The following is a 57,671-nucleotide window of genomic DNA, read 5'->3' as shown; positions in this document are numbered from 1 at the left end:
AGCTGTACTTTGGTCCCATTTTTTTGAAATAGTGAGTCGGCCTCTACGTTTATCACTTTTATCTATCACATCATCGTGTACTAAGGTAGCCATGTGAATTAGTTCTAAAGCTACTGCTACACGATACGTATCTTCTGAAGGTTTGTTGTTAGAGCCAAATTGACCACTTAAAATAACAAAAGCGGGTCTAACTCTTTTTCCACCTGAAGATAGTAAATGGAATGAGGCGTCTTGTAATGTTTGATCAGAACTTATAATTGCTTCTTCAAGTCGCTTTTCTACTTTCTTTATTTCGTTGTTAATGTTTAACTTTGCCACGTTAATCACCTTTGCTAGAACTGTTTTCTTTATAGCCAAGGTGCATTGCAGCAACGCCACCTGTAAAGCTACGTACAATGATATCGTTAAAACCTGCTTCAAAGAATAGGCCTTTCAATGTTTGTTTGTCAGGAAAATTAAATGTTGATTGTTGCAACCATTCATATTCCTCTTTAGACTTAGCGAACATCTTACCAAAAATTGGCATCACAAATTTAAAGTATAAACTATAGATTTGTTTGAATAATGGCAATGTCGGTTGGCTTGTTTCAAGACATACCACCATGCCTCCTGGTTTTAAAACTCGATGCATTTCTTTGAGTGCTGACAAATAATCCGGTACATTGCGTAAGCCAAAACCAATAGTAACATAATCAAATGAGTTATCATCAAATGGTAAATTCATAGCATCACCATGAACAAGCTGGATATTGTCCAATGAAGCAGTTTTCTGTTTACCTACCTCAAGCATATTTTCACTAAAATCAAGACCAGTTACTTGACCTTTTGAGCCTACTGCTTCGCTTAATGCAATAGTCCAATCAGCGGTACCACAACACACATCTAAAGCTTTACTACCTTTTTGTACATTCATAGTACTCATAACATGTTTTCTCCATACTTTATGTTGTTCGAAACTTATGATGTTGTTGAGTCGATCGTATTTTTGAGAAATATTTTGGAATACTGTATGAACTTGTTCTTTTTTAGCTTGATTTTCAGCCATTTTCATTACCTCTTCTTTTTATAACTTTTGCTAATTTCTTGAATATATTTATCTATTTCATGTCTGTTAAACTTACCCAGATACACAGGATGGTAATCTTTATATTTAGAAGTCAATTCAGTGAATAATTTGATTTTATCAACAGAACTTCCAAAATGGTTAATTGTAAGATATGGAAATAGTATTTCGATATCTAGAATCGCATCTTTCAATTCTTCATCAGTGAGATCATTTTGATTAATTGATGATTTATCCTCATTGATTTTAACAATGGCCTTGCTCATTGTAAGTTGAAAAGTGGAATCTTGAATATTTGCTAATAGAGTATAGAAATGAGCACTTAATAGGTCCCCTATTAATATTGCTTTCTTAGATAGATGATTATCACCGATAGCATCCAAATGACGCATAGATGTATCAATTGTGAGGCAAGCAATCTTAGCTTCATCTGGGATAGAGTACATATCTAATAATTGACTTAAAGAGCTATTGATTTCAATAGACTCATACTCATTAATGCCCTTAAGCAGTTGTTCTACATGTTTGTTCAGTTTGCTTATTGTCGTTTCCATGTTCACACCTCACGATATTATCATTAACAATATTAACATTATATGTAAAAAAATAAAATCTATTGGATTAAGTCTTTTAAAATAAATAGTTATTCTATGCAAGTGGCTTGCGATTTGAGGAATAAAACTCATTTTACCAAAGATCTAGTAATTACTAATATGATAATAATTACTAGATGGCTTTATATAAATTTTTTAACTAGATGATTACTAGCTAGTATAGCTAGATAAACGAGCTTAATTAAATAGTAAATGAGTATATCAACCCAAACTCATTCCTAAATATATATGTAATTGATTGAAATGACGTAATTTATCAAATTTTAAGACTAAGACAGTCGATAATTTAAATATTTTAATATTGATACAAGTTATGAAGTGTTGAATCTACTTAAAAATAAAATACATAGAGCGATAGACCATTGATCTATAAGTTAAAAAGAAAAAGCCCTCAAAGGGGCTTTTTTAAGTAAATTATTTTACAGCATCTTTTAATGCTTTACCAGCTTTAAATGCTGGTACTTTACTTGCAGGGATGTCAATTTCTTTACCTGTTTGAGGGTTACGACCTTTACGAGCAGCGCGTTCACGTACTTCAAAGTTACCGAAACCGATTAATTGTACTTTTTCACCTTTAGCAAGTGAGTTTTGGATAGATTCAAATACAGCATCTACTGCTGAACCAGCTTCTTTTTTAGTTAAGTCAGCTTGTTCTGCAACTGCATTGATTAAATCAGTTTTATTCATTATGAATTCACCTCCTGAGGTTTTATAATGATATTCATTATATCATTATGTTTTGACTTTAACACAAGGGTTACTGTCATCGCAACGATTTATGCAATAGAAACGTTGGTTTTATGCGATTTATGACGAATTTTTTTAATATTCGCTCATAAAAAGTAATATTACACTAACTATCTATTCTGCTTTTTTGTCTCTTTCCATAAGTGTTCTGACACTTTTACTTACAGGGACATCTTCAAATAAAACTTCATATAGTGCGTTGGTGATAGGCATTTCTACTCCTTCTTGTTGAGCAAGATGATATACTGACTTAGTTGTATAAATACCTTCAACTACCATTTTCATCTCTTTTAAAGCTTCTTCTGCTGTTTTGCCTTGCCCTAATTTAAATCCAAGTGTGTAATTTCGTGAATGTGTGGACGTACAAGTTACGATCAAGTCACCTATGCCACCTAGACCTAAGAAAGTCATTGGATCTGCTCCAAGTTTCTCACCAAGTCGACTGATTTCGGCTAAACCTCGTGTCATTAAAGCAGCCTTGGCATTATCACCGTAACCCATGCCGGCAACGATACCACTAGCTATAGCTATAATATTTTTTAAAGCACCACCTAGTTCTACACCTACTAAATCATTATTTGTGTAAACACGTAAATAGTCGTTCATAAATAAATCTTGAATAAGTTTGCTCACATTATTATCTTTAGATGATGCAGCTACAGTTGTAGGTTGTTTGATAACAACTTCTTCAGCATGACTTGGACCTGATAAGACACCGATTCCTCCATTATGTTCTGGCAAGATAGAATCCTCAATCATTTCAGATACGCGCTTAAATGTACCGTTTTCAATGCCTTTAGCAACATGAATAAAAGTCTTTTTAGATGTGAGTAATTGATCGATATCTTTTGATACTTCTCTTATTGCTTTTGTAGGTAGAGCCATAAGATAGATATCTGAAAATTGCACTGCGCTATTTAAATCTGCAGTTGCTTTTATAGATGAATCTAATTTAGCATCTTTAAGATAACTTTTGTTCATATGATGTGTGTTAAGTTCATCTACATTCTCTACATTTTTGCCCCACATTAAAACATCATGACCATTTTGAGCTAATACATTAGCTAATGCAGTACCAAAACTACCCATACCAAAAACTGTAATTTTTCTCATTATTGAATTCCCCTTTGTTTTTAATTTCTTTTTCTTGGAATAATATGAATAGGTGTTCCTTCAAAACCAAAAGCATTACGAATTTGGTTTTCTAAATATCTCCTATAAGAAAAATGCATTAATTCGACATCATTAACAAATACTACAAATGTCGGTGGTTCAATTGCAACCTGAGTTGTATAGAATACGTTAAGTCTTCTACCTTTGTCAGTAGGTGTTGGATTCATTGAGATGGCATCAGTAACAACTTCATTAAGTGTCGAACTTTGGACACGCTTTTTATGATTTTCACTGGCTTGATTGATATAAGGGAATAATGTTTTTAATCTTAGCCCTTCTTTTGCTGATACGAACGCAATTTGAGCATAATCTAAAAATTGAAATTCATTTCTAACATCATCAGTGAATTTTTTCATTGTCTTACTATCTTTTTCGACTGTATCCCATTTATTTACTACAATAACAATAGCTTTACCTTCCTCATGTGCATAGCCAGCTACACGTTTATCTTGTTCAATTATACCTTGTTCAGCATCAATAACTACTAATACTACTTCTGAACGCTCAATCGCTTTTAATGCACGTAATACAGAATATTTTTCAGTCGATTCATACACCTTACCCTTTTTTCTCATTCCAGCAGTATCAATCAATACATAATCTTGTCCATCATAAGAGTATTCGGTATCAATGGCATCTCGAGTTGTACCAGCAACATTAGACACAATAACACGTTCTTCGCCTAAAATAGCATTGACCAAGCTAGATTTACCAACATTAGGTCTACCTATGATGGAAAGACGTATCGTATCTTCGTCATAAGGATCTTCTGATTCTTTATTAAAGTTTTCAACGACAGCATCTAGTAAATCCCCAAGTCCTAATCCATGTGAACCAGAAATAGGATATGGATCTCCAAAGCCTAAAGAATAGAAATCATAGATATCATTTCGCATTTCAAGATTATCAACTTTATTCACAGCTAATACAACAGGTTTCTTAGATTTATAAAGCATTTGTGCGACCATTTCATCACTTTGTGTAAGTCCTTCTCTAACATTGACCATAAAAATGATGACATCTGCTTCTTCAATTGCTATTTCTGCCTGTGCACGGATTTGAGTTTGAAAAGGAGCATCTCCAATTTCAATACCACCTGTATCAATGATGTTAAATTCATGAGTCAACCACTCGCCAGATGAATAAATACGATCACGAGTAACGCCTGGTGTATCTTCTACGATAGAAACACGTTCGCCGACAACTCTATTAAAAATTGTAGATTTCCCTACGTTTGGTTTTCCTACAATTGCTACTATCGGTTTAGTCATAGGATAAACTTCCTCTCTTTTTTAATCTACATAATTTTATCATAAGAGCAGATTTATTCAAAACTTGAATATGTTTATTTTACATGTTCGAAAAGATATATTTTGTACAGTATATCGTTTAAAAAAAGACTCCAATTATTACACGTAAATTTGATTTTAAGTTTACGCGTAAATTGGAGTCATTATATTTTATATCGCAAATGATTTTAGTTTAATTAAAATTTAAGATCTTTAAATTTGTCACCAAAAACGTCGCCTAATGTTGGTTTATCTTCATCATTATCATCTTCAAGATATGATTGAGTTGTGGATGCGTCACTTTCAATGACATTCTCTTTTGGTAATGTTGCTTTGATTGATAATGAAATTCTTTCATTATCTTCATCGATACCTAATATTTTTACATTAACTTGTTGTCCGGGTTCTAATACTTCGTTAGGAGAACCGATATGTTTATGATCGATTTCAGAAATATGCACTAAACCTTGGACGGATGGAGCAATTTCTACGAATGCGCCAAAGTTCGCCAAACGTACTACAGTACCTTCAATAACATCATCTTCGTGAAATTTCCCTTTAATGTTTTCAAATGGTGTTGGTAAAGTGTCTTTAATAGATAAAGAAATACGTTCAGAATCTTTTTCTACAGATTTAACTTTAACTTTGACTGCTTCACCGACTGACACAACTTCTTCTGGTGTTTGAACATGTTCATGAGATAATTCAGATACATGAACTAAACCATCTACACCACCAATATCAATGAAAGCACCAAAGTTAGTTAATCGAGCAACTTTACCATCAATAACATCGCCTTCATTTAAAGAATCTAATATTGAAGCTTTTTTAGCATCGTTTTCTAACTGTTCCACAGCTTTACGGCTTAAAATGACTCTATTATTTTCAGGATCAAGTTCCTCCACTTTAATACGGATTGTTTGACCATCGAATACAGAAAAGTTTTCAATGAAATCAGTTGAAATTAGAGAAGCAGGTACAAACCCTCTTTGACCAACGTCAACGACTAAACCACCTTTAACTACTTCAGTAACTTCAGCTTCAATCACTTCATCGTTATTTAGTTTTTCTTGTAAATATTCATAAGATTTTTCAGTTTCAAGTTGTCTTTTTGATAAAATGTATGCCCCAGTATCGTTTTCTTCATCGAACTCGATTTTAGTGACGTACGCTTCAACTTCATCACCGACTTTTACAACTTCACTAGGGTTTTCGATATGATGTGTTGAAAGCTGGCTAATAGGAATAATTCCATTAAATTTGCCACCATTAATATGCACAACAACTTGTTTATCCTCTACTTGTTGAACTTCACCAGTGACTTTGTCACCTTCTTTAATATCATTAATCATTGATTCATTGAATTCTTCAGTCATCTTGTATGCCTCCTTATACACTACATAATTATAACATCTTATAAACAAGTAAAATTGTCAAGAGATACCACTTTATATGAATAGGTTGCATCTATCTTTAATTTATAACAAAAGTTTAACAGAGCACCTAGTTAAGTGATGGTCAATTTAGTTTGTAGTATATTTAATAACATTGTTATTTTTATTGTAACATAAATTTCATGGCAATTAATCCTAAGCTCATAATAATATGAGGAATAAAATTGAAAAAGATATATCAGAATTGGTAATAAACATTGTATTACTACTCTATCGAGGAGACTTGGTTAAAAATAAGATTATTTACATAGTTCTCAATGGTCAAAAATAAAAGCCAGAGACAGAGCGTCCGTGGCTTTTGAATAAATCAACACTAATAATTTTAATATGTTCTAGTCATTGATTATAAATTCTACTACACTTAAATGTTTACAATAAACAATATTAGGATTTTAATTTTAACATTTAAAGTAGAGACAATATTTCATTTGTTACCTCTTCTATAGATTTACCAGTAGTATCAAGTGTAATAGCATCTTCGGCTTTTTGTAATGGCGAAATTTCACGATTCATATCATAGTGATCTCGTGCTTCAATTTCGTCTTTTAATTGTTCTAAATTTGATTCAATGCCACGTTGTTCATTCTCTTTTTGTCGTCGTTCAGCGCGTTCAGCAACAGATGCAATCATATAAACTTTTAATTCGGCATCTGGTAATACAACTGTACCAATATCTCGGCCATCCATAACGATACCTTTTTTAGCAGCTAATTCTTTTTGTATTTTCACTGCAAAGGAACGCACTGGTTCTTTAGAAGCAACATAAGATACGTGATGTGTTACATCATTTTCTCTTAAATAATCAGTGACGTCTTGATTGTCTAGTATGATTCTTTGCCCTTTTGCTTCATCATAAGTAAGCTCAAGTTTAGTGTTATTAATTAGATAATCAAAATTTTCGGGTTTGCCATTTTGTAAATATTTATATGTAATGGCACGATACATTGCTCCTGTATCAACATATATCATAGATAGACGACTGGCTACACGTTTAGCAATAGTACTCTTACCTGCAGCAGCTGGGCCATCTAGTGCAATATTAATTGAACTCATTATTTGATAACCTTCCTTGTTGTTTTATAGATATTATTTTATCATAAAAAAGTAAAGAATAAATAGGAGGAATACGTAATGAAACGTCTACTTGTCATACACACTGGTGGCACAATAAGTATGTCACAAGATCAAACTAATAAAGTGATAACGAATGAAGAAAATCCAATATCTCAACATCAAAATATCATTGGTCAATATGCAAAAGTTGACGAAATCAATCTTCTAAATATACCCTCGCCGCATATGACAATTTCGAATGTTGTGCGATTAAGAGACGAAATCATTACATATTCTAAAGAAAATATATATGATGGATTTGTTATTACTCATGGAACAGATACACTTGAGGAAACAGCTTTTTTAATAGATTTATTAATTGATATTCAAGAGCCCATAGTAATTACTGGAGCAATGAGATCATCCAATGAAATTGGTTCCGATGGTCTCTATAATTTTATTTCTGCTATAAGGGTTGCTACTTCATCTGAGTCTAATCATAAAGGTGTAATGGTTGTATTTAATGATGAGATTCATACTGCTCGTAATGTGACAAAGACACATACTTCGAATATAAATACATTTCAAAGTCCTAATCAGGGGCCTCTAGGTGTACTTACCAAGAATCGAGTACAATTTTATCATCATCCCTACAGACAAACTACCTATCAATATATCGATGTAAATTTACGTGTTCCACTTGTAAAAGCATACATGGGTATGGAAGATGATGTACTATCATTTTATGCACAACAGCACGTTGATGGTATAGTCATCGAAGCACTAGGACAAGGTAATCTTCCAAAAAGTTGTCTTAATGGACTACAGCAATGTCTAAAGAATAAGATTCCTCTAGTTCTCGTATCTAGATCATTCAATGGCATTGTTAGTCCTGTATATGCTTATGAAGGTGGTGGCGCAGATTTAAAAAATAATGATGTTATTTTTTCGAATGGTTTAAATGGACCAAAGGCAAGGCTAAAATTACTAGTTGGTTTGAGTCAGGATATGACTCATAATCAATTAGAGCGATATTTCGAAGAGTAATTAAAAAGAGTGGGACAAAAATTCGTATCGAGTTCATTGTCACACTCCGATTTCTATTAGTTGCGTGCATTGTCTATGAAATTTCTTTAGTGCAATTATACTCTAATTAAGGCTTACCTATCATTAATATGTGCATTTTAATTGAGTCATTGATTACCAATACATTAAGAAAGCTTGGGACATTGTTTAGTATCCCAAGCTTTTTGTAGGCTCTATGTTTCAAGTGGTGTTTGTTTTTTTGTCAAAATGCTTTGTGTAATGACACCACCATGGTATTTACCATTTTCGATAAAAATAGTATTTGCATCATTACCCGCAGCAATAACACCAGCTATATAACAATTTTCGACGTTTGTTTCAAATGTTTCTCGATTATAAACAGGAGCAGTACCATATTCATTGGTATGGATATCTATACCTATCGTTTTTAAGAAATCGTAATCTGGATGATAACCAATCATAGCAAAAACGTAGTCATTATCAATTTCTATAAGTTGACCATCTTTTTCATAAGTCACTGAATGATCGGTAATTTTGGTTACTGTCGCATTAAATTCCATCGTTATTTTTTCATGATTGACTAATGATTCGAAATTAGGTAATATCCATGGTTTAATTGCTTTAGGATACTGTTCACCACGATATAAAACAGTTACATTAGCACCAGCTTTTTCTAATTCTAACGCAGCATCAACAGCAGAGTTTTTGCCTCCAATAATAACAACATTTTGATTAAAATACGGATGTGCTTCTTTAAAGTAATGGAATACTTTAGGTAATTCTGCCCCTTCTGCTTCTAAAGTATTATGTTGACCATAATAACCCGTAGCAACAGTTAAATATTTACATTCATATACACCTTTTGTGGTTGTAATTGCAAATTTATTATTTATTTTTTTAACTGTTAAAACTTCTTCGAACGGATGTATGTTAAGTTGATGATGTTTAACGACTTCCCTATAGTATACAAGCGCTTGATTGCGTCTTGGCTTACTATCTTCAACAATAAAAGGAATATCTCCGATACTTAATTTATCACTTGATGAGAAAAAAGTCTGATGTGTTGGATAATTATAGATTGATTCAACAACATTACCTTTTTCAATTACTAATGTTTCAATACCTTTTTTCTTTTGTTCAATTGCTGCGCTTAATCCACATGGACCGCCACCTATAATGATGCTTTCAATAGTTTGCATACTTATCCTCCTTTAATCACCAAATAATTATATCAGTTATTCACTATTTTAGCTAAGACCTGAATTTTGAATTAAATAAAAATATAGCCCCAATATTGGTGTTTGTCACCAATACTGGGACTATTAATCATGTTATTGAGGAATAACTAGTGTTTGACCATTATGAATATTATTACTGCTTAATCCATTCGCACGTTTAATTTTATCTACGTTAGCTTGAGTTCCTTCTCCATAATATTGTATGGCGATACGATATAAGTTTTCTTGACCGTATACTGTATGTGATTGTTGTCCTTGAGTTGTCTGTTGATTATTGCTATTTTGATTTGCATTATCTTGTTGATTTTGGTTTGTATAATTTGAGTTATTATTAGCTACATTATCGTTATTATTAGTTGAAGTAGCGTTAGGATTTGAGGAACTATTATCAGAGTCATCATTAGTGTTCTTATCAGAATCATCATTAGCGTTCTTATCAGAATCAGATTTTTTGTCTTTTTTACTATCGTGATTTTTGTCTTTGTTATCTCCGGATTGCTCACCATCTTTTTTATCTGAGTCTTTCTTACTTTGATTCGCTATTTTTTGGTCATCACTTTTACTGTCGTTGTGATTATTTAGAGCCATACCACCGAATATTGCTATTGCACCTAGAATAAGAATGGCTGCTATGAGTGGTAACAAGATTTTCATGAAACCACCTTTTTTCTTATCATCTGAGTGGTTATTGTACTGATTGTTTTGACTAGAATTTTTTTCCTCATTATGATGTTTATTTTGTTTGTTATGATGCGCAGCACCAGCCGCACCAACTCCTGCAGCTGCGCCAGCACCGACTGCTGCTTTCTTGCCTTTTTTAGATTGCTTTTTGTCATCATTTTTAACAGATTTTTCGTCATTCTCATGATTTGACTGTTTAGAATCTTGTTTATCTTTTTTATTATGATGGTGTTTGGATGTTTCTGTTGCACCAGCAACACCAGCTGCACCAGCTATTCCAGCTCCTGTAGCTACTTTTTTATCTTTGTTTGTTGAAGATTTTGATTGCGTACTTTCTGATTTATCCTTTTGTTGTTGAGCTTTAGGGCCGGGTCTATTTTGTGTTGATTTTGATTTATGTTCTGAAGACTCAGATTTTCCATTTACAATAGCTGCATCTTTTCCATCTCTCATTCTACTATCTTGTGATTGTTTTTCAATTTTATTTTGCTGTTGCGAATTATCATGTTGTTGCTGTAACTGTGCTTCGTCATAACGGTCATCTAATGAACCTTCTGTAGTTTTAGCGTCACTATTTTTTTGATGCTTGTCGTCTTGATGTTTGCTTTGATTTGTAGCTGTCTCTCTGCGTCTTTTTCGTCGTTGTGCATTTCTTGGTGGAAATTGCTGATTTGAGTTATAAGATACACTGTTTTGAGAGTCTACTTCTTTATTATTTTCATTTGTTTTATCATCTTCTTTTAAATCTCTTTGATGCTCGTCTGGATTAATAGATTGACGATTCTTTTCAAAATCATCTTTAAAATTATTATTAGACACAACTATCATCCCTTCTATTTTGATTAATTACTCTATACCCAAGTTAAAATTAAATATGTAAAATAATTAAAAGTATTTAACACTGCTTAATTGGGTCTACATATTGATTATAGCTTGTTAAATTTCAGTAAGTAAAGCGATAGCTAGGTTTCGAACAAATTATATAATTTTTCATTAAAACTTAGTTTTCTTTTCACCTTTTTACGATTCAATATCTGAATAGATTCTAAGCTTGAATCTTGATCACAACATTGTTTTGGACTTTGAGGATGTTCACCAAAAAATTCCAGCAAGTATTTGCGTCTACATTGATCTAAATTTGTATACCCCATCATTCTCATATAACCTAGTCGCTTACGTTGATATGATTGATGAAATATATCTTTAAGTTGGCTAAATGTGAATTGTAAGTTTAAAGTACTTAAAATTTTTTCCTTTTCATCTGGTAAGTGGTTTCCCATCTCAAACATTGTGATATCGTCATCAGTGATCATATCAGTGAATAGTAATGTTTCTAGAATAAAACTATCATCAGGTTGAAATAAGCTAATGGCTTGACTTTGTTTACCATCTCTACCAGCACGACCAATTTCTTGTAAATAGTTAGATGGTGAAGATGATAAATGAAAATGTATGACTGTACGAATATCTTTTTTATTTATTCCCATTCCAAAAGCACTTGTTGCTACTATAACTGGTATGTCATTATTAAAAAACTGTTGTTGAACTGTTTGGCGTTCCTGATAACTTAAATCTCCATGATATATACCTGTTAGATATCCTGAATCATAAATCATTTGGGCTAGTTCTAAACATCTTTTTTTAGAAGAAACATATATAATTGTAGGCCCAGAATTAGATAAAAATGGTAACAGCCATTCAATCTTCCCCTCATCATCATTAAAATTAAAGTGCTGTAGGCTAATATTTTTTCGATTCATACTTTTTTGAACTACATTTAATTTGAGTGATAAAATGTGAGATAAATCAGTTTCTAATTGAGGTGGTGCTGTAGCTGTTAGTGCTAACACTGTTGCTGAATTAAAATGATGAATAATTTTACCAACTAAAGCATAGTGAGGTCTAAAATCATACCCCCACTCTGATAAACAGTGTGCTTCATCTAATACTATTAATCCAAAGTTGATATGAGCGATGTACTTAAAATTATGAGGTTGCAATATATATTCTGGACTTAAATAAATAAATCGACTTTTACTTAGCCGTTTAATATTGTCTCTTTTTTCTACTTCGTCCATGCCAGAATGGATACATGCAACATGTGTTTCACCTTTTAACTTCATTTGCATTACTTGATCATCCATAAGTGAAATGAGTGGTGATATAATTAATGTTGGTTTTTCTAATATATATGTTGGGAGTTGATAACATAAACTTTTACCACTACCAGTTGGTAAAATTCCAAGTGTATGCCTTCCATGAAGGACGCTATCAATAATTTCTTCTTGCCCCTCTTTAAATTCATCAAAACCAAACCATTTCTTTAAATTATCTTTCAGCAATTAAGTCACCTCTTTCTATTCCTACTATAACTAACTTAATTTGAAAGTAAGTCCAATCAGTAAAATGTTCTTTATGAAATTTTAATCGTTTACCTCGATGATTTTGATAGTAGTTTATAAATTCGAGAATATCTTTTTTATTTATAAATAATGTATAGTCAATCAGATAACCTTTAATATACATTTCTAGAATATGATCTTCAATTGTGTTAAGTTTTACATTTTGTAATTGAGCAATTTCTTTTAAATTGAGCCCAGATTTTAACTTTTGATAGCTTAAGTATGTATTTGTTTGTAATGGTGAAAGAATGATAGCTTGAGAAAGTATTGGATATTTCGTTGAATCTTTTAATTGATTCAATAAGGCAATCAGTTCATTCATTTCTCGTTCAAATAGTTCTGATTGTGGTATACCCTCAATTAAACTTATTTGTTGTCTAGTATACATAGATTCCTCATATCCTTGTAAATAATAATGAAGAAATGTATGGTTGACTTTATTATTTAAATTCTCAAATAATAAATATATTTCGTCTATAGTTTTTGATACTTGATTTGATTCAATGACCTGTTGATAAATTTGTTTGACCCTTTGTTGAACAAAGGTATTTTGAACAATTGGAATAAATGTATTTGACTCCTTGCGTTTATGAGATAACGTTTGGATAAGTAATTGTATGCAACTAAACGTTTGAGTGAGACTATCATAAGTGTATTGTGGATGTATTTTTACTTGAATTGATTTTTCAAAATCATCCTTTTGGAGTATAAATTGCTCAAAAGTTGAATACTTCAAATTAGGTAAACTATGATATAATGACAAAAGTTGTTGGCTTGACGCATCAAAAAACGTTTGGTGTGACTTCTTGCCTATTAAAATATTATAGATACTTTTATTGGTTTTGTAGTTAAATGCATGACTCATGGCATATGATAGTATATTGTACAAATTAAACCCTCACTCTATAAAACGAATAAATTGAAATGTAATCTATCGATGTCTACAATTGTATTTACAATACTAGTGTAGCATTTTTATCAAAGGAGGCGAATAAATATGGCAAAATATACAATCGTTGATATGGATACATGTATAGCATGCGGTGCTTGCGGTGCAGCTGCTCCAGATATATATGATTACGATGATGAAGGTATTGCATACGTAATTCTCGACGATAACCAAGGTACTGCTGAAGTGCCTGAAGAGTTATATGAAGATATGGAAGATGCACTAGAAGGTTGTCCTACTGACTCAATCAAAATTGAAGACGAACCATTTGATGGTGACGCACTGAAGTTTGAATAATATATGATTCTTAGAATACATAAAAATTAATCTAAATAATTTATTACTATTTATAGTATATCAATTTGTATGAGAATTAATTGTTAAGTTAACTAGCTATAAACAATAAAATAATAAGCTATTAGATGAATTGATCCCCAAATGAATTGTTTAATATGATTCATTTGGGGTTGTTTATTAGTAATTATTGATAACATTTTATATGGCTCATTAAAATCAGTGTTCTATTTGATAAGAAGTTTAAAATCATAATATCTTAAAGCGTTACGCTCACTATTGTTAAATTGTTTATGTGTTACATTTCTTTATATCTTTAGAAATAACATAAAGACAATGTCCACTTTTGAATATGAACATTGTCTTTATAATAAATAAATCAAAAAAGTTTAAAATGTTTTTTATTTAATGATATGTCTTAATCTTCTAAATAACAACACAAATATAATGGAAATGATTATGCCTTTAATTAAATTAAAAGGTATGACTCCAGACACAATAACAATTTTTACGTTATTAAGCACATCACCTAAATTAAATATCATTCCATATAATGGAAGTAACACAAAATAATTTAAAATGCTCAAAACAATAGTCGTAACGATTGTACCTGTAATTAATCCATAAATTAAAGAACGATTATTTCTTCTTTTTCTATAAACATAGTATGATGATAGCAAAAAGCTGACACCTGCTAAAAAGTTAGCTACTGGTCCAACAGGATCCCCTATATTAAATAGAAAATTTAAAATATTTTTGATGAGTGCAACGATAATCCCAGCAATAGGACTTAAGAGGAATGTTGCTAATAACGTCGGAACATCACTAAAATCGAGAGTTAGGTACGGTGGAATAAATGGCAATGGAAACTTGATGAAAGTTAACACAAACGCTACCGCACTTAACATACTAATTGTAATCAAACGTTTGTTTTGTTGCATATATAATTTTCTCCTTCCATTCATCTTACCTAGAAAAGGAGGAAATTTGTACAACAAAAAACCTCCATCTTCTCCCATCCAGACTATACTGTCGGCTTCAGACTTTCACTGAATCAAGACAAAGCAAAAATTAATACGTTGTCGTCGCAGGCTTAAATTACTGCCGGTTGGGAATTACACCCTACCCCGAAGATGAATATATCAATTTTATTTTAAAATTATAATACATGATTAGTTTTAAAAACTCAATATTTCTGCTTACGGTTAATATAATTTTTAGACCTTAATAACAAAATGTGAAATCAATATATAACTTGGATTTAAGTTTTAACACATAAAATATTTACCAATAAATAAATAAATAAACTTTATTGATTCTGGAATGATATCTTTAAACTTGTAGAAGTTATTCAAATATAATGATAATTAAATCTATGATCAATATAGTTATCGACTGATTATATACAAAATACGCCTGTGACATCACTCTGTGTCTCAGGCGTATTTCATATATTAATTTTGATGGGTAGCATTATAATTTCTCTGTTTTCAAAATAATCATTGAAACTGACAATTTATGATACTTTTCGGTTTCTAACTAATTTGCTTTGATTTAGGTAGTCTAATAATAAATGAAGTACCTTTGCCTAATTCGCTCTCAACATCAATACGTCCACCGTGTTCTTCAATAATCATTTTACAAATGAAAAGACCTAACCCAGTGCCTTGCTTACCTCTTTTTCGAGCAGCGTCTACTTTATAAAAACGGTCAAATACTTGTTTCAGATGTTCCGGCGCTATACCAGTGCCTGTATCAGTTATTGTTAAAATATTGAAATCTGAATCTTCTTCAATAGAAATCTTTATAGAATCACCAGCTTGCGTATATCTTGTTGCATTATCAATTAAATTAGTTAATACTTGGTCCATTCTATCCATATCATAGTTCCATAATTGTTCGTCATTATTAGAATCAAACGTCATTGTTAAACCTAACTCTTCACTTTGCATGCGATATTTAGACTCCATTTTATCAAGAAGATGCTGAATAGGTTGTAATTCCTTCTCAACTGATAATCCTTCAGCATCCATACGAGCTACATTTAGTAACTCATTGACTAAACGATTAAGTCGCTTAGATTCATCTAAAACGATTGCTAATGAGTCACGTATTTCATCTGGTTCGGTAACTATACCGTCTACTATGGACTCAGTGTAACCCTGTAATAAAGAGATTGGCGTACGTAATTCATGTGATACATTTGCTATAAAATCTTTTTTCATTTGATCAAGATTATGTTCATTTGTCATATCACGGATGACCATGACAATACCACTTCTACCATTCGTTTGAATTCTATCTATATAACTGGAGATAAATACATAGTATCTTGTATTAATTTCTAATTCTAAATACTCATTCTCTTGTGATTCAAATGTTGCTTCAATTTGCTGTTCAATAGATTCTTTTGAAAAATCATCAATGTGACGCATAATATCATCAGCCATCTTGTTCGACAATATGATTTCACGTTGATTATTAATACCTAGAACGCCTTCTACCATAGAGTTTAATAATGTATCTCTTATATTCTTAGATGAAGAAATTGCTTTGATATGCTCTTGAATTTCAACGTTCATGTTGTTAAATGCACGTGATAAATCACCTATTTCATCTTTAGTAGCGACAGTTGAAATTTGACTATAATCCCCTTCAGAAACTTTTTGTGCTTGAGTTTTTAATTGACGTAAGGGTTTTGTTATTCTATTAGATAAAAAGAATGCAAATATTGTGCTTGCTATAGTAAATATAATAGCGGTTATTAAGATAATAATTGTAATAGCATTATTTGTATCTTCGATAGATTTCAAATCTTTATATATAAAAACACCACTATAATGGCTCTGAGCACCCTTTTGAGCTTTCATTGGGTATCCTAACAAAAGATAAGATTGAGAATTACCTTTATTTTTTATTGTAATATTTTGGGTTTCATACTCACCTTCTTTAAACACTTTTTTAAATTTAGTACTCTTTTTTATTTCATTGAACATTTGTTTTTTAGTGTCTTTATATGATGAGTCTGGTTTCTCGCTCATGTCGTTCATAATAATGAGGCCACCCGGTCCATCAATGAGTGTTTGGCTATTTTGGATAGCTAACGTTTTGTTATGAGACTTCTCAACAAGAGAACTAATTCTTTTGGCATCTTCTTTAATCGCATATTCTGTTTCTTGCGTAAAGTAATATTGTATAAAAGTGATTAATGAAACACTTAATAAAATTAAAACTGTCGCTACTATTAAAATAATAGTTAACCACAGTTTTATAACAACACTATTTAGTCGGTTCATCACTAGGTTTTACCTCAAATTTATAACCGACACCCCACACAGTTTGTATCATTTGTGCAGCATCACTTGATACTCGATTTAACTTTTCTCTAAGTCTTTTGACGTGAGTATCTACTGTACGCAAGTCCCCATAAAATTCGTAATGCCAAACCTCTTTAAGTAACTGTTCTCGATCAAATACTTTATTTGGAGTTTTAGCTAAATAGATGAGTAATTCATACTCTTTAGGTGTTAGATTCACTTGTTGATTATCCGCAAGGACCCGATGAGCGTCATTATCAATCACAAGATGACTAAATTCAATAATATCGCGTGCGTGCGGTTCGCTTTGCTCAGTGTTTGCAGTTTGTGTGCGTCTTAATAACGCCTTTACTCTCAATACTACTTCTCTTGGTGAGAAAGGCTTCACAATATAATCATCTGCTCCCGATTCAAATCCTTCAACACGATTTGTTTCTTCACCTTTTGCAGTAAGCATAATGATAGGTGTATCTTTATGTTCTCTAAGTTTAGAGGCAACTTCAATTCCATCCATTTCAGGAAGCATTAAATCTAAGAGGATGCACGCATAGTTGTTTTCAAGAGCAAGCTCGTAGGCTTCTTTACCATCTCTTGCTTCATGAATTTCAAAAGATTCTCTTTCTAAATATAATTTAAGTAATCTTCTAATTCTATCTTCATCATCAACGATTAAAATTTCGTTAGTCATACTTTTTACTACCTCCTACACTTGCTGTTAAATACATTTGTCATTATATCTTAAATACATTTGTCATTATATCATAGGTTAACGATGTTGAGTGACTCAAAGGTTAACCTTGTGAAAAAAATATCAATCTAAATGGTGATTACATCTTTTTAGTGTTTATTTACCGTTTTCAGCCAAATGTCTTAATGTTTTTACTTCATGTGGTGTAAGAACTCTTCCTTCACCGGCGTTCAAACCTTTTAAATCTATGGGACCAAATTGAATTCTTGCTAACTTATTAACTTGATGACCGAAATACTCAAACATACGTCTAACTTGTCTATTTCGCCCTTCACTAATTGTAATTTCAACTAAAGTCGTATTTTTCTCTTTATCTTGCTTTTTTATTTTAACTTGTGCTGGTTGTGTATATCCATCTTCTAATTCTATTCCTTTTTCAAGTTGCTTAATTTCCTCTCTCATTAAATAACCTTTTAATTTAGCGACGTATTTCTTTTTAATGTGATATCGAGGATGTGTCATCAAATTAGTAAATTCTCCATCATTAGTTAATAATAAAACTCCAGATGTGTCATAATCTAATCGTCCAACCGGATAAATACGTGATTCTAGATCATCAAAGTAATCCGTAACCACCCTACGTCCACGATCATCAGAAACACTCGTAATGACTTGAGTTGGTTTATAAAACAAAATATAAATTTTGTCTTCTTGTTCGATTTTAATACCATCAACTTCAACTAAATCTGATGGCATCACTTTGGACCCTAATTCTGTTACAGTTTGCCCATTGACTTTAACTCGTCCTTCAGTGATAAGTACTTCTGCTTTTCGACGAGATGTATACCCGCTTTTAGCGATTCTTTTTTGTAATCTTTCTTTTTCTTTACTCATTTGACTCTCCTTTTTGGTTAACTAAATTACTAAAGAATTCATCCATTTCTGCCTCATCTTCTTCTGTAGTAGGTAATGCATCTAAGTTTTCGATTCCAAACACATTTAGAAATAAATCTGTGGTTAGTAAATGATGGCTTCTAGAATGATCAACATCTTTTGCTTCTACTAATCCTCTAGCAATTAAGGTTTTTACAGCTCCATCCGAATTAATTCCTCTAATCATTTCTATATCTCCACGTGTCAGCGGTTGATTATATGCAATAATAGAGAGTGTTTCCATTGCTGCTTGGGATAATTTCATTTTAGACTTTTCTTTGACTAATTGTTCTATATATGTAGAAGTTTCTTTTTTTGTTGTAAGTACATAAGTTGACCCATATCTTTGAATTGTTAAGCCATGTGAATGATATCTACTAACTAAATCTTCTAATTGATTGAGGTTGATGTCTAATATGTCAATAATTTGTTTTTGCTCTAATCCTTCATCGCCGGAGGTATATAGTAATGCCTCAAGTATTGCAATATTATCCAATGCTATAGTTCACTCCTCTTATTATGTCAATATCATCAAATTGTTCTGTTTGTTTGATATTAACTATTCCTGATTTTGACATTTCTAAAATTGCCAAAAAATGAGTAACAATTTGTTCGACCGGTTCATGAAATGTGAATAAACTGAAAAAGTTAAACGATTCATGTTGTTTTAATCGCTCGGTAACCTGGGCTGTCGCTTGTTGAATCGTAAATGTTTCTTTTTTAATTTCTACAGATTTAGGAGTGTTAAGTTCAACCCGATTTTTAACTCTTTGATAAGCTACAATCAATTCAGTTAAATCAATCGTTTGATTAGGATCCCACGATTCATTTGTCTCTAAATGAGTAAGGTCCGTCGGATGTTTAGTAAAATAAAGATCGCGTTCTTCTTTCATAGTATTTAATATTTCAGTATATTCTTTATAGTTTTGATACTCAATAAGTCTTCCTACTAAGTCCTCACGAGGATCCTCTTCTATATCTTCTTCGATGCTCGATTGAGGCAATAGTAATTTACTTTTAATCATTAATAATTCTGATGCCATTACTAAATATTCACTAGCAACATTAATTTCTAGCTGATTCATCGCATGAACATATTGCATGTACTGTTCAGTTAAGGCTTTCATAGGGATATCATAAATATCAATTTCATATTTTTGAATTAGATGCAATAATAAGTCTAATGGACCATTAAATGCATCGAGTTTTACTTCATACATTACATCTACCTCTATATCAAATTGCGTCGTTAATGCATATTTCACTAAATTATTATAGCATGAATACATATAACTTTTAAATTATGGGTGAAATCTAATGGAACAATCATTAATGGATTATTATTATCAGTTTCATAAGCATCAACATTACTTTCTATGTCATGATATTTTAGAAGATGCTTGGAAATCACAAAATACTTTTTCAAAACATGATGCGGTGGTAAGTCTGATTTTGTTTGCAACAGCTAATTATCACTATCGACGTGGGAATTTAAAAGGCGCATTAAAATCTTTTGAAAAAGCGTTATTAACTATTAACCACGCTAAAGATGCGACTCAATTACACCTTAATATCAATGAATTTGAAGAACTTATTATGAAAAGGATTGAAGCAGTTAAATTACAAAAACACTTTACTCCGTTACAATTACCTATTGAACCAGAGTTTCGGACACTTATTAAACGTAAATATCCGGATTATTTATTTACTTCTCAAATAATTAAGGAACCTTATATTGTTGATCATCATATTAAACGTGACAGAACTGAAGTGATAAAAAATAGAGAACGTGCTTTATTCCATAGACAGTATCGAAATAAAAGTAATAAAAAAGACCAGTAGATTTATGGTTGGCTATTAAACATAAATTTACTGGTTACAAATTCCTATATTACTAAGCTCTTGGATGAAACTGCGTATACATTTTTCTGATTTGTGATTTGGATACATGTGTATAAAGTTGGGTTGTAGAAATGTCAGAGTGACCTAGCATTTCTTGTACCGCTCTTAAATCTGCACCATTTTCTAAGAGATGTGTTGCAAAAGAATGCCGTAATGTATGTGGTGTAAGCGTCTTATTGATATTAGCTTTCAAACCATATTGTTTAATGATTTTCCAAATGCCTTGTCTTGATAAAGATTTTCCGTGCATGTTAAGGAATAGCGCTTGGGTTGTGGTTTGTTTGAGTAATTGAGGTCTTACGGTTTCGATATACGTAGTTAAATATTCGATGACGGTATCTCCTAAGGGGACAATTCTTTCCTTGTTCCCTTTCCCGAACACTCGTACAAATCCCATCATTAAGTTTACGTCTTCAACATCCAATTGAATAATTTCAGTTACACGCATACCTGTGGCGTATAAAAGTTCCAACATCGTACGATCACGATATCCATTATTCTTGGCTAAATCAGGCGTTTCCAGTAATGCTATTACTTCGTCTATTTCAAGCACATCTGGCAGTTTCTTTTCATATTTGGGCGTTTCTATTAAAACAGTTGGGTCTTTGGCAGCATATTTTTCGCGTAATGCAAACTGATGAAAGCTTCTAATTGTAGAAATAAACCTTGCGAGAGATTTTGAAGATTGCCCCATATCTATAAGGTGGCCAAGACACTCTTGGATAATTTGTCTATCAATAAAATCGATATGTGAAATCTTGTTATCTGCAAGATAATCTTTATATTTTTTTAAATCTCTTCGATACGCCCCTATAGTATTGTTACTTAATCCTTTTTCAATTTGAATAAAATTTAAATATTCGTCAATGATATTATTCATGTTAGCACCCCTATTGAAGCGGTAACTTGTCTGTTGGCTAAGTTATTGCTTATTTTTGGCTTGGCATTCAGAACATACACCGTGAAACGTTAAACGGTGATCTAAAATCTTAAAATTAAACTCATTTTCAACACGATTTTCAACCTCAGGTAATAAGTCTTCTTCAATTTCTTCGACTTTACCACATTCCATACAAACAAGATGATGATGGAAATGCTTGGCACCTTCTTTTCTTAAATCAAAACGAGCTACACCATCACCAAAATTTATTTTATCTAGCACTTTTATTTCAGCTAGCAATTCTAAAGTTCTATAAACGGTTGCTAACCCTATTTCTGGAGCCTTATCTTTGACTTTTAAGTACACATCTTCTGCGCTAAGATGATCTTTCTCATTTTCAATTAATACTCTAACAGTTGCCTCTCTTTGTGGAGTCAATTTATATGATGATTGTTGTAATTGCTGCTTCACGCGATTTAATCGTTCTTCCACGGAAGCCTCACTCCTCTACTAAGAATTATAATCATTTTAATTTAATCCATGGTTCATTTAATAAAATACCAATATTGTCGGTAAAAAGCAAGAAGATTTGCTTGTTATTTAGAATGATTATAATTTAATAATAGATGTTGCAACGCAATGATTGTTTTGGCATCCTCAATTTTATTATCTTTTAGCAATGAATCTATTTGATTTAAAGGTACTTTTTGAAGCTCGACAAATTCATCAGCATCTAAATTGGTTTCTCCAATCGTTAATTGGTCTGTAAAGTATATAGAAAGTTTTTCACTTGAAAATCCAGGAGACCCGTACATATTAGTGACAAATTGCAAATCTGAAGCAATATATCCTGTTTCTTCTTGTAGTTCTCTAATAGCCGCTTCTTTACGATCTTCACCCTGTTCTAATTTACCTGCAGGAATTTCCAAAAGTGGTTGATCTGCAGCCTTACGAAATTGTTTAACTAATAAAACTTCATTTTCAGGTGTTATTGCACACACTGCTACCGCACCATGATGAAACACAAGTTCACGTTTAGAAGTACTGCCATCGGGTAATTCAACATCATGTACTTCTAAATCAATAATACTACCATTGTAAATAACCGTTCTATCGATTGTTTTTTCGTTTAATCTCATATTTAAACACGTTCCTTTTAATTGTTTTTATAAATTGATAAACTGAATTCGTCAGTTAAAGTGTATCGAAAGGAGACTGGACATGCAAAAAAATATTCTAAAAAGTGGCATCGAAATTTCTGAACTTGGGTTAGGTTGCATGAGTTTAGGCACAGATTATAAAAAAGCCCAACCTATTATTGAAAGTGCAATTGATAATGGTATTACGTATTTTGATACTGCAGATATTTACGATCAAGGAGTTAATGAAGAAATTGTTGGTAAAGCATTAAAAAAATATCAAAATCGTGATGACATCGTTATCGGAACTAAAGTTGGAAATCGATTAACTGACGATGGACATATGACGTGGGATCCTTCGAAAAAACATATTAAAGAAAGTGTTAAAGGATCTTTGAAACGATTAGGATTAAACCATTTAGACTTATATCAATTACATGGCGGAACAATAGACGATCCTCTGGACGAAACTATTAGTGCATTTGATGAATTAAAGCAAGAAGGATATATTCGTGCATATGGAATTTCATCTATACGCCCTAACGTGATAGACTATTATCTTAAAAATAGTCAAATTGAAACACTTATGTCCCAGTTTAATTTAATAGATAATCGTCCTGAAAGTCTTATTAATGATGTTCATGATAAGCAAGTTAAAATTCTAGCACGTGGCCCTGTATTTAAAGGTTTATTAACTTCAAAAAGTGTTGATGTTATAGATGAAAAATTTGAAAACGGTGTGTTAGATTACACTCAAGACGAATTGGGTAGCACGATTGCTTCTATTAAAGAATTGGAAAGTAATTTAACCGCGTTATCATTTAAATATTTAACTTCTCATGATGCTATGGGGTCAATTATTGTAGGAGCTAGTAACGTTGAACAACTTGAAGAGAATGTCCGCAATTATTATAAAGAAATCAGTTTAGATCAAATCAAATCCGCACGTAATAGAGTAAAAGATATTGAATATACACAACATTTGAAATAAAAGGATATTAACCAACTTTTTAAATACCTAAATGACTATACTTAAATAAAGAGATCCAACAGATAAAACGGTTAAATGACGTCTGTAGGATCTCTTTATTTTAAGGCAATACTAATACCAAAAATCATATTGACAACGTTGATAAAATCCCAAGATGAGGTTTTGAAAGATCATTTGTAAAAATGTCCATTCAGTCAATGTTGTTTTTTACCTTAAACTTTATTTTTAAATAGTTTTGGACAAAATTTTTCTAGTGTACGTGGACATAATTGATAAAATTTAAGCATTATTTGCATCCATGATGGTTGATTAATTTCAATTTTATTTAGTATTATTCCTTCCACTATTCGCTTGGCAAGTTGTTGTGGTTGCATCATCATGTATCTATAATTTTTAAAATACTTAAGAGTAGGATCTGCGTTTTTATGGAATGGTGTATCTATTGGACCGAGCTGTGCATTGAGTACTTTTAATTCCGGTTGTTCTAATCTCAATGCATTAAGCACGGCGCTAAACCCTGCTTTCGATGCACCGTAATGGGCCACATTAGCCTGAGAAACTAAAGCAGCTTGACTAGATATACCAACGATATATGCTGCTTTTACTAATTGGGGTTGAATCACTTTGTATAACAAATTAAAATTTGTAAGATTAACCTCGTAAGTTTCTAATATTTCACGAGTTGAATGTTCATTTATAGACTTAAAATATCCGACACCTGAACTATAGATGAAACCATTTATAGGTGTGGTTAAAAACGCTTGTAATGATTCAATATCTTTTCGTTGCATTAAATCACATTTAATCACATTGATATGTTCAGGTTTAAAATAGTTTTCTTTGATTCGATTGAACTTATCGATATTTCTTGCAAGTATAGTAACATGGGCGCCTCTTTGAAGTAATTCATTGGTTATTGCATACCCTAACCCACTCGTTGCTCCAGTTATAATAAAGTGTTTACCTATCACGTCGCTCCTCCTTTATGTATATTTTAATAACAAGCTTAATAAAGTGTGATAGCATTCAATTTTATTTGTGTGTAATATTACTTAACTATGATATATGATACTATATATGCATAACTTTAAGTCAATGAATAGTATCCAAAATTGAAGGAGTTGAGATGAATATGAAACTTGTATTTTATGGCGCTGGTAATATGGCGCAGGCAATTTTTACTGGAATTATTAATTCCAACAATTTAAATGCAAATGATATTTATTTAACTAATAAATCCAATGAACAAGCATTAAAAAGCTTTGCAGAAAAATTAGGGGTTAATTATAGTTATGATGATGAAGCATTACTCAAAGATGCCGATTATGTATTTTTAGGTACAAAGCCCCATGATTTTGAAAATTTAGCTAATCGTATTAGAGAACACATTACTAATGATAATAGGTTTATTTCTATAATGGCAGGTTTATCTATTGATTATATTCGTCAGCAACTTAATACCAATAATCCATTAGCTCGTATTATGCCAAATACAAATGCTCAAGTTGGACATTCGGTTACTGGAATAAGTTTTTCAAATAATTTTGATCCTAAATCTAAAAATGAAGTGGATGAATTAATCAATGCATTTGGATCAGTTATAGAAGTCTCCGAAGAACATCTACATCAAGTTACTGCAATTACAGGAAGTGGGCCGGCATTTTTATATCATGTATTTGAACAATATGTAAAAGCAGGTACTGAATTAGGTTTAGAACGAAATCAAGTCGAAGAATCTATACGCAATTTAATTATTGGAACAAGTAAAATGATTGAGCGTTCAGATTTAAGTATGTCTCAATTAAGAAAAAATATTACATCTAAAGGTGGTACTACACAAGCTGGACTTGATGCACTATCTCAATATGATATTGTGTCGATGTTTGAAGATTGTTTAGGTGCAGCTGTGAATAGAAGTATGGAATTATCACATAAAGAAGATGAATAAATAAAAACGCTTTTCTCCTAAGATAGTATTCTGAGAGAAAAGCGTTTTATTATATTTTGAAGGTATCGAAATCTTTAACGAAATAAAAATGTGGAGAAGTTTGATTAAGGGATAACTCATTGTATATTGATGTAACTTCATCAATGTTATATCTGTTACTGATATGAGTGATAAGACTTTTATTTACATTGGCTTGCTTAATTAGATTAAATACATCGTCTATATGACTATGATGGTAATTATTAGCAAGTTTTTTATCTCCTTCAATGTAAGTTGCTTCATGAATCATTAAATCAGAGTTGTTTGCTAATTTATATTCATTTTCACACGGTTTTGTATCACCAAATATACTGATAATTGGACCAGGTTTAGCTTTACCTTTAAAATCATCTGAATTGTAAATTAATCCTTTATATTCGAACGTTTCTTGTAATTTGACTTCCTGATATTTTGGACCAGGTTCTAGTCCAATATCTCTCAAGGCATCTACATTGATTGTACCAGGCGTGATTGGGGCTTCAATACGATATCCGAATGAAGGAATGCCATGGTTAAGCATTTCAGCTTGTACAGTAAAACCATTGTGGTGATACGCTAATTGTTGATTGATTTCGATATAGGTAATCGAATAATTCAAATGCGATTCAGAAAGTTGTAAAGATGTTTCGATGTAATTTTGAATCCCTTTAGGCCCTATAATAGTAAGGGGTTTATTTTCTCCACCTTGAAACGAACGACTTGTTAGTAGTCCAGGGAGACCAAAAATATGATCACCATGCATATGTGTTATAAAAATATGATCTATCTTCCCTAACTTAATAGAATGTCTTAAAATTTGATGTTGTGTTCCCTCGCCCACATCAAATAACCATATCGAATTTGAATATGGTTCTAGATTTAAAGCAATGGATTGTGTATTTCTCTCTTTCGTCGGTAACCCAGCACTTGTACCGAAAAATGTAACTTCCATGCTTCATCCTCCTCTTCTTAACTCATTTTATCATACGTAAGAATAATTTCTAAATCAAGAAATAAAATATAATTATAAACTATTATCGCATAATCATTTTTGATATTATTTTATTAAGCGCAAACTTGTGTCTCATATTTGTTAAAGTTGATTTTTAAGTCATAAAGCATTTTTCAATTTATTTTACTTAACTTTAAGCAAATATAATGACCTTACGTTGTGATTATCATATAATAAATTAATCTAGTATGTTTTGATATGAATTAAAATTACATTCTTATCAAATGAAATCCATAAGCATATTTAACTATGTGATTGATTTACTTTTAATACTACGCAATAAAAGTATCGTAACTAAAATTATGTTTAATCATAAAGTATATCATCTTTTATTATATTTATTTAAGAATTGAGGTTTTAATCTTGAGTACTAAACAAAAACAGATTCCTTGTTTGATTACAATATTCGGTGCCACAGGAGATTTGAGTCATAGAAAGCTATTTCCTTCTATATTCCATTTATATCAACAAGATAATTTAGATGAACATATTGCTATTATTGGTATAGGACGTCGCGACTATAATAACGAACAATTTCGCGACCAAGTTAAAGCGTCAATTCAAACTTATGTTAAAGATACAGATAGAATTGATGAGTTTATGACGCATGTTTTTTATCATAAAACTGACGTGAGTGATAAAGATAGTTATCAGTCATTACTTCAATTTAGTGAGCGACTAGATTCAGAATTTGCTTTAGGTGGAAATCGTCTGTTTTACTTAGCGATGGCACCACAATTTTTTGGAGTGATCTCAGATTACCTTAAATCTTCTGGTCTTACTCAAACTAAGGGCTTTAAACGCTTAGTTATAGAGAAACCATTTGGCAGTGATCTTAAATCTGCTGAATCATTAAATAATCAAATAAGACGTTCGTTTAAAGAAGAAGAAATATATCGGATAGATCACTATCTTGGCAAAGATATGGTGCAAAATATAGAAGTATTACGATTCGCAAACGCAATGTTTGAACCTTTATGGAATAATAAATACATTTCAAATATTCAAGTTACATCATCAGAAGTATTAGGTGTCGAAGATCGTGGTGGGTATTATGAATCTAGTGGTGCACTTAAAGACATGGTACAAAATCACATGCTACAGATGGTTGCTTTACTTGCAATGGAAGCACCGATAAGTTTGAACAGTGAAGATATACGTGCAGAAAAAGTCAAAGTACTTAAATCTCTTAGACAATTAAAACCAGAAGAAGTTAAAAAGAATTTCGTGCGTGGTCAATATGATCAAGGCACTATAGATGGTAAACAGGTTAAGTCATATCGAGAAGAAGATCGTGTAGCAAAGGATTCGGTTACACCTACATTTGTATCGGGTAAATTAACAATTGACAACTTTAGATGGGCTGGAGTTCCTTTCTATATTAGAACAGGTAAACGCATGAAATCAAAAACGATACAAGTCGTAGTAGAATTTAAAGAAGTACCTATGAATTTATATTATGAAACTGACAATTTACTAGATTCCAATTTGCTAGTCATTAATATTCAACCAAATGAAGGAATTTCATTGCATTTAAATGCTAAAAAGAACATTCAAGGAATTGATACTGAGCCCGTGCAATTATCATACGCAATGAGTGCCCAAGATAAAATGAATACTGTAGATGCATATGAAAACTTATTGTTTGATTGTCTTAAAGGTGATGCGACTAATTTTACACATTGGGAAGAATTAAAATCTACTTGGAAATTTGTAGATGCAATCCAAGATCAATGGACAATGGTTGAACCATGTTTCCCTAACTATGAAGCGGGTACAAATGGCCCTCTTGAAAGTGATCTTTTATTAAGTCGCGATGGGAATCATTGGTGGGATGATATCCACTAATATGAATTTTATATAAATATAGATTAGTGTGAATGATGATATCTTAATTTACGCAACGTTCAAAAGAACTTGTAGTGATTTAGGACTATAATCATTCACATTTTTTATATTTTTGCAAAAAATTAATCTAGCTTTAAGATGTATAATATTTAAAAATAATGTACAATAAAGATTATGATTGAATATAATTGGAGTGAAAGTTTTGGACGTTATCAAGCAAATACAACAAGCAATTGTATATATTGAGGATCGTTTGTTAGAGCCTTTTAATTTGCAAGAATTAAGTGATTACGTTGGTCTTTCGCCGTATCATTTGGATCAATCTTTTAAGATGATTGTTGGTCAGTCACCAGAGGAATACGCACGTGCACGTAAAATGACAATAGCAGCAAACGATGTAGTTAATGGAGCTAGTCGATTAATGGATGTTGCTAAGAAATATCGTTATGCGAATTCAAATGATTTCGCAAATGATTTTAGTGATTTTCATGGTATCTCACCTATTCAAGCTACAACAAAAAAAGATGAACTAAAAATACAGAAACGATTGTATATAAAATTATCAACGACTGAAAATGCACCCTATACATACAGGCTTCAAGAGACTGATGATATATCTTTAGTTGGCTATTCAAGATTTATTCCTACTAAGCAATTATCAAATCCATTTAATATCCCAGACTTTTTAGAGGATTTATTAGTAGATGGTTATATTAAAGAACTTAAACGTTATAATGATACGAGCCCGTATGAATTATTTGTAGTCAGTTGTCCTCTGGAACAAGGTTTAGAAATATTTGTTGGTGTTCCGAGTGAACGTTACCCTTCACACCTTGAAAGCAGATTTTTACCTGGTCGCCATTATGCATTGTTTAATTTACAAGGTGAAATTGATTATGCTACAAACGAGGCTTGGTATTATATTGAATCTAGCTTACAACTAACTTTACCCTATGAGCGAAATAGTTTATATGTTGAGATTTATCCACTTGATATTTCATTTAATGACCCGTTCACTAAGATTCAACTATGGTTACCTATTAAACAAGAAATCTATGATTTAGATGAGGATTATCAAAATTAAGATGTGACATAGAGTTATGAGGTTATCAGTATTATATGAATTGTGTTTTGAATTCCAACTCGATAGATTTGTTGAATTTTAGAATGAAATTCTTTGAGTTGTGTTCAACTAAATTTAGTCGGTACAAACTTAATATAAATGAGTTATGGACTACCAATGTATAGTGAACACGCCAGTGAGGTAATTAACGTCACTGGCGTGTTCATTATTAATTTCTGAATTATCGTCACGGTATTATATTTCAACGACGAATGCTTCATAAGGTTTAATATGGTCTAAATTTATATCATTTAAGTGATAATTATGCAATTTTATATCTACAGATGAAATATCTAATTCAAAAGGTAGGTTTAGTTCTGATACTTCATTTGTTAGATTGGCTACAATTAATACTGTATTGTTTTTAAATGAGCGTGTATAAGCAAAAATCTGCTCATTTTCTGCATCGACCATACTAAACTTACCGTAAGTGTAAATCAAATCAGATTTTTTAAGTTGAATTAACGCTTTATAATAAGAGAGTATCGAAAACTTATCATTTAGTTGTTGTTTAACATTAATTTCTGTATAGTTAGGGTTTACATGAAACCATGGCTTACCAGTAGTGAATCCACCATTGATTGAATTATTCCACTGCATTGGAGTCCTTGCATTGTCTCGGTTTTCCATTTTATATTTATCTAGTAATTGATTGACATCTCCACCTTCTTTTTTGACTATTTGATATTCAGTTTTAACTGCGACATCGTTGAAACTTTCAATGCTTTCAAATGGATAATTAGTCATACCTATTTCTTGACCTTGGTAAATAAAAGGTGTGCCCTGTTGTAAAAAGTAGGCAGTAGCGTGACTAGTTGCTGATTCATACCAATAATTTTTATCATCACCCCAGGTTGAAACACGACGTGGTTGATCATGGTTTTCGATAAATAAAGCATTCCAACCTACATTTTCTAGTTGCTTTTGCCAACGATTTAAGACTTGTTTATAGGATTTAACATCGAATTTCGTATCGCCAGTACTCCATAAACCGAGATGTTCAAACTGGAATATCATATTAAATTTCCCTTTTTCTTCTCCTACCCATTCTTCAGCATCATTAGGAGTGACACCATTAGCCTCGCCTACAGTCATAATGTCATACCGACTTAACGATTTATCTTTCATTTCTTGGAGCCATTCTTGTATTCCTGGCTGATTCATATCTACATCAAATGCTGGAGCAAATTTTTTGCCATCAGGTATAGGTAAATCTCCTGCTTCAAAATTCTTTTTAATATGAGTAATGGCGTCAACTCTAAATCCATCAATACCTTTTTCAAACCACCAATTCATCATATCAAACACAGCTTGTCTTACATCTGGATTTTCCCAATTTAAATCTGGCTGCTTTTTGCTAAATAAATGGAAATAGTATTGCTTAGTCGATTCGTCAAACTCCCAAGTTGAACCATTAAAGATACTTTCCCAGTTATTAGGTTCAGATCCATCAGGTTTAGGATCCGCCCAAATATACCAATTTCTTTTTGCACTTGCTTTACTGGATTTTGATTCAATAAACCATGGGTGTTCATCTGATGTGTGATTCACCACTAAGTCTAATATTAATTTCATTCCTCTTTGATGTATGCTTGATAACAATTGATCAAAATCGTCCATTGTACCAAATTCACTCATAATGCCTTTGTAGTCACTAATATCATATCCATTGTCATCGTTTGGTGATGGATACATTGGGCTTAACCAAATGACATCTATTCCTAAATTTTCTAGATAATCTAATTTTTCAATTAATCCAGGCAAATCACCTATTCCATCTCCATTACTATCATTAAAACTACGTGGATATACTTGATATGCAACAGCTTCTTTCCACCAATTTCTTTTCATAAAATCATCTCCTCTGTTATTAAAAAACTAAATAATTAATATAAACAAAATTAATAAGTTAAAATAAAAGGACTCATTAATTTTGACAAAAACTATGCTAAGAGAAAACGTTTACATTAAAATTTCAATAAAATCCCACCCAATTTAGAGTGAGATTTTTTATTTTAAATTATTCTTCTACCCATTGTGTATGGAAAATACCTTCACGGTCTTTACGTTCATAAGTATGTGCGCCAAAGTAATCACGTTGTGCTTGAATTAAATTTGCAGGTAAATCCTCTGAGCGATAACTATCATAGTAATTTATACTTGCTGAAAAACCAGGTGTTGGCACGCCATTGCATACACTAGTAGCTACTACTTCACGTAGTGCATCTTGATATTCCATAACAATGTTTTTGAAGTAAGGGTCTAATAATAAGTTTTGTAAGTTTTCATTATTATCGTAGGCATCTTTTATTTTTTGTAGGAATTGTGCACGAATAATACAACCTTCACGCCAAATCATTGCTAATTCGCCTAATTTCAAATTCCACTCATTATCTTCACTGGCTTTTCTCATTTGAGCGAAACCTTGAGCATATGAGCATATTTTACTCATATAAAGTGCCTTACGTATTTTTTCTAAGAATGCTTTTTTATCGCCTTCAAAATGTGCTTTAGGTCCTTTTAAAGATTTAGAAGCAGTAACACGTTCTTCTTTAATTGATGAGATGAATCTCGCAAATACAGACTCTGTAATGATTGTTAACGGAACACCTAATTCTAGTGCGTTAATTGAAGTCCATTTACCTGTGCCTTTTTGACCTGCAGTATCTAATATTTTTTCTACAAGTGCTTCATTGTCATCATCTAATTTATTGAAAATATCACCTGTAATCTCTATTAAATAACTTTCAAGTTCTCCAGCATTCCATTCTTTAAAAGTTTGAGAAATTTCTTTATGTGACATGCCTAATAAATCTTTCATCATTGCATAACTTTCAGCAATTAATTGCATATCAGCATATTCGATACCATTGTGTACCATCTTAACATAATGTCCTGCACCATTAGGGCCAATGTAAGTCACACATGAAGCACCATCTTGTGCTTTAGCAGCAATTGCGTCCAATATATCGCTGACTTTATTATAAGCATCTTTTTGACCACCTGGCATTAAAGAAGGTCCCGTGAGTGCGCCGATTTCTCCACCAGAAACCCCCATACCAATAAAGTTAATGCTACTTTCAGCTAAAGCTTTATTTCGACGAATCGTATCTTGGTAATTAGTATTACCACCATCAATTAAAATATCATCATCGTCTAATAAAGGTAATAAACCATCTATAGTGGCATCTGTTGCCGGTCCAGCTTTTACCATTAATAAAATCTTACGAGGTTTCTCTAAAGATTCTACAAATTCTTCTAAAGAGTATGTTGGGTGAATTTCTTTTCCAGGTGATTCTTTAACCATTTCATCAGTTTTTTGTCTTGATCGGTTATAAACAGAAACACTATAACCACGTGATTCGATATTCCAAGCTAGGTTTTTCCCCATTACTGCTAAACCCACTACTCCAATTTGTTGTGTCATATTACTTACCTCTCTTGTTCAAAAATTTTCAATAATATTGTAACATAAATCGCTAATTAACAATCATGATATGCGTGTTTTATTCAGCTACTAACTCAATAATTTTTATTATTTGTCTTGTGAGCATATACATATCTTTTATTGCTATTCTTTCTGAAGTAGTATGTATGTTTTCATATCCTACTCCTAAAATTACGGAAGGAATACTGTATTGATTCATGATGTTGCCATCTGAACCACCACCAGCAATACAGGTATCCCCTTTTAGCCCGAGCGCTAATGCACTAGATATAGCATATTGTGTTACTTTGTCAGTTTCATTAACTTCAAATCCAGGATAACTTTTTTCAACTAACACTTCAGCTTGACCACCTAATTCATTTGCTGTCGTTTCGAAAGTCTCTTTCATATGTTTCACTTGTTTATTAATGCTTTGATCATCATGTGACCGTGCCTCTGCCTCTAAAGTGACTTCATCAGCTATAATATTAGTTGCAGAGCCACCATGAAATTTACCGATATTGGCTGTTGTTAATGCATCTACTTGTCCTAATTTCATTCGACTGATTGCTTTTGATGCAATATTTATTGCACTAACACCTTTTTTAGGTGTGCTTGCATGGGCTGTTTTCCCTTTTATAGTTGTATAAATCTTTACTTGAGTTGGAGCACCGATAACAGTAGTTCCAACATCTTTACTTGCATCTACAGCATAGCCGAAATCTGCATCTAGAAGTCGAGTATCTATTGCTTTAGCACCTACTAATCCAGATTCCTCTCCCACGGTTATAATTATTTGAATCTGTCCATGTGGCAAATTTGATTCCTTAATTTGTTTAATCGCTTCTATTATTGCCGCAAGACCAGCTTTATCGTCTGCGCCGAGTATCGTAGTTCCATCGCTATAAACATATCCATCTTCTTTTACTACAGGTTGGATGTTTTTTCCTGGAACTACAGTATCCATGTGACTTGTAAAATAAATTTTCGGCACATTCTGATGACTTATATTACTTTTTAGCGTGCAAATAAGATTGTTAGCACCTAATCCATCATTTTTTGAAGCTTCATCTTCAATAACATTGAGCCCCATTTTTTTAAACGTATCTTTAAGATAAGGTTGAATTGTTTCTTCGTGTCCTGTTTCCGAATCAATTTGCACTAATTCTAGAAAACAATCTAATAAACGCTTTTGATTAATCATTTTTGTTCCCCCCTTTTTACTTGTATAAATATATTTTAACTGACATTATGAATTGTCAAAACTAATTTAACTCTTTACTAATGATTTAATTCTATGACATTTTACAACCTATAAGATAAAGTATATAATTTTATTATTATAAAGTTGAAATTTTACGAGTGAATGAATTATAGTTTATAGTGTCAATGACTCAATGGTTGAATATGACCTTATGATGCGGAGGATTAAAATTGAACAATAAAGTGTTACGTGTCATTATTGTTGTTATGTTAATTGCAGTAGTACTAGCATTACTATTAACTAGCATAGCTCCATTAATGAACTAATGAAAAAACGTTACATGACGTTAATTAATATTTCGTCATGTAACGTTTTTTTATATTTCACTATGCAATTTTAAAGAACCAAATTGAGATTTAATATTTAAGTATTCTTCTAGTTCATTTAGAATTTGAATAATATGTGCTCGGGAATTTAAAGTCTTATGAGTAGTCGGTAATGGTAAATCATCGAGAGATAAACGTATTTCATAAAGTGAATGTAGTCTTAGAGCCGTGTAATCATTGCTATTTACGTTACTTCCAATTTCATACATTAATTGTGAAATCTTTTCAAGTATAGGATCATCTGTATTTATCTTTTCTAATAACGATGTCATACGTTTTAATAATTCAACTTGTTCTTCCCTCATATCGAAATAATGATAAAATGAATTTTCGTTTCGTACAAAGTGATTTTTAACATCTCTAAAAGCAAGTGATTTTGCTTTTTTAATATTTAAAAGTAATGAATCAAATTTAATATTTAAATGATCATTATGCATTGAGCAGGCTTGACTAAAAATATTAAATATTTCAGTTATTTGATTTTCGATATCCTGCTTAAAATGATTCAATTTCTTATCTAAACTAGGCATCATTAAGTTCATTAGAAATGCTATACCTAAGCCCACTATTAATAGCATTATTTCATTTAAAATAAGGTGCCCATTAATAGCCTTGGCGTTAAAGACATGTAATAATATGACACAACTAGTAATAACACCTTCTTGCACATTTAGAACAACAGTCAAAGGAATAAACAACAAAACAATTAAACCTAAAACAAATGCATGTTGTCCTAAAAGACTAAAAATTGCTGAACCTAAAAATAATATGAGTAAACATGAAACTAGTCGAGATAAAATTGCTTGTACTGAATGCATCTTAGTGTGCTTTATGCACAATACAACTAAAATAGCACTGGATGCATAATTATCTAAACCTAGAAGTTTACATATGATTACTCCTAAAGTCATTCCCACAGCAGTTTTGACAGTTCTAAATCCTATTTTATAGGGATTTAACTTAAGCATGGAACTAACCTTTTATCTTTCTTCACAATATTTATCAAATAAAGATTGCAACTGATTGATTACGTCCATTACATCATGACCTTCAATCTGATGTCGTTCAATCATTTCGGTGATTTTACCATCTTTAATCAAAGCAAAAGATGGACTTGAGGGTGCATATCCTTCAAAATATTCTCTGGCTTGTTGTGTTGCCTCTTTATCTTGCCCTGCAAATACTGTAACTAATCGTTGAGGTAATTTATCATAATGTAATGCATGTGCCGCAGCAGGACGTGCAATCCCACCTGCGCATCCGCATACGGAATTTACCATGACTAAAGATGTACCTTTTTGTTGTAAAACTTGATCAACATCCTCAGCAGAAGTTAATTGTTGATAACCAGCATGCTCAATTTCGTTTCGTGCTTGTTCAACAACATCATTCATATATAAATCAAAGTTTAAATCCATGATTTGTCACCTTCCATAATAAGTTAATTTTACTTATTTTATTCTACTAATTAACAGCACATTGTTCAACAGGATTAATTTATGATGATTGAAAAATTCTAGTTGAAATTTAAAACGAATACTGAAAAACGCTTTAAGAAGAAATTCTCCTCCTTAAAGCGTTCAACTATAATATGAAGTTTAAATGGTAATCAATGTTTGTAATTAATAAATAGATGTATTTTCAATAGAATATTGTTCTATTTTTTTCTTAACAAGATTCATAAATTTTCCCGTTTGAACACCGTCGAGAATACGATGATCGATTGAAATACACAAATTAACCATATTTCTAATTGCTATCATATCATCTATAACTACAGGTTTCTTTACGATGGATTCTACTTGTAAAATGGCAGCTTGTGGATGATTAATGATTCCCATTGAAGAAACAGAACCAAAGGAACCAGTATTATTAACCGTAAATGTACCGTTTTGCATATCACTTTGTGATAATTTTCCTAATCTCGCTTTAGTAGCTAAATCATTAATTTCACGTGCAATACCTTTAATTGACTTTTCATCTGCATTTTTAATGACTGGCACATACAATTTATCATCATCTGCAACAGCAATAGAGATATTAATATCTTTGTGGATAACAATTTCATCTCCTTGCCATGTACTATTGAGTAATGGATTTGCTTTTAAAGCCTCTGCAACAGCTTTTACAAAGAACGCAAAGAAAGTTAAATTGTACCCCTCGTTCTGTTTAAATTGAACTTTATGATGGTTTCTAGTCTGAACCAAATTCGTTGCATCGGCTTCAACCATCATCCAACCGTGGGGTATTTCGCTGACACTAGTAACCATATTTTGTGCGATGGCTTTTCTAATACCTTTAACTGGTACGACACGTTCATTTGATAATGGTGCGCTTTCATTTTTAGATGAGGATTGATGTAAAAAGTCACCATGGTTGATTGAATGATCTTTTTCATCTGTTTGTTTAAATTCTTTCTCTTTTTCTTGATTGTTTGTATTGTTAATAATATTTTGAATATCCTTCTTAGTAACACGACCTTCAAAACCAGTTCCTATGACTTGTGTTAAATCAATACCATGTTCAGAAGCTAATTTAAAGACAACAGGTGAAAATCGTCCATTGTTATTTGCGCGACTTGAGGCTGTATGCTCCTCAATTTCATGAGTGTTAGGATTATTTTCGAATTGTGACCCCTTTACATTTGATTGAGAATGCTGATTTTGTTCTTCCTTAAAATCATTTGCCGATTCTGTTTGATTTTGATCATTTTCCGAATCGATTTTACAAATCACTGTGTTTATATTAACAGTTTGTCCTTCTTCAACCACTAATTCTGTTATTGTTCCTGAAATTGTTGAAGGCACTTCAGCTGTTACTTTATCTGTAATAACTTCACATAATGGTTCGTACTCATCTACATGATCTCCTACTGATACTAACCACTGTTCAATCGTACCTTCATGCACACTTTCACCAAGCTTAGGCATTTTTATATCCAATTGATACCCTCCTTAAAATTGTGCGAGTTCACGCATTTTTTCCTGTATCTTTTCTGGGTTCATCATAATTTCATTTTCTAATGTTGGTGAAAACGGCATAGATGGGACATCCGGTGCAGCTAGTCGCATGATTGGCGCATCTAAATCGAACAAACAGTTTTCAGCTATAATTGCAGATACTTCAGACATAATGCTCCCCTCTAGATTATCTTCAGTAACAAGGAGAACTTTACCAGTACGTTGAGAGCGTTCAATGATAGTTGCTTTATCTAGTGGATAAACAGTTCTTAAGTCGACTACTTCAACATCGATGCCGTCACTTGCCAAAATATCTGCGGCTTGTAAACAGTAATTCACCATTAATCCGTAACAAAATACAGTAATGTCCTCTCCTGACCTTTTAACATCAGCTTTACCTAGAGGTACAGTATAATATGTTTCGGGAACTTCCTCTTTTAGAAAACGATATGCTTTTTTATGTTCAAAGTATAAGACTGGATCGTTAGATTCTATAGAGGATAATAGAAGACCTTTAGCATCATAAGGTGATGAAGGAATAACAATAGTTAAACCAGGAGTTGAAGCAAAAATGCTTTCAACACTTTGCGAATGATATAATCCACCATGAACGCCACCACCAAATGGTGCTCTGATAGTCAGTGGGCAATTCCAGTCATTATTTGAACGGTATCTCATTTTAGCTGCTTCACTTATAATTTGATTTGTAGCAGGCAAAATGAAATCTGCAAATTGTATTTCGGCAATAGGTCTCTTACCTAGCATTGCTGCACCAATAGCAGTACCAATAATATTCGATTCCGCAAGAGGTGTATCAATTACACGTTCATCACCATACTTACTTTGTAATCCTTTAGTTGTGCCGAAAACGCCACCCTTTTTTCCTACATCTTCGCCAAGTATAAATGCATTACTAAAATGATTTAATGCTAAGTCTTGTGCATTTTGTATAGCTTCTAAGTATGATAATTTAGTCATTTTGTTGACCTCCCTCTTCATAAACATATGTCAAAGCTTCTTCTACTGAAGGGTATGGTGCTGCTTCAGCAGATTTAGTAGCTTCATTAATGAGTTCTTTATGCTCTGTTTCTAATTGACTCAACCAATTTTCGTTTATGATGCCTTGATCGAGTAAGGCCGTTTTAAATTTTATATTACAATCCTCTTGTTTCAATAGGTCTCTTTCTTCTTTTGAACGATATGTATCATCATCATCAGATGAATGTGGTGTCATACGTGAAGTGACTGCTTCTATCAATGTTGGACCTTCACCTGCTAGCGCTCGTTCTCTTGCTTCTTTCATTGCTTTGTATACCGCAATTGGGTCATTTCCATCTACCTGGATTCCATGCATACCGTAACCTAATGCACGATCAGATAACTTTTCAGCAGCATATTGTAGTGAATCAGGTACAGATATCGCATATTTATTGTTAATTATTACACAGACGAAAGGTAATTTGTGAACTGCAGCAAAGTTCATACCTTCGTGAAAGTCACCTTGATTTGAACTGCCTTCTCCAACTGTCGCAGTAGCAATGTTTGGCTTGTTATCCATTTTAAGTGCTAATGCAGCACCGACTGAATGTGGTATTTGAGTAGCTACTGGAGAACTTTGAGATAAAATGCCTTTTTCTTTGTGACTGAAATGAGAAGGCATTTGTTTACCGCCTGAGTTAATGTCATCACGTTTTCCAAAAGCTGATAACATGGTATCTAAAGGAGAAATTCCCATATAAGTAACAAATGCTAAATCACGATAATAAGGGGATGAGATATCACCTTTTTGCATTGCATATGCCATACCAATTTGAGTTGCTTCCTGCCCTTGACCACTGACGACAAATGGAATTTTACCTGCACGATTGAGTAACCATAGTCTTTCGTCTGTTTTTCTTCCTAAGTCCATCCATTTATATATTTTTTTGAGGTCTTCTTCTGTAAGGCCTGCTGACTTGTAATCTATCATTTTTTTACCTCCAACTATACATGAATTGCTTGACCATTAGCTTTTAAACCTAATTCCATGACTACCTCGGATAATGAAGGATGTGCATGTGTTGTTAAACCAAGTTCTAAAGATGAGCCATTCATAAATTGTAACAATGAAATTTCATTTATTAATTCTGTAACATGTGGCCCTATCATATTAAGACCTATGATTTCATCGTCATCTTTGTTAACTACCATCTCGCAAAATCCTTTTGATTGGGTTACATCCTCAATCATTGCCTTTCCTATAGCTTTAAAAGGAACTTTGATACTTTTTGCTTTAAGGCCTGCTTTTTTTGCTTGTTCTAAATTTTTACCAATTGAAGCAATTTCTGGGTTTGTATAAACACATTTTGGTATCAGGTCATAATTGACAGGTATAGGTGAACAATCAAACATATGTTCAACTGCAACTATAGCTTCTTTTGAACCAACGTGTGCCAATTGCAATTGCCCTATACAATCTCCTGCTGCGTATATATGTTTATCTTCAGTTTGCTGATAAGCATTTGTTATAATATGACCAGCATCAGAAGTCTTTATTTTAGTGTTATTTAAACCAATATCATTTGTATTAGGCTTTCTACCAATTGCAATTAGCACTTTATCGAATTGGACGGGCTCATCTGAAATATTAATAGTTACACCCTTATCAGTTTGATTGAAATGCTCTTTGGTCAATTGAATATTTTCGTAAAATGTAACGCCTCGATCAGTTAATTCTTCTTTTAGTAATGAGGCAACTTGTGGGCTCTCGGTAGGAAGAACTCTGTCGTTCGCTTCGATTACTACTACATCAGTACCTAAATCATTCATCAGAGATGCAAATTCTAAACCAATAACTCCTCCACCTATGATTGCTAATCTTTGTGGTAGTGTATTTAACCTTAGGATATCATCACTCGATAGTATTTGTTGATGGTCAAAGTTAATGAACGGAAGAGATCGTGGTGACGACCCAGTAGCTATAAGCACATTTTTATTAGGTAGTATATCTGATTCGCCGTCTTCATATTCAACAGAAATTGTACCGCTTTGAGGAGAAAATATAGATGTTCCCATAATTCGTCCAATACCATTGTAAATATCTATATGATGATGTTTCATCAGTTGATTGACGCCTTTATGCAACTGTTTAACAATCGCATCTTTACGTTCTAAAATTTTAGGGAAATTAATTTTAAAATGATTGACATCAATTCCAAATGTATGTGCGTTTTTAATAGTATGATTGACTTCAGCCGATTTTAAAAGTGCTTTAGTAGGTATACATCCTTTATGTAAACACGTACCACCTAAGAGTGATTTTTCTACTATCGCTACTTTTTTTCCTAATTGAGAAGCTCTGATGGCGGCTACATATCCTGCCGTACCACCACCTAACACGACTAAATCATATTGTTTTTCTGACATGGTCTAACTCCTTAAATTTATAGAAGACTAAAAATACAAATATAAACTCTGTATTTTAGTCCTCTAGAGGTTTATTTAATGTTCACGCTATTCATTAGATAAAAAGAATAAACAAGAGATGAAAATAATAGTAGTATTAACATTATTGATATTTCTAATTACAATCTTGTTTTCTTCAATTTTAAATAATACCTAACTATTTTACATCATTTGTAAATTTAATCAAAACCAAAATCATTGTGCTTGAATTTGGTAATCATAATTAAATATTGTGATTTTGCTTAATCATTTCTTTTGCATTTTCTCTTGTGAGCTCAGTCACACTTGCTCCTGAAATCATACGTGCTATTTCATCTATTTTATTTTCATCTTTCAATTCTTTGACTTGAGTTGTAGTTCTATCGGCATTGGATGCCTTGCTTATAAGTAGATGATGATCACTCATTGAAGCTACCTGAGGTAAGTGTGAAATACAAATAACTTGAATGTATTGAGCAATATCTCGCATTTTTTCAGCCATTTTTTGTGCTGCTTGACCAGATACACCCGAGTCAACTTCATCAAAAAGAATAGCTGTTTGGCCACGTGATTTAACAAATATACTTTTTAGAGCTAGCATAATTCTTGAAAGCTCACCACCTGAAGCGATTTTATTAAGACTTTTAAGTGGTTCACCACGATTTGGACTAATTAAAAATTCCACAAATTCAATACCTTCAATTGTAGGTTCATCTAATGGTTTAAACGAAATCTCAAGGTTAGCATCTTTCATTTGTAAATTTTGTATTTCAGAAACAATATGGTCCCTTAACTCTCTCGCTACACGCCTACGTTCTTGAGAAAGTTTTTTTCCTATATCTATCACTTCGTTATAAAGTGTTTTAATTTCTTCCCTCAATTGTGACGTACTTTGTTCATAGTTTTCTATTTTATCAATTTCATTTGCAAGTTTACTCTGATAACCAATAAGTTCAGTAATATCCTTACCATATTTACGTTTTAAATTATTAAGTAAATTCATTCTGGATTCATACTCATTTAAAACTTGCTCATCGAATTCAGTGTTAGCCATTTCGTCGTAAATTTCATGTTTAGCATCTTCTAGTATATAGTAAAATTGATCAATGTCCTCTTTTAATCTTACGAATTTTTCTGGAACGATATCATTAATCGTTTGCAAGTAGTTGCTTAATTCGTACAACCTATCGGGTATTGCATTTTCATCAGTTAGAACTTGATGTGCGTTGTTTAAAGCTAGATTTAATTTTTCAGAGTTTTGAATTCTTTTAATATCGGATTCAAGTTGATCCACTTCGCCTTCTTTCAGTGAAGCTTCGGTTAGTTCCTCTAATTGAAACTTCATTAAGTCTAATCGTTGTAATAAAGCTTGGTCCGCAGATTCTAATTCCTCTAATTCTTTACGTTTATTTTTATATTGCTTATAAGAAAGTTGATATTGATTAAGTAAATCTGAATATTGATTGTCTGCATAATCATCTAATAGTTGAAGATGATATTTTTGCTTAAGTAAAGACTGTGTTTCATGTTGCCCATGAATATCAAGCAGTTCTTGCATCACTTTTCTTAAGTCCTGTAGAGTGACAGTTTGATTATTAATTCGACATATACTCTTGCCAGAACTGAATATTTCTCTTTTAACTAATAGAAAATCTTCATCAACATCTATAGCTAAAGATTCTAGTATTTTAATTGCATCTTTACTCTCGTCTATATCAAAGATACCTTCGATAATCGCTTTCTTTTCGCCATGTCTGACGTAATCAGAAGAAGCTCTCATACCGATTAACTGTCCAATGGCATCAATAATGATAGATTTTCCTGAGCCAGTTTCACCACTCATAACTGTTAGACCGTCAGAAAAGTTTATATCAAGTTCGTCAATAATGGCAAATTGTTTTATTGATAAGGTTTGTAACATAAATTCATCGCATCCTTATAATAAATTGAAAATTCGAGTTTTGATTTCTTCACTCGCTTCTTCGTTTCGACAAATAAGTAAGCATGTATCATCACCACAAATTGTACCAAGCACCTCATCCCAATCAATTTGATCAAGTATAGCACCAATGGATTGAGCATTACCAGGAAGCGTTTTAAGTACTAGTAGATTACCAGTGCCTTCAATATTTACAAATGAATCCATTAAATATCTACCCAACTTCTCTAATGGATGATATCTACGATCATTTGGTAAACTATAAACATATTGTCCTGTAGGTGCAGGAACTTTAATTAATTGCAATTCTTTAATATCTCGTGAAACAGTAGCTTGTGTAACATTTAAATCATACTCATTCAAACGTTTAACTAGTTCATCTTGTGTTTCTATTTGTTCATTTGAAATTATCTCTCTTATTTTTATGTGTCTCACTGACTTTTTTGGCACAATTAACACCTCAAATTACGAATATTTATACATTGATTTTAACACATGGCGTTCTGAACTACTACTAAACACTATTTTGAAATTGTGAAGTTAAAATATCTAATGAGCACTATATCAGTATTTATTACAAAATCACTTTCATAATTAATAATACTAAAATAAGTGTTTAGAAATAAAAATGTGAATAATTCTTGTATATAAATTGGAGAATTAAAAAAGATTGCCTCATAGATAAGCTATGAAGACAACCTACAGATATAAATGTGTTATAACGTTAAAGTAAACATTCTGACGATAGTATAAAATTTTGTTATAAATTAATGGTCTCTGTTATAGAATAAATCTACAATATCGCTTAATTCTGAAGTATCATATTGATCAGAAATTTGATTTAAGCAGTTCAAGGCAAGACATTGATGATTGTTTAACTTTTCTTCTGCTCCATCTTTTCCAAGTAAAGAAACATAAGTACTTTTATGATTTACTATATCACTGCCTACTTTTTTGCCAAGTTTTGATTCATCACCATATACATCCAGCAAATCATCTTTAATTTGAAACATCATTCCTAAATGATGACTAAATTCATCTAGATTCTTAGCAATATTTTGTTCAACTTGAGCAATGTCTACCGCGGCCATAACTGAAAAATTTAGTAAAGCACCTGTCTTAGTTTTATGAATTGACTCTAAAGTTTCTAAACGAATTGACTTCCCTTCACTTTCCATATCAAGCGCTTGGCCACCTACCATTCCCAAATGTCCACTTGCTTTTGAAAGTCTTTGTATAATATTTACTTTCACACTATCTTCAATGGTAGTATCATTAGAAACTAATTCAAAAGCTTTTGTTAATAATGCATCACCAGCAAGAATGGCTTTCCATTCACCATATACTTTATGATTTGTTAACTCTCCTCTACGGTAATCGTCATTATCCATTGCTGGTAAATCATCATGAATTAAAGAATAAGTATGAATCATTTCCAATGCTAATGCACTATTTAGTCCTTGTTGATAATCTTTATTAAGCATTTTTAGTGTTAATAATAATATGACTGGTCTGATTCTTTTACCACCAGCATTTAATGAGTATTTCATACTTTCTTCTAAATTAGTCTTTAATGGTGATGATTGTATTGATTTATTCAGTGATGTATTAATTATATCTATTAATTTATTCATCTGTAGTTTCTTCATTGCCTTCATCACCAACTTCTTCTTGCATTAATTCATTCACTTTTTTCTCTGCTTCTTTTAAAGTTGAATCACAATTAGCAGATAGTTTCATACCACGTTGGTATAAATCGAGGGATTCTTCTAAAGAAACTGCTTCATTATCCAATTTTTGAACGATATTTTCAAGTTCTTTCATCATTTCTTCGAAACTTTGCTTTTCTTTACTCATCATTACACCTTACTTTCTTAACCATTGCATCGACACTTCCGTCTTTCATTGTTAAAGATATTTTGTCGTTTTCATTCAATTTATGTGTGCTTGTAATCACTTCATCGTCTTTGTTGACAATTGCGTACCCCCTAAGCATCGTATTGGTAGGGCTTAAATTATTGAGATTTTCTAATTTATTTTTTAGCACTGTTTTTAAATTAGTAATGTTATTGGACATTATTTTGGACAATCTAGAATGCAATTGATAAACAGATTGCTTTTCTTGAGTAATCTGCTGATTTAAATTTTTAAAATTAAAACTTTGTTGAAGTAACTTGAGGTGATGTTTTGACTTTTCAACTTTAGTATTTAATAGAAGATTTAACTGTCTTTCTAATTCATCACGTTTTTGAATTTGTTGATCGTACAATAAACTCGGTTGCTTAAATTTATAATATGATGATATGTGATTAAGTTGTTTCTTCTGATGTTCGATATATTGTTTTATATATCTTGATAATGTATATTCATACTGTTTAATTTGTTGTAATAACTCATATTGATCAGGTGTTGCTATAACAGCAGCTTGAGTAGGTGTCGCAGCTCTAACATCTGCTACAAAATCGCTTAATGTAAAATCAGTCTCATGACCTACAGCTGATATAATAGGTGTTTGACAATTAAAGATGGCTTTAACAACATCTTCTTCATTAAAGTTCCACAAATCTTCAATTGAACCACCACCGCGTCCAACTATTATTGTATCAACATCTAATGAATCGGCATATTGAATCTTTTTTATTATATCTTGCCTAGCCTGCGTGCCTTGAACAAGGGTACTGATTTGAATTTGCTCGACCAAAGGGTAGCGATTATTAATCGTACTATGTATGTCTCTAATGGCTGCACCTGTACTCGCTGTTAAAACCGCTATTTTCTTTGGATACTTTGGTATAAGTTTTTTGTTACTTTGATCAAAATAGCCTTCTTTTTTCAATTTCTTTTTTAGTTGTTCAAGCTTTTGGTATAAATTACCAATACCATCGATTTGCATCTTATTAACATAAATTTGATAATTTCCTCGTCTTTCATAAACAGAAACGCGAGCTTCAATTAAAACCTCATCACCTTCTTTAGGCTCAAAGCCTAACTTAGAAGCATTTCCTTTAAACATCATTGCACTGATGACACTTTCTTTGTCCTTGACATTAAAATATAAATGTCCGCTTGAGTGCTTTTTAAAGTTAGATAATTCTCCTTTGATAAGAACTGATTGAAGATGAGGATCTTGGTCAAATTTATATTTTATATATTTAGTTAGTGCAGAAACACTTAAATATTCAGTCATAGTTATCACTCATTTTAATCATTTATATTACTTAAAACACCATTAACAAATTTATAATGATCATCATCACTAAACTGTTTTGTAAGTTCTACAGCTTCATTAACAACTACTTTTTTAGGTGTATCGCTGTGCAATATTTCAAACGTTGCCATTCTTAAAATAATACGATCTGATTTCAGTAAACGATCGATAGACCAGTCTTTTAAATGGGGTTTTATTGTGTCGTCTAAAACGATTTGATGATCTTTGACTCCAGTAACTAACCAGTATATAAAATCAAAGTCTAAATCAGAATGATCATCTTTAATAAATTCAATTGCTTCTTGAATTGTTAAATCCGTCTCTTTTATTTCAAGTTGAAATAAAGTTTGAAAAGCTTGTATTCTTGCATCTTTACGACTCATATTTTACTCCTTCAAATGTATTTATAAAATTATAGGTACAACTTTCTAGTTAAAGTGCACCTATAATTTAAATTATTTATTTTTCTGCTACGATACTTCTGATGTGAATATTAATTTGCTGTGGTTCAATAGCTGTCATTGTCGTAATTGAATTGAAAATCGCTGATTGAATTTGATTTGCAGTTTTAGAAATATTTACGCCATGTTTTAGAGAACAAAATACATCAATGTATATTCCGTCTTCTTTAGCTTCGATTTTTAAATCTCTGTTTAAATTTTTTCGACTAATCTTCTCTAGATTTGTTTTTTTTAATTCAGCAAAATGACCTGTAATGCCTTCTACTTCTGATGTCGCAATGGATGCGATAACAGATAATACTTCTGGTGCTATTTCAATTTTTCCTAAATTAGATTGAGAATAATCTGCTACATTGACCATCCTTTATCCTCCTATTGGTTATTATCGTCCATAATATTATACTTTTCTAGGAATTTTGTATTAAATTCCCCACTTCTAAAAATATGATTATTTAGAAGTCTTAAGTGGAATGGAATCGTAGTGTCGATACCTAAAACAAGATATTCACTTAAAGCACGAATGCCTGTCATAATTGATTCTTCACGTGTAGGTTCGTGAACTATAAGTTTTGCCACCATGGAGTCATAGTAAGGTGGTATCGTATAATTAGTATAACATGCTGATTCAATTCTCACTCCAAAACCGCCTGGGGCAAGATATTGAGTAATCTTGCCTGGTGAAGGCATAAAGTTTTTGTAAGGATTTTCAGCATTGATTCGAAATTCAATGGCATGACCGTTAATGGAAATATCTTCTTGTTTAAAAGGTAACGCTTCACCCATAGCAACTTTGAGTTGTAATTTTACTAAATCTACTCCTGTTACCATTTCAGTTACTGGGTGTTCGACTTGAATACGTGTATTCATTTCCATGAAATAAAATTGATTATCATCTAAATCATATATAAATTCAATTGTACCTGCGTTTTCATAATTTACAGCTTTTGCAGCTCTGATTGCAGCATTACCCATTTCTTGGCGTTTATCTTCACTTAATACTGGTGAAGGTGCTTCTTCAACGAGTTTTTGCATTCTTCTTTGAATTGTACAATCACGTTCACCTAAATGTATAACGTTTCCATAAGTATCGCCAATAATTTGAATCTCTATATGTCTAAAGTTTTCTATAAATTTTTCTAAGTATAAACCGCCATTTCCGAACGCTGTTTCAGCTTCTTGTTGTGTCATACGGTAACCAGTTTCAAGTTCTTTCTCATCACGAGCAACCCGAATACCTTTTCCACCACCACCTGCAGTGGCTTTGATGATAACTGGATAGCCAATTTTTTTAGCAGTTTTTTTAGCGTCATCTATACTTTGAATAAGCCCTTCACTTCCTGGTACTACAGGTACATTGGCTTTAATCATTTCAGCTTTAGCAATATCTTTTATTCCCATTTTTTGAATTGATTGATAGCTTGGCCCAATAAATTTTAATTGGCATGCTTCACACAATTCAGCAAAATCACCATTTTCAGCCAAAAAGCCGTATCCAGGATGAACACCATCACATCCTGTAGAAGTAGCGATAGATAAAATATTTGGTATATTTAAATAAGAATCTTTTGATAAAGTAGGACCGACGCAATATGCTTCATCAGCAATTTGAGTATGTAATGCATCTTTGTCACCTTCTGAGTATATAGCTACTGTTTGAATACCTAAATCGTGTGCTGCTCTTATTATTCTTACTGCGATTTCACCACGATTAGCGATTAAAATCTTCTTCATTATTTCACCTTAAATAACGGCTGGCCATACTCTACCATTTGTCCGTCTTCTACTAAAATTTCTACGATTTCACCTGTTGTTTCGGCTTGAATCTCATTAAATAATTTCATAGCTTCTAATATACAAACAGTACTGTCATTCGTAACTTTATCTCCTACTTGAACATATGCTTCTTCATCTGGTGAAGGTGATTTATAAAATGTACCAACCATTGGTGCATTAATGGTATTGTAATTATTATCACTACTTTGTTCATCATTATAGCTATGTGATGGTTTTTGTTGTGTTTCATTATCGATTTGCGCATGAGTTATCGGTTGAGTTGGTTGTTGAGTAACTTGTGGTGTAACTATTTCAGTCTCTTTTTCTTTTTTTAAATTAACTACGCTGCCTTTATTATCTTCAATATTTATTTCAGTTAAATTAGATTGGTCAAGAATTTCGATTAATTCTTTTATTTCTTTAAAGTTCATTTCTTACTGACTCCTTAGGTTTGTTTTCATCTACCCATCTATTTTACTTGAGTAAAAGATTCAATTCAAGCATGTTCATTAAACATCAAAACGTCGTTATTTATTTAAATATTTTAGAGATTGATTGAAGGCATAAAAAAGACACTCGTTTCGTTTTATTTTTTATATTTTTAACGAAACGGTGTTTTAAAAGTTGCTTTGCTGAATTGTACACTCTGTATATCAACTCGATATTTTAGATAAGATACCATTTATAAATCAAATGATTTCAGTTAGTATTTCTATACCTTTTTCCAATTGTTTTTTAGTGATACTCAATGGAGGTAATAACCTAATCACATTTGTACCAGCTGTTAAAATGATTAACCCTCTACGTTTAGCTTCTCGCACGATTTGAATAGGATCATTATTGATCTCTATTCCTACCATTAAGCCTATACCACGGACTTCAATTACATTTCTTTTATTTGCTAAACCTTTTCTTAAGTTTTCAATAAGAAATTGACCCTTTGATTGAACATCATTCATCAAATCAGCATGATTAATGATAGTAAGCGTTTGGTTTGCAGCGGCTAATGATAATCTATTTCCTCCAAATGTTGTGCCATGAGAACCATAGCCAAATGCATGACCTAAATTCTTTTTGCCTAACATTGCTCCAATAGGAAGGCCGTTACCTAACCCTTTAGCTAATGTGATGATATCTGGAGACAATTGATAATGTTCATGAGCATATAACTTACCAGTTCTACCTATGCCCGTTTGAACTTCGTCTACAATTATAAGAATATCTTTTTGTATACAATACTCATTTAATTGCTTCACAAATAAAGGATCAGCAGGTAGTACTCCTGATTCACCTTGAATGATTTCTATAATTACAGCTGCAGTATTATATGAAGTTAATGATTTAAATGAATTGAAATCATTAAAAATAGCAAATTTGAATCCAGGAACAACCGGACCAAATTGATCTGTAATTTTCTTTTGTCCTGTTGCAGACATTGCGCCGTACGTTCTGCCGTGAAAAGACTTTTTAAAAGCAATAATTTCCGACTTGCCAGTAGCTTTACGTGCGAGTTTAATAGCCGCCTCATTCGCTTCTGTTCCACTGTTGCAAAAGAAAGCTAAATAATCTTGTTGACCAATTAATTTTTGAGCCACTTCCTCTTGAATACTACTTAGGTATAAATTGGGTGAATGCCATATTAAATTCAGTTGATTAAGTACTGCTTGGTAAATTTCCATATTAAAACCTAGATTTGTGACACCTATACCTGACGAAAAATCTAGGTAAACATTATTATCTTTATCAATTAATTCATTTTCATTAGCATCAACAAATTCTATATTGTCCCGTTTGTAATTATTAAAAAGATAACTCATCATTAATCACCCCTTATGATTGTTCCTTTTTGTAAATTATTTGCAATTAAAATCGATTCAACGCCTGATTCTACTGTTTGGATTGCACTCTCAATTTTAGGTATCATGCCGCCAGTAATTATTTTATTTTCAATTTTTGTTTTTGCCTCCTTAATTGTAAGAGTAGCAAGCGTTTTATCTTTTTCAATTACACCAGGGACATCAGTCATATATACTAATTTTTCGACTTTTAGTTTCTTAGCAATTGCGGTGGCGAGGTGATCAGCATTAACATTAAGATATTCCCCTTGCTCATTTACACCCAAACTAATGATAATTGGTATAATGTCGCGTGATAAAATATTTTCTAATAGCATCGTGTTGATTTCTTTAACTTTCCCAACGTAACCATAGATATTTTTATTTAAAAATTCGGCGCTCACAAGTTCTTTTATCTTTTCTTTGAATTGAAAAAATTTTAAATTAGATTCTTTAAGTCTCACTAAAAGTTGGTGTCCTACTATGTTAATTAAAGCATCATATATGATAGGTAAGTCATTTTTAGCAGTCACTCTCATGCCATCAATTTTAATAGTTGAATGATTGTTTTTAGTTAATAAATCACTGATGACTTGGCCGCCACCGTGAACAATAATTATTTTTTTGTTTTCAAGGTGCCAAGCTTTAATTTGTTGTATAAACGCGTCGTTTAAATTTTCTATAGCTATACCACCGAGCTTAATTACGATGATGTTTTTCATATGTTCCTCCTAAGTGGTGTAAAGTGCGTTGATTTTAACGTAGTCATACGATAAATCACATCCCCATGCTTGACCTTCGTAATTTCCTTGATGAAGGTCAAGTTCAATTGATATTTCTTCAGCACTCATTATTTCTTGAATTTCTTCTTTATCGTACTTTATTGGTGAGGATCTTATTAATACAGGTATCCTACCGATAAAAATGTCTACCTGATTAATATCAAAATTTGTTTTAGCGTAACCTGCAGAAGCAATAATTCTACCCCAATTAGGATCTTCGCCAAAAATTGCGGTTTTTACCAAACTTGAACCCACCACACTTTTAGCAATCATTCTTGCAGCACTAGATTCTTTTGCACCTTTAACCGTGACTTCTATTAATTTAGAAGCACCTTCGCCATCCCTTGCAATACTTTTAGCTAAATCGGTCATAATATATAGAAGCATCTGCTTAAATTTATAGTAGTCTTCACTGTCTTTTTTAATTTCGTTATTATTTGTACATCCATTTGACATTACAAGCACCATATCATTTGTTGAAGTATCACCATCTACAGTGATTTGATTGAATGTAACTTCAACTACATCTTTTAAAGCTTGTTGTAATGTTTGTGATGAGATGTTAGCGTCACAGGTTATAAATGCTAGCATTGTAGCCAAATTAGGATGTATCATTCCTGACCCTTTTGCTACACCTGCCATCGTTACTGTATCGTTACCAAAAACTTCGTTTACAACGCATGTTTTTGTATGAGTATCCGTTGTTAATATCGCTTTTGCAAAGTCATCAGCATTACCGTTTTTAACTAGTTTGGAAAAGCCATTCTCTAGAATAGACATTGGCATCATCTTTCCAATAACACCTGTAGATGCGACACCTACATATTCTTGTTGAATTTGCAATTTATTTGCGGCCAGTTGTTGCATTTTAAAGGCATCTTTTTCCCCTTGTTTACCAGTACAAGAATTAGCAATACCTGAATTAACAACAATAGCTTGCATTTTACCACTTTTTTCGATGCTGTTTTTTGTTAATTTTAATGGTGCAGCAATCACCTTATTAGTTGTAAATACACCTGCTACATTTGCAGGTACTTCTGAAACAATCCAACCAAAGTCTAATTTTTTCTTTTTAAAGCCAGCGTGCAGACCATCAGCTGCAAACCCAAGAGGACTTGCAATATTTCCCTTAATTATATTCATTATTTAGTCCCCCTATATTAGATATATAAAGGTGCCAAAATTAGACCATCAGTTTCGTCGAAATTAAACATCAGATTCATATTTTGAATAGCTTGGCCAGCGGCACCTTTAATTAAATTATCAATAACTGATGAAATTGTTAAAACACCCGTAGTTTCGTTATAAACAAAACCAATATCAGTGTAATTTGTTCCTATTACTTCATTTAACTGTGGTAACCCATCTTTAATTCTTATGAAAGGCTTATTTTTATATACAGTCTTGTAGGTAGATTCTATTTGATTTATTTTCACTCCACTTTCAAGCTGTGTGTATATAGTTGCAACAATACCTCTGTTAACCGGAATAAGTGATGTAGAAAACTGAATATTCTGTAAATTTTTGTTAAAAAACTGCAACGTTTGTACAATTTCAGGAATATGTTGATGTTTATTAAGTTTATACGTCACATAATTATTGTTTACATTTACATAATGGGTTGACTGATTTAATTTTTTACCAGCTCCAGTAAGACCACTTTTAGCATCAACAATTATAGAATCAACACGGATTAAATGATTGCTGATTAAGGGATATAGTGCTAATTCAGTTGCAGTTGCATAACAACCAGGGTTAGCAATAAATCTATTGCAATGACTAATATTCATTACTTCTGAAAGACCGTATGTAAAACGCTTTTGTATATCTACAGTACACGGTGATTTTTTATACCATTTGAGATAAACATCTGGAGATAAACGATGGTCACCTGATAAGTCTATGACAGGAAAATTATTATTAACGAAATTTTTAGATAAATCTTTTGCAACGCCACTTGGAGTGGCAAAAAATACCAAATCTGAGTGTGTCATAATAAATTCACTGTCGAAAGCCTGAATTTCTTTATCACAAATACCTTTCAAATGAGGGAATATATCAGAAATTTGCACTCCCACTTCTTTTGTGGCATGAATCGATGAAACAGTTATATGAGGGTGATTTAGTGCTAATCTTAACAATTCTAGTCCTGTATAGCCTGTGATACCTACTATAGAAATATGCATATATACACTCCTTATTGTATTATTATGTAATTATATACATATTTATTAATAATTACAATACTATACTTTGTAATTTTACATTTTGAAAACAAAAACTCCAAAGTATAACATCTTATTGATGTATACTCTGGAGTATAGTTAATTAGTGTTTATCCTCTAGAAATGTAACTTCCATCACTAGTATTTATCACTAGTGTGTCACCTTCATTTACAAATAAAGGTACATTTAGTGTATAACCTGTTTCAACAGTCGCAGATTTTGTTGCGCCAGTGGCAGTATCACCTTTGATTCCAGGTTCAGTTTCAGTAACTTCAAGCTCTACAGTTTTTGGTAATTCAACACCAATAACTTCACTTTCATAAGATTGAACTTGAACTTCCATGTTCGCTTTTAAATAATTTAATTCATCTTTTAAGTAGTCACCAGGTAATTCGATTTGATCAAATGTCTCGTTATCCATGAATACGTGGTTATCGCCATCAGCATATAAATATTGCATACGACGATTCTCGATCATTGCTTGTTCAACCTTTTCGCCAGCTCTGAAAGTTTTTTCTTGAATAGCACCTGTTCTTAAATTACGTAATTTAGAACGAACAAAAGCTGAGCCTTTTCCTGGTTTGACATGTTGGAAATCAATAACTTTCCAGATTCCGTTATCAACAGAAATCGTTAAACCTGTTTTAAAATCATTTACTGAAATCATTCAGTCTCCTCCTCAATTATACGCGCTTACTCTAAAATAATAAGGTCTTTTGAGCAATTAGTAAAGACATGACATCCATTTTCTGTAATAAGAATGTCATCTTCTATTCTAACGCCACCCAATCCCTCAATGTATATACCTGGTTCTATAGTAACACAGTTATTTATATTTAATTCATCTGAACTATTTTGAGATAATAGTGGACCTTCATGAATATCAAGGCCAATACCATGACCAAGTGAGTGGCCAAACTGCTCACCATAATTGTGAGATGAAATATACTTTCTAGATATAGCATCTGCTTCTTTTGCAGTCATACCTGGTTTGATTTCTTCAATAGCTTTCTTTTGAGAAGTTAGAACTATATTAAATATTTCTTTGAGTTTTGGATCCGGTTCTCCTATGGCAAACGTGCGTGTAATATCGGAACAATAACCTCTATAGTATGCACCAAAATCTAATGTAATCATATCTCCCTTTTCAATACGCTTATCACTTGCAACACCATGCGGTAATGCACCTCGGTAACCTGAAGCTACTATTGTGTCGAATGAAGGGCCATCTGCACCTAATTCTAACATCTTACTTTCTAATTTAGCTTTGATTTCTCGTTCTGTCATTCCGATACTTACTTGAGTGAGGATATATTCATATGTTTGATCTACTATCTTAGCCGCTTTTTGAATGAGCTGAATTTCTTCCTTATTTTTAATTTCTCTAATCTTATCAATTTCATTAGATATGCTTATTAAAGTAATTAATCCTTTATTAAGTTCAACATAAGTATCATAACTGATTAAATGACCTTCAAAACCAATATTTGATAAATTTTCTCTTTCTAATATACATTTAATTTCAGAAATCAAACTTGATTTTCGATTTATAATTTCAAAATCTTGTGCCTGTTCTGTAGCTTGGTCTATATATCTAAAATCAGTAATAAGATATTGTTTTTTAGGTGTTATGATTAGTGCACCACTTGTACCAGTAAAATCTGAAAGGTAACGTCTATTATAATCTGATAATACTATGATTGCATCTAAGTGCTTATGTTCAATGATATCTTGAACTTTTCTTAATTTATTCATTATTTCCCTCCTACGTTTACATTTGTACATTTTTATTTTATACATTAGAATGATAGCATAACTAGTAATAATAATAATAGTTTTTGGTTTAGGGAGAATACAATGAAAAAGTTAATATTAATAGTTGGTGCGAGTAGTTTGCTAATGGGTTGTGGGAGTCAGAACTTATCTCCTTTAGAAGATAAAACGACTGAGTTACGTGATGATAATCATCAATTAAAACTTGATATTCAAGAACTTAATCAAGAAATTGGCGAACATAAATCTAAAATAGCCGCCCTTAAACAAGATAAAGAAAATACTAAAGAAGCTTCATCTAATAAGTTAAAAATAAAAAATTTAAAAGCATCATCTGATTATTATGATTCTATTGCAAAAGCCATTAAAGATTATAGAGATATTGAGTCAAAAGTTAATAAAAATAATAATAAAGTGGCGATTCAAAGAAAATTAGATGACATTTCAAATAATATTGACAGTTCTTTCATTAAATATAAAGAATCTGTAGACTCTGAATCACAATCTGAAGAAGATAAGAAAAAAGAAAAAGAAATACGTCAACTTAATAAAGACTTATCTTCAGTATTCAATACAATTAAAAAAGGATATGAAACGAAAGATAATAAAAAAATAGAAAAAGGTCAAAAAAAACTTGCAACAATAAATACAAATTTAAATTAATAGGAGTTTTGAGATGCGTAAATTCATCTTTTATTTAATATTAGCGATAGCTGCATTTGGTTTAATGATGAATCTTGATGAGTTTTTATTTTCAATTATGAAAGCTATTATTAGTTTTGCAATTATAGCTTTAATTATTTATATTATATATTATTTCTTCTTTTTAACAGAAGATCAAAGGAAGTATAAAAAAGCACTTCGTAAATATAAAAGACAAAAAAGAAAGCAATAAGGCGATATCAAATGATTTCGCCTTATTGCTTTCTTCATAATTATTTACGGTACATCCATGCTTCAGAGCGATATTTTTCTTCGAGTTCTTGTACTTCCTCTTTTTGTTTTTCCGTTAATTCTAGAGGTTTAAAATCTATATTCAGTCCTTTTTTAAAACCTGATTTAAAGGCGTTCTCCATTTCATTTAATGTAATATGTTGATTTGAAATGTCATTAATAGCTACAGCTTTTTGAACAAAATTTTCTTTCATTTTCGCTTTTAGTCGTTCATTTTTAAATATAAACATATCAAATAAATCATCGATATCTATATCTTGTAAAATTGAACCATGTTGAAGAATGACACCTTTTTGTCTGGTTTGAGCGCTACCTGCAATTTTTCTGCCTTCTACTACAAGCTCATACCAACTAGGTGCATCAAAACATACCGAACTTCGTGGTTGCTTTAATTTGTCTCGTTCTTCTTTAGAACGGGGGATAGCGAAATAAGTTTCAAAACCTAAATTTTTAAAACCTTCTAATAATCCTTGTGAAATAATTTTATAAGCTTCAGTTACAGTTGAAGGCATATTTGGATGAGACTCTGGAACAATAACACTATATGTTAATTCTTTATCGTGTAACACGCCTCTACCACCCGTTTGACGTCTTACTAAGCCATAGCCCTTTTCTTTTACTTTATCAATATCAATTTCTTTTTGGAGCCGTTGAAAGTAGCCTATTGAGAGTGTTGCAGGATTCCAAGTATAAAATCTTATAACTGGATCAATTTCTCCACGCGATACAAAATTTAGTAACGCTTCGTCCATTGCCATATTATAATAAGGATTTTTGCTTCCAGTATTTATAAAATTCCATATTTCAGTCATAATCATACCCCTATCGAAATATTAAAATTAAAACTATTATGTTTCTCTTTGTATATTTAGATTATGTGATATAAACATAATCTAACTCGAAAAAATATTTTGATAAATTGTACTAACAGTCTTATAATTATAATATCGGTAAATTAGGGAGGATGCAAGATGAGTATCTCTTTGTACATTGCAATTGGTATTATTGTTATTATCATTGCATATATGATTATCCAACAAATTCTTAATAAGCGAGCTGTAAATGAATTAGACCAGAATGAATTCCATAAGGGTTTAAGAAAAGCTCAAGTTATTGATGTGAGGGAAAAAGTGGATTATGATTATGGACATATTAATGGTGCACGTAATATTCCTATCACAGTATTTAAGCAACGATTTCAAGGACTAAGAAATGATCAACCTATTTATTTATGTGATGCTAATGGTATAGCAAGTTATCGTGCTGCACGTATATTAAGAAAAAATGGATATAAAAATATTTACATGCTTAAAGGCGGTTACAAAAAATGGACAGGTAAAATAAAATCTAAAAAGTAATTTTACGAAATGATGTCTTTAAGTTATTAAACTCTTTGAAAGGATTAGGTTAATAGATGCTTTCAAAGAGTTTTTTAGATGATGATATATAAATCATTTAAAGAAAATTCTGGACATAAAGTTCCAGGATAAGTAAATAAGGACAATTTCTATTGAAAA

The 57,671-nt window shown here is 31.9% G+C and carries 59 protein-coding genes and 1 riboswitch (1 of these 60 only partly in view); of the genes, 11 read left to right on the top strand and 48 right to left on the bottom strand.

All coding sequences use genetic code 11. From position 1 onward, the window contains the following. The 8 genes from HMPREF2663_RS05135 to cmk all read right to left on the bottom strand — a co-directional run. On the bottom strand, nt 1–318 hold the 5' end (the start) of the coding sequence (locus HMPREF2663_RS05135) for a polyprenyl synthetase family protein (RefSeq protein ID WP_002489986.1). Its footprint begins 642 nt before the window's first position; 318 of the gene's 960 nt are visible here — the first part of the coding sequence; it begins with the start codon at nt 316–318; its stop codon lies beyond the left edge, outside the window. A gap of 1 nt (nt 319) precedes the next feature. Then, on the bottom strand, nt 320–1,045 hold the full coding sequence (locus HMPREF2663_RS05130) for a demethylmenaquinone methyltransferase (protein ID WP_002457688.1): 726 nt from the start codon (nt 1,043–1,045) through the stop codon (nt 320–322). 5 nt (nt 1,046–1,050) lie between these two features. After that, the gene (locus HMPREF2663_RS05125) at nt 1,051–1,617 is read right to left on the bottom strand and encodes a hypothetical protein (RefSeq protein WP_002491001.1); all 567 of its coding nucleotides are present in this window, start codon (nt 1,615–1,617) and stop codon (nt 1,051–1,053) included. 474 nt (nt 1,618–2,091) lie between these two features. Continuing rightward, nucleotides 2,092–2,364: an HU family DNA-binding protein gene (locus HMPREF2663_RS05120; RefSeq protein WP_001043863.1), complete on the bottom strand. Its 273-nt coding sequence runs from the start codon at nt 2,362–2,364 to the stop codon at nt 2,092–2,094. 174 nt (nt 2,365–2,538) lie between these two features. Continuing rightward, complete coding sequence (locus tag HMPREF2663_RS05115) at nt 2,539–3,537, bottom strand: NAD(P)H-dependent glycerol-3-phosphate dehydrogenase (RefSeq protein WP_002446477.1); 999 nt, start codon at nt 3,535–3,537, stop codon at nt 2,539–2,541. 20 nt (nt 3,538–3,557) lie between these two features. Beyond that, complete coding sequence (gene der, locus HMPREF2663_RS05110) at nt 3,558–4,868, bottom strand: ribosome biogenesis GTPase Der (RefSeq protein ID WP_002468415.1); 1,311 nt, start codon at nt 4,866–4,868, stop codon at nt 3,558–3,560. A 215-nt stretch (nt 4,869–5,083) separates the two neighbouring features. Beyond that, complete coding sequence (gene rpsA / locus HMPREF2663_RS05105) at nt 5,084–6,262, bottom strand: 30S ribosomal protein S1 (protein WP_070845915.1); 1,179 nt, start codon at nt 6,260–6,262, stop codon at nt 5,084–5,086. 483 nt (nt 6,263–6,745) lie between these two features. Continuing rightward, a complete protein-coding gene (gene cmk, locus HMPREF2663_RS05100) occupies nt 6,746–7,393 on the bottom strand; it encodes a (d)CMP kinase (protein WP_002457691.1) in 648 nt (215 codons plus the stop codon). 78 nt (nt 7,394–7,471) lie between these two features. On the opposite strand from cmk, the gene HMPREF2663_RS05095 reads away from it, so the two are divergent. Then, a complete protein-coding gene (locus tag HMPREF2663_RS05095; protein WP_070845913.1) occupies nt 7,472–8,440 on the top strand; it encodes an asparaginase in 969 nt (322 codons plus the stop codon). Nucleotides 8,441–8,652: 212 nt separating this feature from the next. On the opposite strand, the gene ypdA is transcribed toward HMPREF2663_RS05095, so the two are convergent. The 4 genes from ypdA to HMPREF2663_RS05075 all read right to left on the bottom strand — a co-directional run bounded on the left by ypdA (nt 8,653) and on the right by HMPREF2663_RS05075 (nt 13,650). Then, a complete protein-coding gene (gene ypdA, locus HMPREF2663_RS05090; protein WP_001831121.1) occupies nt 8,653–9,639 on the bottom strand; it encodes a bacillithiol disulfide reductase YpdA in 987 nt (328 codons plus the stop codon). 132 nt (nt 9,640–9,771) lie between these two features. After that, the gene (gene ebpS / locus HMPREF2663_RS05085) at nt 9,772–11,178 is read right to left on the bottom strand and encodes an elastin-binding protein EbpS (protein WP_141762230.1); all 1,407 of its coding nucleotides are present in this window, start codon (nt 11,176–11,178) and stop codon (nt 9,772–9,774) included. 143 nt (nt 11,179–11,321) lie between these two features. Next, the gene (locus HMPREF2663_RS05080) at nt 11,322–12,701 is read right to left on the bottom strand and encodes a RecQ family ATP-dependent DNA helicase (protein WP_002487012.1); all 1,380 of its coding nucleotides are present in this window, start codon (nt 12,699–12,701) and stop codon (nt 11,322–11,324) included. Further along, on the bottom strand, nt 12,688–13,650 hold the full coding sequence (locus HMPREF2663_RS05075) for a YpbB family protein (RefSeq protein ID WP_002490022.1): 963 nt from the start codon (nt 13,648–13,650) through the stop codon (nt 12,688–12,690). Before HMPREF2663_RS05075 ends, HMPREF2663_RS05080 begins: the two co-directional genes overlap by 14 nt. Before the next feature lie 108 nt (nt 13,651–13,758). Here HMPREF2663_RS05075 and HMPREF2663_RS05070 point away from each other — a divergent pair, with 108 nt between their 5' ends. Continuing rightward, nucleotides 13,759–14,007 (top strand): ferredoxin, encoded by a 249-nt coding sequence (locus HMPREF2663_RS05070; RefSeq protein WP_001831262.1) that lies wholly within the window; start codon nt 13,759–13,761, stop codon nt 14,005–14,007. Nucleotides 14,008–14,405: 398 nt separating this feature from the next. Here the strand turns inward: HMPREF2663_RS05070 and HMPREF2663_RS05065 are convergent, their stop codons facing one another. The 6 genes from HMPREF2663_RS05065 to HMPREF2663_RS05040 all read right to left on the bottom strand — a co-directional run bounded on the left by HMPREF2663_RS05065 (nt 14,406) and on the right by HMPREF2663_RS05040 (nt 20,162). Continuing rightward, nucleotides 14,406–14,945 (bottom strand): ECF transporter S component, encoded by a 540-nt coding sequence (locus tag HMPREF2663_RS05065; protein WP_038812363.1) that lies wholly within the window; start codon nt 14,943–14,945, stop codon nt 14,406–14,408. A gap of 62 nt (nt 14,946–15,007) precedes the next feature. Next, nucleotides 15,008–15,143, bottom strand: a riboswitch (FMN riboswitch). Nucleotides 15,144–15,539: 396 nt separating this feature from the next. After that, entirely contained in the window at nt 15,540–17,300 is a 1,761-nt protein-coding gene (locus HMPREF2663_RS05060; protein WP_002475213.1) for an ATP-binding protein, read from the bottom strand. Beyond that, the gene (locus tag HMPREF2663_RS05055; protein WP_002446487.1) at nt 17,284–18,009 is read right to left on the bottom strand and encodes a response regulator transcription factor; all 726 of its coding nucleotides are present in this window, start codon (nt 18,007–18,009) and stop codon (nt 17,284–17,286) included. Before HMPREF2663_RS05055 ends, HMPREF2663_RS05060 begins: the two co-directional genes overlap by 17 nt. Nucleotides 18,010–18,165: 156 nt before the next feature. Further along, nucleotides 18,166–18,903, bottom strand: a complete 738-nt coding sequence (locus tag HMPREF2663_RS05050; RefSeq protein WP_002457698.1) for a pseudouridine synthase — start codon at nt 18,901–18,903, stop codon at nt 18,166–18,168. Next, on the bottom strand, nt 18,896–19,438 hold the full coding sequence (gene scpB / locus HMPREF2663_RS05045; protein WP_002446489.1) for an SMC-Scp complex subunit ScpB: 543 nt from the start codon (nt 19,436–19,438) through the stop codon (nt 18,896–18,898). The genes HMPREF2663_RS05050 and scpB overlap by 8 nt, the downstream gene beginning before the upstream one ends. Next, nucleotides 19,431–20,162, bottom strand: a complete 732-nt coding sequence (locus HMPREF2663_RS05040) for a segregation and condensation protein A (RefSeq protein WP_070845909.1) — start codon at nt 20,160–20,162, stop codon at nt 19,431–19,433. Before HMPREF2663_RS05040 ends, scpB begins: the two co-directional genes overlap by 8 nt. A gap of 97 nt (nt 20,163–20,259) precedes the next feature. Here HMPREF2663_RS05040 and HMPREF2663_RS05035 point away from each other — a divergent pair, with 97 nt between their 5' ends. After that, nucleotides 20,260–20,784 carry a DUF309 domain-containing protein gene (locus tag HMPREF2663_RS05035; protein WP_002475229.1) on the top strand — a complete coding sequence of 175 codons (525 nt, stop codon included), beginning with the start codon at nt 20,260–20,262 and terminating at the stop codon, nt 20,782–20,784. A 52-nt stretch (nt 20,785–20,836) separates the two neighbouring features. On the opposite strand, the gene xerD is transcribed toward HMPREF2663_RS05035, so the two are convergent. The 3 genes from xerD to HMPREF2663_RS05020 form a co-directional block, all read right to left on the bottom strand. Beyond that, a complete protein-coding gene (gene xerD / locus HMPREF2663_RS05030; protein ID WP_002475230.1) occupies nt 20,837–21,724 on the bottom strand; it encodes a site-specific tyrosine recombinase XerD in 888 nt (295 codons plus the stop codon). Between the two features lie 42 nt (nt 21,725–21,766). Then, nucleotides 21,767–22,216, bottom strand: coding sequence for a ferric iron uptake transcriptional regulator (locus HMPREF2663_RS05025; protein WP_001831103.1), 450 nt, complete (start codon nt 22,214–22,216; stop codon nt 21,767–21,769). A 104-nt stretch (nt 22,217–22,320) separates the two neighbouring features. Beyond that, nucleotides 22,321–22,863: an NUDIX hydrolase gene (locus HMPREF2663_RS05020; RefSeq protein WP_002446494.1), complete on the bottom strand. Its 543-nt coding sequence runs from the start codon at nt 22,861–22,863 to the stop codon at nt 22,321–22,323. Between the two features lie 82 nt (nt 22,864–22,945). Here HMPREF2663_RS05020 and HMPREF2663_RS05015 point away from each other — a divergent pair, with 82 nt between their 5' ends. After that, on the top strand, nt 22,946–23,854 hold the full coding sequence (locus HMPREF2663_RS05015; protein WP_002475220.1) for an aldo/keto reductase: 909 nt from the start codon (nt 22,946–22,948) through the stop codon (nt 23,852–23,854). A 212-nt stretch (nt 23,855–24,066) separates the two neighbouring features. On the opposite strand, the gene HMPREF2663_RS05010 is transcribed toward HMPREF2663_RS05015, so the two are convergent. After that, nucleotides 24,067–24,825, bottom strand: coding sequence for an SDR family NAD(P)-dependent oxidoreductase (locus HMPREF2663_RS05010; protein ID WP_070845907.1), 759 nt, complete (start codon nt 24,823–24,825; stop codon nt 24,067–24,069). A gap of 161 nt (nt 24,826–24,986) precedes the next feature. On the opposite strand from HMPREF2663_RS05010, the gene proC reads away from it, so the two are divergent. Beyond that, nucleotides 24,987–25,802, top strand: coding sequence for a pyrroline-5-carboxylate reductase (gene proC / locus HMPREF2663_RS05005; protein ID WP_001831307.1), 816 nt, complete (start codon nt 24,987–24,989; stop codon nt 25,800–25,802). Nucleotides 25,803–25,851: 49 nt separating this feature from the next. Here proC and rnz read toward each other — a convergent pair whose 3' ends face one another. Then, nucleotides 25,852–26,772 (bottom strand): ribonuclease Z, encoded by a 921-nt coding sequence (rnz, locus tag HMPREF2663_RS05000; protein WP_070845905.1) that lies wholly within the window; start codon nt 26,770–26,772, stop codon nt 25,852–25,854. Between the two features lie 423 nt (nt 26,773–27,195). On the opposite strand from rnz, the gene zwf reads away from it, so the two are divergent. Further along, nucleotides 27,196–28,680 (top strand): glucose-6-phosphate dehydrogenase, encoded by a 1,485-nt coding sequence (gene zwf, locus HMPREF2663_RS04995; protein ID WP_070845903.1) that lies wholly within the window; start codon nt 27,196–27,198, stop codon nt 28,678–28,680. 202 nt (nt 28,681–28,882) lie between these two features. Continuing rightward, nucleotides 28,883–29,764 carry an AraC family transcriptional regulator gene (locus HMPREF2663_RS04990; RefSeq protein WP_002457705.1) on the top strand — a complete coding sequence of 294 codons (882 nt, stop codon included), beginning with the start codon at nt 28,883–28,885 and terminating at the stop codon, nt 29,762–29,764. 234 nt (nt 29,765–29,998) lie between these two features. Here the strand turns inward: HMPREF2663_RS04990 and HMPREF2663_RS04985 are convergent, their stop codons facing one another. The 3 genes from HMPREF2663_RS04985 to HMPREF2663_RS04975 form a co-directional block, all read right to left on the bottom strand. After that, nucleotides 29,999–31,654 (bottom strand): glycoside hydrolase family 13 protein, encoded by a 1,656-nt coding sequence (locus HMPREF2663_RS04985; RefSeq protein WP_002475210.1) that lies wholly within the window; start codon nt 31,652–31,654, stop codon nt 29,999–30,001. A gap of 169 nt (nt 31,655–31,823) precedes the next feature. Then, a complete protein-coding gene (gndA, locus tag HMPREF2663_RS04980; protein WP_002446501.1) occupies nt 31,824–33,230 on the bottom strand; it encodes an NADP-dependent phosphogluconate dehydrogenase in 1,407 nt (468 codons plus the stop codon). Between the two features lie 79 nt (nt 33,231–33,309). Further along, the gene (locus tag HMPREF2663_RS04975) at nt 33,310–34,434 is read right to left on the bottom strand and encodes a M20/M25/M40 family metallo-hydrolase (RefSeq protein WP_070845901.1); all 1,125 of its coding nucleotides are present in this window, start codon (nt 34,432–34,434) and stop codon (nt 33,310–33,312) included. Nucleotides 34,435–34,664: 230 nt separating this feature from the next. Here HMPREF2663_RS04975 and prli42 point away from each other — a divergent pair, with 230 nt between their 5' ends. Then, nucleotides 34,665–34,760: a stressosome-associated protein Prli42 gene (gene prli42, locus HMPREF2663_RS12865; RefSeq protein WP_002493579.1), complete on the top strand. Its 96-nt coding sequence runs from the start codon at nt 34,665–34,667 to the stop codon at nt 34,758–34,760. Between the two features lie 50 nt (nt 34,761–34,810). Here prli42 and HMPREF2663_RS04970 read toward each other — a convergent pair whose 3' ends face one another. From HMPREF2663_RS04970 to HMPREF2663_RS04870, 21 genes are all read right to left on the bottom strand, one after another. Then, nucleotides 34,811–35,788, bottom strand: a complete 978-nt coding sequence (locus tag HMPREF2663_RS04970; protein ID WP_002457709.1) for an aromatic acid exporter family protein — start codon at nt 35,786–35,788, stop codon at nt 34,811–34,813. A gap of 12 nt (nt 35,789–35,800) precedes the next feature. Further along, nucleotides 35,801–36,238 carry a bacilliredoxin BrxB gene (gene brxB, locus HMPREF2663_RS04965; RefSeq protein WP_002446504.1) on the bottom strand — a complete coding sequence of 146 codons (438 nt, stop codon included), beginning with the start codon at nt 36,236–36,238 and terminating at the stop codon, nt 35,801–35,803. Between the two features lie 204 nt (nt 36,239–36,442). Next, nucleotides 36,443–37,762 carry a dihydrolipoamide acetyltransferase family protein gene (locus HMPREF2663_RS04960; protein WP_070845899.1) on the bottom strand — a complete coding sequence of 440 codons (1,320 nt, stop codon included), beginning with the start codon at nt 37,760–37,762 and terminating at the stop codon, nt 36,443–36,445. A gap of 12 nt (nt 37,763–37,774) precedes the next feature. Continuing rightward, a complete protein-coding gene (locus tag HMPREF2663_RS04955; RefSeq protein WP_002446506.1) occupies nt 37,775–38,758 on the bottom strand; it encodes an alpha-ketoacid dehydrogenase subunit beta in 984 nt (327 codons plus the stop codon). Continuing rightward, nucleotides 38,751–39,749: a thiamine pyrophosphate-dependent dehydrogenase E1 component subunit alpha gene (locus HMPREF2663_RS04950; RefSeq protein WP_002446507.1), complete on the bottom strand. Its 999-nt coding sequence runs from the start codon at nt 39,747–39,749 to the stop codon at nt 38,751–38,753. Before HMPREF2663_RS04950 ends, HMPREF2663_RS04955 begins: the two co-directional genes overlap by 8 nt. A 14-nt stretch (nt 39,750–39,763) precedes the next feature. Next, nucleotides 39,764–41,185, bottom strand: coding sequence for a dihydrolipoyl dehydrogenase (gene lpdA / locus HMPREF2663_RS04945; RefSeq protein ID WP_002486947.1), 1,422 nt, complete (start codon nt 41,183–41,185; stop codon nt 39,764–39,766). 262 nt (nt 41,186–41,447) lie between these two features. Further along, nucleotides 41,448–43,124, bottom strand: coding sequence for a DNA repair protein RecN (gene recN, locus HMPREF2663_RS04940; RefSeq protein WP_002475206.1), 1,677 nt, complete (start codon nt 43,122–43,124; stop codon nt 41,448–41,450). Nucleotides 43,125–43,139: 15 nt separating this feature from the next. Further along, entirely contained in the window at nt 43,140–43,592 is a 453-nt protein-coding gene (ahrC, locus tag HMPREF2663_RS04935) for a transcriptional regulator AhrC/ArgR (protein ID WP_002489987.1), read from the bottom strand. A gap of 317 nt (nt 43,593–43,909) precedes the next feature. After that, complete coding sequence (locus HMPREF2663_RS04930; RefSeq protein ID WP_002495739.1) at nt 43,910–44,791, bottom strand: polyprenyl synthetase family protein; 882 nt, start codon at nt 44,789–44,791, stop codon at nt 43,910–43,912. Next, on the bottom strand, nt 44,769–44,999 hold the full coding sequence (locus tag HMPREF2663_RS04925) for an exodeoxyribonuclease VII small subunit (protein ID WP_002486962.1): 231 nt from the start codon (nt 44,997–44,999) through the stop codon (nt 44,769–44,771). Before HMPREF2663_RS04925 ends, HMPREF2663_RS04930 begins: the two co-directional genes overlap by 23 nt. Then, the gene (gene xseA, locus HMPREF2663_RS04920; protein ID WP_002446513.1) at nt 44,992–46,329 is read right to left on the bottom strand and encodes an exodeoxyribonuclease VII large subunit; all 1,338 of its coding nucleotides are present in this window, start codon (nt 46,327–46,329) and stop codon (nt 44,992–44,994) included. Before xseA ends, HMPREF2663_RS04925 begins: the two co-directional genes overlap by 8 nt. Nucleotides 46,330–46,343: 14 nt before the next feature. Further along, nucleotides 46,344–46,733, bottom strand: a complete 390-nt coding sequence (gene nusB / locus HMPREF2663_RS04915; RefSeq protein WP_002446514.1) for a transcription antitermination factor NusB — start codon at nt 46,731–46,733, stop codon at nt 46,344–46,346. 76 nt (nt 46,734–46,809) lie between these two features. Beyond that, the gene (locus HMPREF2663_RS04910; RefSeq protein ID WP_002440021.1) at nt 46,810–47,172 is read right to left on the bottom strand and encodes an Asp23/Gls24 family envelope stress response protein; all 363 of its coding nucleotides are present in this window, start codon (nt 47,170–47,172) and stop codon (nt 46,810–46,812) included. Between the two features lie 11 nt (nt 47,173–47,183). Then, nucleotides 47,184–48,542, bottom strand: coding sequence for an acetyl-CoA carboxylase biotin carboxylase subunit (accC, locus tag HMPREF2663_RS04905; RefSeq protein ID WP_002446515.1), 1,359 nt, complete (start codon nt 48,540–48,542; stop codon nt 47,184–47,186). Further along, a complete protein-coding gene (accB, locus tag HMPREF2663_RS04900) occupies nt 48,542–49,015 on the bottom strand; it encodes an acetyl-CoA carboxylase biotin carboxyl carrier protein (protein ID WP_002446516.1) in 474 nt (157 codons plus the stop codon). Before accB ends, accC begins: the two co-directional genes overlap by 1 nt. A 258-nt stretch (nt 49,016–49,273) precedes the next feature. Further along, nucleotides 49,274–50,404, bottom strand: coding sequence for an acetylornithine transaminase (locus HMPREF2663_RS04895; RefSeq protein WP_002446517.1), 1,131 nt, complete (start codon nt 50,402–50,404; stop codon nt 49,274–49,276). Next, on the bottom strand, nt 50,404–51,141 hold the full coding sequence (gene argB / locus HMPREF2663_RS04890; RefSeq protein ID WP_070845897.1) for an acetylglutamate kinase: 738 nt from the start codon (nt 51,139–51,141) through the stop codon (nt 50,404–50,406). Before argB ends, HMPREF2663_RS04895 begins: the two co-directional genes overlap by 1 nt. Nucleotides 51,142–51,150: 9 nt before the next feature. Then, a complete protein-coding gene (gene argJ / locus HMPREF2663_RS04885; protein ID WP_002446519.1) occupies nt 51,151–52,344 on the bottom strand; it encodes a bifunctional glutamate N-acetyltransferase/amino-acid acetyltransferase ArgJ in 1,194 nt (397 codons plus the stop codon). A gap of 17 nt (nt 52,345–52,361) precedes the next feature. Beyond that, nucleotides 52,362–53,387, bottom strand: coding sequence for an N-acetyl-gamma-glutamyl-phosphate reductase (gene argC / locus HMPREF2663_RS04880; protein ID WP_002446520.1), 1,026 nt, complete (start codon nt 53,385–53,387; stop codon nt 52,362–52,364). A gap of 149 nt (nt 53,388–53,536) precedes the next feature. Next, nucleotides 53,537–54,094: an elongation factor P gene (efp, locus tag HMPREF2663_RS04875; RefSeq protein WP_001831269.1), complete on the bottom strand. Its 558-nt coding sequence runs from the start codon at nt 54,092–54,094 to the stop codon at nt 53,537–53,539. A 26-nt stretch (nt 54,095–54,120) separates the two neighbouring features. Then, entirely contained in the window at nt 54,121–55,182 is a 1,062-nt protein-coding gene (locus tag HMPREF2663_RS04870) for a M24 family metallopeptidase (protein ID WP_046044248.1), read from the bottom strand. Between the two features lie 102 nt (nt 55,183–55,284). On the opposite strand from HMPREF2663_RS04870, the gene HMPREF2663_RS04865 reads away from it, so the two are divergent. Together HMPREF2663_RS04865 and HMPREF2663_RS04860 are read left to right on the top strand one after the other, a co-directional pair. Then, complete coding sequence (locus HMPREF2663_RS04865) at nt 55,285–55,863, top strand: hypothetical protein (RefSeq protein ID WP_038813173.1); 579 nt, start codon at nt 55,285–55,287, stop codon at nt 55,861–55,863. Nucleotides 55,864–55,876: 13 nt separating this feature from the next. Then, nucleotides 55,877–56,095: an SA1362 family protein gene (locus HMPREF2663_RS04860; protein ID WP_001831076.1), complete on the top strand. Its 219-nt coding sequence runs from the start codon at nt 55,877–55,879 to the stop codon at nt 56,093–56,095. A 40-nt stretch (nt 56,096–56,135) separates the two neighbouring features. On the opposite strand, the gene HMPREF2663_RS04855 is transcribed toward HMPREF2663_RS04860, so the two are convergent. Continuing rightward, on the bottom strand, nt 56,136–56,966 hold the full coding sequence (locus HMPREF2663_RS04855; RefSeq protein WP_002457720.1) for a lipoate--protein ligase family protein: 831 nt from the start codon (nt 56,964–56,966) through the stop codon (nt 56,136–56,138). 159 nt (nt 56,967–57,125) lie between these two features. Here HMPREF2663_RS04855 and HMPREF2663_RS04850 point away from each other — a divergent pair, with 159 nt between their 5' ends. Further along, the gene (locus HMPREF2663_RS04850; protein ID WP_002446524.1) at nt 57,126–57,512 is read left to right on the top strand and encodes a rhodanese-like domain-containing protein; all 387 of its coding nucleotides are present in this window, start codon (nt 57,126–57,128) and stop codon (nt 57,510–57,512) included. Nucleotides 57,513–57,671: the final 159 nt, after the last annotated feature.

The organism is Staphylococcus sp. HMSC077D08, from assembly GCF_001837945.1.
Lineage (GTDB): Bacteria > Bacillota > Bacilli > Staphylococcales > Staphylococcaceae > Staphylococcus > Staphylococcus epidermidis.
Note: the sequence above shows the minus strand (reverse complement) of the source record. Positions and strands in the feature narration are given on the sequence as shown.

Coding starts and splice junctions, on each gene's coding strand:
- HMPREF2663_RS05130 (WP_002457688.1), bottom strand. CDS start 1,045: ATGGCTGAAAATCAAGCTAAAAAAGAACAAGTTCATACAGTATTCCAA.
- HMPREF2663_RS05125 (WP_002491001.1), bottom strand. CDS start 1,617: ATGGAAACGACAATAAGCAAACTGAACAAACATGTAGAACAACTGCTT.
- HMPREF2663_RS05120 (WP_001043863.1), bottom strand. CDS start 2,364: ATGAATAAAACTGATTTAATCAATGCAGTTGCAGAACAAGCTGACTTA.
- HMPREF2663_RS05115 (WP_002446477.1), bottom strand. CDS start 3,537: ATGAGAAAAATTACAGTTTTTGGTATGGGTAGTTTTGGTACTGCATTA.
- der (WP_002468415.1), bottom strand. CDS start 4,868: ATGACTAAACCGATAGTAGCAATTGTAGGAAAACCAAACGTAGGGAAA.
- rpsA (WP_070845915.1), bottom strand. CDS start 6,262: ATGACTGAAGAATTCAATGAATCAATGATTAATGATATTAAAGAAGGT.
- cmk (WP_002457691.1), bottom strand. CDS start 7,393: ATGAGTTCAATTAATATTGCACTAGATGGCCCAGCTGCTGCAGGTAAG.
- HMPREF2663_RS05095 (WP_070845913.1), top strand. CDS start 7,472: ATGAAACGTCTACTTGTCATACACACTGGTGGCACAATAAGTATGTCA.
- ypdA (WP_001831121.1), bottom strand. CDS start 9,639: ATGCAAACTATTGAAAGCATCATTATAGGTGGCGGTCCATGTGGATTA.
- HMPREF2663_RS05070 (WP_001831262.1), top strand. CDS start 13,759: ATGGCAAAATATACAATCGTTGATATGGATACATGTATAGCATGCGGT.
- HMPREF2663_RS05065 (WP_038812363.1), bottom strand. CDS start 14,945: ATGCAACAAAACAAACGTTTGATTACAATTAGTATGTTAAGTGCGGTA.
- HMPREF2663_RS05060 (WP_002475213.1), bottom strand. CDS start 17,300: ATGAACCGACTAAATAGTGTTGTTATAAAACTGTGGTTAACTATTATT.
- HMPREF2663_RS05055 (WP_002446487.1), bottom strand. CDS start 18,009: ATGACTAACGAAATTTTAATCGTTGATGATGAAGATAGAATTAGAAGA.
- HMPREF2663_RS05050 (WP_002457698.1), bottom strand. CDS start 18,903: ATGAGTAAAGAAAAAGAAAGATTACAAAAAAGAATCGCTAAAAGCGGG.
- HMPREF2663_RS05040 (WP_070845909.1), bottom strand. CDS start 20,162: ATGTATGAAGTAAAACTCGATGCATTTAATGGTCCATTAGACTTATTA.
- HMPREF2663_RS05035 (WP_002475229.1), top strand. CDS start 20,260: ATGGAACAATCATTAATGGATTATTATTATCAGTTTCATAAGCATCAA.
- xerD (WP_002475230.1), bottom strand. CDS start 21,724: ATGAATAATATCATTGACGAATATTTAAATTTTATTCAAATTGAAAAA.
- HMPREF2663_RS05020 (WP_002446494.1), bottom strand. CDS start 22,863: ATGAGATTAAACGAAAAAACAATCGATAGAACGGTTATTTACAATGGT.
- HMPREF2663_RS05015 (WP_002475220.1), top strand. CDS start 22,946: ATGCAAAAAAATATTCTAAAAAGTGGCATCGAAATTTCTGAACTTGGG.
- proC (WP_001831307.1), top strand. CDS start 24,987: ATGAAACTTGTATTTTATGGCGCTGGTAATATGGCGCAGGCAATTTTT.
- rnz (WP_070845905.1), bottom strand. CDS start 26,772: ATGGAAGTTACATTTTTCGGTACAAGTGCTGGGTTACCGACGAAAGAG.
- HMPREF2663_RS04985 (WP_002475210.1), bottom strand. CDS start 31,654: ATGAAAAGAAATTGGTGGAAAGAAGCTGTTGCATATCAAGTATATCCA.
- gndA (WP_002446501.1), bottom strand. CDS start 33,230: ATGACACAACAAATTGGAGTAGTGGGTTTAGCAGTAATGGGGAAAAAC.
- HMPREF2663_RS04975 (WP_070845901.1), bottom strand. CDS start 34,434: ATGATTAATCAAAAGCGTTTATTAGATTGTTTTCTAGAATTAGTGCAA.
- HMPREF2663_RS04970 (WP_002457709.1), bottom strand. CDS start 35,788: ATGCTTAAGTTAAATCCCTATAAAATAGGATTTAGAACTGTCAAAACT.
- brxB (WP_002446504.1), bottom strand. CDS start 36,238: ATGGATTTAAACTTTGATTTATATATGAATGATGTTGTTGAACAAGCA.
- HMPREF2663_RS04955 (WP_002446506.1), bottom strand. CDS start 38,758: ATGACTAAATTATCATACTTAGAAGCTATACAAAATGCACAAGACTTA.
- HMPREF2663_RS04950 (WP_002446507.1), bottom strand. CDS start 39,749: ATGATAGATTACAAGTCAGCAGGCCTTACAGAAGAAGACCTCAAAAAA.
- lpdA (WP_002486947.1), bottom strand. CDS start 41,185: ATGTCAGAAAAACAATATGATTTAGTCGTGTTAGGTGGTGGTACGGCA.
- recN (WP_002475206.1), bottom strand. CDS start 43,124: ATGTTACAAACCTTATCAATAAAACAATTTGCCATTATTGACGAACTT.
- HMPREF2663_RS04930 (WP_002495739.1), bottom strand. CDS start 44,791: ATGAAGAAACTACAGATGAATAAATTAATAGATATAATTAATACATCA.
- HMPREF2663_RS04925 (WP_002486962.1), bottom strand. CDS start 44,999: ATGAGTAAAGAAAAGCAAAGTTTCGAAGAAATGATGAAAGAACTTGAA.
- xseA (WP_002446513.1), bottom strand. CDS start 46,329: ATGACTGAATATTTAAGTGTTTCTGCACTAACTAAATATATAAAATAT.
- nusB (WP_002446514.1), bottom strand. CDS start 46,733: ATGAGTCGTAAAGATGCAAGAATACAAGCTTTTCAAACTTTATTTCAA.
- HMPREF2663_RS04910 (WP_002440021.1), bottom strand. CDS start 47,172: ATGGTCAATGTAGCAGATTATTCTCAATCTAATTTAGGAAAAATTGAA.
- accC (WP_002446515.1), bottom strand. CDS start 48,542: ATGAAGAAGATTTTAATCGCTAATCGTGGTGAAATCGCAGTAAGAATA.
- accB (WP_002446516.1), bottom strand. CDS start 49,015: ATGAACTTTAAAGAAATAAAAGAATTAATCGAAATTCTTGACCAATCT.
- HMPREF2663_RS04895 (WP_002446517.1), bottom strand. CDS start 50,404: ATGATGAGTTATCTTTTTAATAATTACAAACGGGACAATATAGAATTT.
- argB (WP_070845897.1), bottom strand. CDS start 51,141: ATGAAAAACATCATCGTAATTAAGCTCGGTGGTATAGCTATAGAAAAT.
- argJ (WP_002446519.1), bottom strand. CDS start 52,344: ATGAATATAATTAAGGGAAATATTGCAAGTCCTCTTGGGTTTGCAGCT.
- argC (WP_002446520.1), bottom strand. CDS start 53,387: ATGCATATTTCTATAGTAGGTATCACAGGCTATACAGGACTAGAATTG.
- efp (WP_001831269.1), bottom strand. CDS start 54,094: ATGATTTCAGTAAATGATTTTAAAACAGGTTTAACGATTTCTGTTGAT.
- HMPREF2663_RS04870 (WP_046044248.1), bottom strand. CDS start 55,182: ATGAATAAATTAAGAAAAGTTCAAGATATCATTGAACATAAGCACTTA.
- HMPREF2663_RS04865 (WP_038813173.1), top strand. CDS start 55,285: ATGAAAAAGTTAATATTAATAGTTGGTGCGAGTAGTTTGCTAATGGGT.
- HMPREF2663_RS04860 (WP_001831076.1), top strand. CDS start 55,877: ATGCGTAAATTCATCTTTTATTTAATATTAGCGATAGCTGCATTTGGT.
- HMPREF2663_RS04855 (WP_002457720.1), bottom strand. CDS start 56,966: ATGACTGAAATATGGAATTTTATAAATACTGGAAGCAAAAATCCTTAT.
- HMPREF2663_RS04850 (WP_002446524.1), top strand. CDS start 57,126: ATGAGTATCTCTTTGTACATTGCAATTGGTATTATTGTTATTATCATT.